This window comes from Streptomyces sp. NPDC091289 (genome assembly GCF_044757365.1).
Taxonomy (GTDB): Bacteria; Actinomycetota; Actinomycetes; order Streptomycetales; family Streptomycetaceae; genus Streptomyces.
Genome location: NZ_JBIVUT010000040.1, coordinates 1 through 50372 on the forward strand (window position 1 = coordinate 1; position 50372 = coordinate 50372).

36 protein-coding genes are annotated in these 50372 nt (G+C 72.4%); 20 read left to right on the forward strand and 16 right to left on the reverse strand.

The features are described from left to right. Positions 1-99: 99 nt before the first annotated feature. The 5 genes from ACIQPT_RS36055 to ACIQPT_RS36075 form a co-directional block, all read right to left on the reverse strand. A complete protein-coding gene (locus ACIQPT_RS36055) occupies positions 100-474 on the reverse strand; it encodes an ectoine synthase (RefSeq protein ID WP_401162370.1) in 375 nt (124 codons plus the stop codon). 116 nt (positions 475-590) lie between these two features. Next, the gene (locus tag ACIQPT_RS36060) at positions 591-872 is read right to left on the reverse strand and encodes a phosphopantetheine-binding protein (RefSeq protein ID WP_401162372.1); all 282 of its coding nucleotides are present in this window, start codon (positions 870-872) and stop codon (positions 591-593) included. Then, positions 872-2356, reverse strand: a complete 1485-nt coding sequence (locus ACIQPT_RS36065) for an AMP-binding protein (RefSeq protein WP_401162374.1) — start codon at positions 2354-2356, stop codon at positions 872-874. Before ACIQPT_RS36065 ends, ACIQPT_RS36060 begins: the two co-directional genes overlap by 1 nt. A gap of 216 nt (positions 2357-2572) precedes the next feature. Then, complete coding sequence (locus tag ACIQPT_RS36070; protein WP_401162376.1) at positions 2573-3016, reverse strand: MarR family winged helix-turn-helix transcriptional regulator; 444 nt, start codon at positions 3014-3016, stop codon at positions 2573-2575. Positions 3017-3143: 127 nt separating this feature from the next. Then, entirely contained in the window at positions 3144-4298 is a 1155-nt protein-coding gene (locus ACIQPT_RS36075; RefSeq protein ID WP_401162378.1) for an IS701 family transposase, read from the reverse strand. A 111-nt stretch (positions 4299-4409) separates the two neighbouring features. On the opposite strand from ACIQPT_RS36075, the gene ACIQPT_RS36080 reads away from it, so the two are divergent. After that, positions 4410-5039 (forward strand): TetR family transcriptional regulator, encoded by a 630-nt coding sequence (locus tag ACIQPT_RS36080; RefSeq protein WP_401162380.1) that lies wholly within the window; start codon positions 4410-4412, stop codon positions 5037-5039. 56 nt (positions 5040-5095) lie between these two features. Here the strand turns inward: ACIQPT_RS36080 and ACIQPT_RS36085 are convergent, their stop codons facing one another. The 3 genes from ACIQPT_RS36085 to ACIQPT_RS36095 all read right to left on the reverse strand — a co-directional run bounded on the left by ACIQPT_RS36085 (position 5096) and on the right by ACIQPT_RS36095 (position 8075). Next, the gene (locus ACIQPT_RS36085; protein ID WP_401162382.1) at positions 5096-6355 is read right to left on the reverse strand and encodes a serine hydrolase domain-containing protein; all 1260 of its coding nucleotides are present in this window, start codon (positions 6353-6355) and stop codon (positions 5096-5098) included. Between the two features lie 89 nt (positions 6356-6444). After that, entirely contained in the window at positions 6445-7398 is a 954-nt protein-coding gene (locus ACIQPT_RS36090) for an aldo/keto reductase (RefSeq protein ID WP_401162384.1), read from the reverse strand. A gap of 104 nt (positions 7399-7502) precedes the next feature. After that, a complete protein-coding gene (locus ACIQPT_RS36095; protein ID WP_401162386.1) occupies positions 7503-8075 on the reverse strand; it encodes a TetR/AcrR family transcriptional regulator in 573 nt (190 codons plus the stop codon). A gap of 226 nt (positions 8076-8301) precedes the next feature. On the opposite strand from ACIQPT_RS36095, the gene ACIQPT_RS36100 reads away from it, so the two are divergent. After that, positions 8302-9639, forward strand: coding sequence for an MFS transporter (locus ACIQPT_RS36100; RefSeq protein ID WP_401162388.1), 1338 nt, complete (start codon positions 8302-8304; stop codon positions 9637-9639). Here the strand turns inward: ACIQPT_RS36100 and ACIQPT_RS36105 are convergent. Beyond that, a complete protein-coding gene (locus ACIQPT_RS36105; RefSeq protein ID WP_401162390.1) occupies positions 9621-11384 on the reverse strand; it encodes a serine/threonine-protein kinase in 1764 nt (587 codons plus the stop codon). The two genes, ACIQPT_RS36100 and ACIQPT_RS36105, sit on opposite strands and share 19 nt — an antisense overlap. A gap of 1047 nt (positions 11385-12431) precedes the next feature. On the opposite strand from ACIQPT_RS36105, the gene ACIQPT_RS36110 reads away from it, so the two are divergent. The 4 genes from ACIQPT_RS36110 to ACIQPT_RS36125 all read left to right on the forward strand — a co-directional run bounded on the left by ACIQPT_RS36110 (position 12432) and on the right by ACIQPT_RS36125 (position 17020). After that, a complete protein-coding gene (locus ACIQPT_RS36110) occupies positions 12432-13127 on the forward strand; it encodes a hypothetical protein (RefSeq protein ID WP_401162392.1) in 696 nt (231 codons plus the stop codon). A 137-nt stretch (positions 13128-13264) separates the two neighbouring features. Further along, positions 13265-14098, forward strand: coding sequence for a LuxR family transcriptional regulator (locus tag ACIQPT_RS36115; protein WP_401162394.1), 834 nt, complete (start codon positions 13265-13267; stop codon positions 14096-14098). A gap of 200 nt (positions 14099-14298) precedes the next feature. After that, positions 14299-15033 carry an IclR family transcriptional regulator gene (locus tag ACIQPT_RS36120; RefSeq protein ID WP_401162395.1) on the forward strand — a complete coding sequence of 245 codons (735 nt, stop codon included), beginning with the start codon at positions 14299-14301 and terminating at the stop codon, positions 15031-15033. Between the two features lie 64 nt (positions 15034-15097). Then, the gene (locus ACIQPT_RS36125; RefSeq protein ID WP_401162396.1) at positions 15098-17020 is read left to right on the forward strand and encodes a BTAD domain-containing putative transcriptional regulator; all 1923 of its coding nucleotides are present in this window, start codon (positions 15098-15100) and stop codon (positions 17018-17020) included. On the opposite strand, the gene ACIQPT_RS36130 is transcribed toward ACIQPT_RS36125, so the two are convergent. Then, positions 17001-17189, reverse strand: a complete 189-nt coding sequence (locus ACIQPT_RS36130) for a hypothetical protein (RefSeq protein WP_401162398.1) — start codon at positions 17187-17189, stop codon at positions 17001-17003. The two genes, ACIQPT_RS36125 and ACIQPT_RS36130, sit on opposite strands and share 20 nt — an antisense overlap. Positions 17190-17585: 396 nt before the next feature. On the opposite strand from ACIQPT_RS36130, the gene ACIQPT_RS36135 reads away from it, so the two are divergent. From ACIQPT_RS36135 to ACIQPT_RS36160, 6 genes are all read left to right on the forward strand, one after another. Continuing rightward, a complete protein-coding gene (locus ACIQPT_RS36135) occupies positions 17586-18629 on the forward strand; it encodes a polyprenyl synthetase family protein (RefSeq protein ID WP_401162400.1) in 1044 nt (347 codons plus the stop codon). A gap of 38 nt (positions 18630-18667) precedes the next feature. Next, entirely contained in the window at positions 18668-20209 is a 1542-nt protein-coding gene (locus ACIQPT_RS36140) for an acyl-CoA carboxylase subunit beta (RefSeq protein ID WP_401162401.1), read from the forward strand. Continuing rightward, entirely contained in the window at positions 20206-20412 is a 207-nt protein-coding gene (locus ACIQPT_RS36145) for an acyl-CoA carboxylase subunit epsilon (protein ID WP_401162402.1), read from the forward strand. The genes ACIQPT_RS36140 and ACIQPT_RS36145 overlap by 4 nt, the downstream gene beginning before the upstream one ends. Positions 20413-20548: 136 nt before the next feature. Beyond that, the gene (locus ACIQPT_RS36150; protein WP_401162404.1) at positions 20549-22708 is read left to right on the forward strand and encodes an MMPL family transporter; all 2160 of its coding nucleotides are present in this window, start codon (positions 20549-20551) and stop codon (positions 22706-22708) included. A 231-nt stretch (positions 22709-22939) separates the two neighbouring features. Further along, the gene (locus tag ACIQPT_RS36155) at positions 22940-23158 is read left to right on the forward strand and encodes an MbtH family protein (RefSeq protein WP_388000182.1); all 219 of its coding nucleotides are present in this window, start codon (positions 22940-22942) and stop codon (positions 23156-23158) included. A 31-nt stretch (positions 23159-23189) separates the two neighbouring features. Further along, on the forward strand, positions 23190-23951 hold the full coding sequence (locus ACIQPT_RS36160) for a thioesterase II family protein (protein WP_401162405.1): 762 nt from the start codon (positions 23190-23192) through the stop codon (positions 23949-23951). 88 nt (positions 23952-24039) lie between these two features. Here the strand turns inward: ACIQPT_RS36160 and ACIQPT_RS36165 are convergent, their stop codons facing one another. The 3 genes from ACIQPT_RS36165 to ACIQPT_RS36175 form a co-directional block, all read right to left on the reverse strand. After that, on the reverse strand, positions 24040-25002 hold the full coding sequence (locus ACIQPT_RS36165; RefSeq protein WP_401162407.1) for a hypothetical protein: 963 nt from the start codon (positions 25000-25002) through the stop codon (positions 24040-24042). Positions 25003-25085: 83 nt separating this feature from the next. Further along, positions 25086-26045, reverse strand: coding sequence for a beta-ketoacyl synthase N-terminal-like domain-containing protein (locus tag ACIQPT_RS36170; RefSeq protein WP_401162409.1), 960 nt, complete (start codon positions 26043-26045; stop codon positions 25086-25088). Beyond that, positions 26042-27199, reverse strand: a complete 1158-nt coding sequence (locus ACIQPT_RS36175) for a beta-ketoacyl-[acyl-carrier-protein] synthase family protein (protein ID WP_401162410.1) — start codon at positions 27197-27199, stop codon at positions 26042-26044. The genes ACIQPT_RS36170 and ACIQPT_RS36175 overlap by 4 nt, the downstream gene beginning before the upstream one ends. 207 nt (positions 27200-27406) lie before the next feature. On the opposite strand from ACIQPT_RS36175, the gene ACIQPT_RS36180 reads away from it, so the two are divergent. The 5 genes from ACIQPT_RS36180 to ACIQPT_RS36200 are packed head-to-tail and all read left to right on the forward strand — an operon-like array spanning position 27407 to position 29799. Next, on the forward strand, positions 27407-27658 hold the full coding sequence (locus ACIQPT_RS36180) for an acyl carrier protein (protein ID WP_351054721.1): 252 nt from the start codon (positions 27407-27409) through the stop codon (positions 27656-27658). Further along, entirely contained in the window at positions 27658-28023 is a 366-nt protein-coding gene (locus tag ACIQPT_RS36185; RefSeq protein WP_401162412.1) for a hypothetical protein, read from the forward strand. The genes ACIQPT_RS36180 and ACIQPT_RS36185 overlap by 1 nt, the downstream gene beginning before the upstream one ends. Then, positions 28023-28436 (forward strand): hypothetical protein, encoded by a 414-nt coding sequence (locus ACIQPT_RS36190; RefSeq protein ID WP_401162414.1) that lies wholly within the window; start codon positions 28023-28025, stop codon positions 28434-28436. Before ACIQPT_RS36185 ends, ACIQPT_RS36190 begins: the two co-directional genes overlap by 1 nt. Then, a complete protein-coding gene (locus ACIQPT_RS36195) occupies positions 28436-28849 on the forward strand; it encodes a hypothetical protein (RefSeq protein ID WP_401162415.1) in 414 nt (137 codons plus the stop codon). The genes ACIQPT_RS36190 and ACIQPT_RS36195 overlap by 1 nt, the downstream gene beginning before the upstream one ends. Then, positions 28846-29799 carry a hypothetical protein gene (locus tag ACIQPT_RS36200; protein WP_401162417.1) on the forward strand — a complete coding sequence of 318 codons (954 nt, stop codon included), beginning with the start codon at positions 28846-28848 and terminating at the stop codon, positions 29797-29799. Before ACIQPT_RS36195 ends, ACIQPT_RS36200 begins: the two co-directional genes overlap by 4 nt. A gap of 82 nt (positions 29800-29881) precedes the next feature. Here ACIQPT_RS36200 and ACIQPT_RS36205 read toward each other — a convergent pair whose 3' ends face one another. The 3 genes from ACIQPT_RS36205 to ACIQPT_RS36215 form a co-directional block, all read right to left on the reverse strand. Then, positions 29882-30679 carry a hypothetical protein gene (locus ACIQPT_RS36205; RefSeq protein ID WP_401162418.1) on the reverse strand — a complete coding sequence of 266 codons (798 nt, stop codon included), beginning with the start codon at positions 30677-30679 and terminating at the stop codon, positions 29882-29884. Positions 30680-30778: 99 nt separating this feature from the next. Beyond that, on the reverse strand, positions 30779-30979 hold the full coding sequence (locus ACIQPT_RS36210) for a ferredoxin (protein ID WP_401162427.1): 201 nt from the start codon (positions 30977-30979) through the stop codon (positions 30779-30781). Between the two features lie 5 nt (positions 30980-30984). Then, positions 30985-32208: a cytochrome P450 gene (locus tag ACIQPT_RS36215; protein ID WP_401162419.1), complete on the reverse strand. Its 1224-nt coding sequence runs from the start codon at positions 32206-32208 to the stop codon at positions 30985-30987. A gap of 253 nt (positions 32209-32461) precedes the next feature. Between ACIQPT_RS36215 and ACIQPT_RS36220 the strand changes: the two genes are divergently transcribed. The 3 genes from ACIQPT_RS36220 to ACIQPT_RS36230 all read left to right on the forward strand — a co-directional run. Further along, positions 32462-40156: an amino acid adenylation domain-containing protein gene (locus tag ACIQPT_RS36220; protein WP_401162421.1), complete on the forward strand. Its 7695-nt coding sequence runs from the start codon at positions 32462-32464 to the stop codon at positions 40154-40156. Between the two features lie 2 nt (positions 40157-40158). After that, positions 40159-47922, forward strand: coding sequence for an amino acid adenylation domain-containing protein (locus tag ACIQPT_RS36225; RefSeq protein WP_401162423.1), 7764 nt, complete (start codon positions 40159-40161; stop codon positions 47920-47922). After that, on the forward strand, positions 47919-50372 hold a 2454-nt coding region (locus ACIQPT_RS36230), incomplete at its 3' end, for a condensation domain-containing protein (RefSeq protein ID WP_401162425.1). The genes ACIQPT_RS36225 and ACIQPT_RS36230, both read left to right, overlap by 4 nt.

Sequence of the window (50372 nt, forward strand, 5' to 3'; positions counted from 1 at the left end):
GGGGCCGGCGGGGGGGGGGGGGGGGGGGGGGGGGGCGGGGGGGGGGGGGGGGGGGGGGGGGGGCCCGCGCCCCCCCCCCCCCCCACCCGGCTGTGCGGATCAGTAGCGGGAGAAGCCGTCCTCGGACAGCGAGTGCTTCTCGTCGCCACGCAGCGCCGGGCTGAACACGGAGACGAGCAGGAGGTCCTCGTCGTCGGAGGCGATCAGGTGGTGGGCGTCGTTCTTGTCCAGGGCGTAGATGGTCCCGGTCGCGATCTTGTGGTGGGCACCGTCGGTGGTGACGACCTCGCCCGAGCCGCCTATGCAGTAGCAGGCCTCCAGGTGGCCCAGGTACTGCAGCGCACTGGAGGTGCCCTGGCGGACCAGCGTCTCGCAGACGGTGAAGCCCATACCGTCGGCCTCGGTGAGCAGGCGGTGGCTGGTGCCACTGCCCCACTCGACTGCGGGGACGTCGGAGAGAGAACGGACGATCATGGGAGTACTCCTGTCATCTGTCTGTCATCTGGCATCTGGCATCGCTGAGTTCTGGACGTGTGCTGCTGGTGCGCCGCGCGGGCGGGCCGTGCTGTGTGCCCGGAGAGGCCGGTCCGTCAGACCGCTGCCGGAGCGGCGCGGCCGACGAAGTCGCGGATGTCCGCGAGCGTGCGGTAGGCGGCCGGCTCCAGCGGGATGTCGTCGACGGGGATGCCGTACGTGTCCGATATCCAGGAGATGAGGCGGACCAGGCCGAGGCTGTTGACGACGGTGCTCTCGATGAGGTCGAAGTCGTCGGTCAGGTCCTCGGCGTCCTCGCCGCCCAGGAACTCCTGGACGATGTAGTCGCGGATCGGGTCGTTGCCGGTGCTCAGGTCGCCGGTGCTCGAGGTGCTCATCAAGAGGCTCCGTTCAGTTGGGTGTTCTTGATCGAATTACGGTCGGGCTTGCCGGTCGGGGTCTTCGGCAGCGGAGTGCGGGCGAGCCCGACCGAGCTGGGCACGGCGTGGCGCGGCAGGTGCTTCGCCGCGTACGCCCGCAGGCCCAGCGTGCTCAGGGAGGTGCCGTCCCGGCGCACCACCTCGGCGTGCAGCCGGGTGCCGGCCTCGGGGCAGGGCAGGGCGACGACGGCGGCCTCGACGACGTCCGGGTGGGCCCCGAGGACGGTCTCGACCTCCAGCGTGTTGGTGCGCACGCCGCGTACCTTGACCTGGAAGTCGGTACGCCCCTGGAGGAAGTGGCGGCCGTCGGCGTCGCGGTGGACGAGGTCGCCGGTGCGGTAGAACATGGCGCCGCCGCCGCGCGGGTCCGGCATGAACGTCTGGGCGTTGCGGGCCTGTTCGAGATAGCCGCAGGTCTGGAAGGGCGTGTGCACCAGGAGTTCGCCGGTGCCGGGGCCGCGCAGGACCTCGGTGCCGTCGGCCCCCTCGATCAGCAGCACGGCATCGGTGCCGTCGATCGGTACGCCGATGGGCAGCGGGTGCGTGTACGCGTCCGGGTCGATGTCGTGGATGAAGCTGTCGTTGGTCTCCGTGCAGCCGAAGACGTTGTGGAAGCGGGCGGCCGGGCAGGCGGCGAACGTGTCGTGCAGTCCCTGCTCGGAGACGGACTCCCCGGTGAACACGACCGTACGGACCGCCGGATAGCGGGCGCCGTCGGCGGCCAGGAGCCGGTGCAGCAGGGGCACCCCCTGGACCAGGGTGACCTCGTTGCGCTGTGCGAGGTCACGCAGATAGCCGGCGTCCCCGCTGGCCCCGGCGTCGGCGAGTACGACGGTGCCGCCGGCCTCCAGCACCGCCCAGACGTCGAGGAGCGCCAGGTCGAAGTTGAGCGGCGAGAAGCTCAGCGCCCGGGTGCCGCCGTCGATCCCGAACTTCTCCGTGGCCCAGTCGGCGAACCGGTCGAAGGCCTCGGTGCGGACCGGGACGAGTTTGGGGACGCCGGTGGACCCGGAGGTGGTGAGGGTCAGCAGCGACTCCTCGGGGTCGGGGATGCTGAAGCCGTCCGCCAGCGCGGGGTCGGACTCCTCCCGCGACAGGCTCACGCCGCCGCCGGTGACCGCGGTGGCCAGCAGCGGGCCGTGGGCCTGGGCGGTGAGCGTGGCCAGGGCGGCGGCGCCCAGACCGGGCGACGGGACCAGGGTGTTGACCCCCTGACGCCAGGCCGCCAGCAGCAGCGCGACGGTCTCCGGCGACTTGTGGGCCGGGACGCACAGGGCGCGTACGGAACCGAAGCCGGCGCCGTCGAGGTCCGCGGTGGCGCGGCGGGTCAGCCGCTCCAGGTCCGCGTAGGTGACCTGTTGTCCGGCGAAGACGAGCGCGATGCTGTCGGGCTGTTCGTGCACATGTCTGCTGAAGGCCTGCAACAGGCGAGGCGAAGGCAACGGTCCCCCTTGGTGGATGGGCGATGGGCTGTCTTGGCTACGAGAGAGAACCTACGGGGTTATGCTTGCATGGTCAAGCATATAAATATGAGGCTGGAGTGATCCAGGTCACAGGGTCTCCGCCCTCTCGCGCCCCCCGTTAAAGAAGCCCGAACATGCAAAAGACGGCGGGGGCCGGGTTGCCCCGGACGCCTCCCGCCGTCTGCCGTGATCGCGTCAGGCCGCGCTGCGCAGCGCTTGCACCGCCCGGGCGAGCTGGTCGTCGGCGCCGGCGGTGTTGAGGGCCGAGCTGAGGACGTCGGCGTACGTGGCGCGGGCGTCCTGGTAGTGCTTGCGGCCTTCGTCGGTGATGACGGCGAAGACGCCGCGCTTGTCGTCGGCGCAGTTGTCCTTGTAGGCGTAGCCGGCGCTGTCCAGGCGTCCGACCAGGCGTGTTACCGAGCTCTGGCCCAGACCGATGTGGTCCGCGAGCTCCTGCATGCGGCACTCACCCTTCTCGGACTGGGTGAGGGCCTCCAGGGCCCGGTACTCGGACAGGCCGACGCCGTAGCGGCGCTGCAGGGCGTGCGCGAGCTGGCGCTCCACGAAGGCGTGCAGGCCGAGGACGGCCTCCCACATGGTCTGATCGGAGGCGGCGCGTGGCTGCTGCTGGATCGTCATGGAACGGCTCCCCTTCTCGGCTGCTATGAACAACAAGATACATGCCCATGCAATCATCTGGGGAGTGTTGGTGCCCGTAAAGGTGGCCCCGGCCGCTATATATTTGTATAAGCAAGCAATATGTGTGTCAGTGGGTCATGCCCTCCAGGGTGCCAGGAGTGCCGAGGGCGCCGAGGGCGTCGAGGGTGCTGCTGGCGTAGGCCGCCGAGACGAGCGTCATGTGCCGGTGCCAGCCGGGGAAGGAGCGGCCCTCGAAGTCGAGGAGGCCGAAGTCCTCGCCCATGCGGCGGGTCGCGTCCTGCGCGCCCCCGGGTGAACGGGCCAGCTCCAGCAGTTCGGCCGGGTGGCGGTCGGTGATGTTCGTCAGCCAGATCCGGCCCGGACGCCCGCCGGCCGTGTCCCACTCGGCCAGCAGTCGGCCCGCCCCGTGACCGCGCTCGCCGTCCGGGCGCAGCCCGTACACCGGTGTGTCGCACGAGACGACCTGCCGGTCGGGGCCCGCCGGGTGGCGTACGCCACGGCGCAGCAGCAGGCCGCGCGCCGACTCCCTTTCGCCGGGCGGCAGTTCGGGACCGGCGAGGGCGGTCTGGCCCGGGATGGCGAGGACGAAGGCGTGCCCGCCGCCGTGCAGCCGCCGCGCCAGCGGCGCGACGTCGCACAGAGAGGTCAGATCGGCCACCACCGGCGCCGTCCGCCCGTTCGACCATGACGTCATCTCCCGGACCAGGCACAGGGCGTGCTCCCACAGCGGCTGGGCCGTGGTCGTCGCGGGGATCTTCGCCCGGTCGCGCACCGCCTCGTCGCGGGTGAACCGGGGAGGCAGGAAGAGCCGCCAGTCGACGGGCACCTGGGTGCGCCCGGCGTCCAGGAACAGGCCGAGGCCCAACTGGCAGTTGACGGTGCGCCCGGCATCCGGCAGGAAGCGCTGGTGCACCCCGGCGGAGCAGGTGCCGCGCTTGGGCAGCACCGCCGGCGCCAGGGTCCAGGCCCGTACCGGCAGTGACCGGGCGGCCCAGCGGGCCAGCTCGCCGCGGGCCGGGGCCCACTCCCAGGGGCTGGCGTTGACGAACTGGTGCAGGGACGCCGACGCCGCCTCCGAGCCGGTCACGACGGCCGCCATCCGGCGCACGGTCTTCTTCCCGTGCGTCCGCAGCAGTCCCTGTAGATACAAGTGCCCCCAACGCTGCTGGTCGGAGCGGTGCAAGTGGCCGAACAGAAGCCGGGACAGATCGCCCGGCGGTCGGCCCGTCGCCATGTCGGGCGTCTCGTACGTCGTCGTCACTGCAGGTCCCTCCCAGGTGAGCGTCGCTGAGCAGACTAACAAACATAGAGAATGTTCGTTATATTTCTTTCGGAGAGCACGACTACTTGCCGAGGTCCAAGGAGAAGGCGCATGCAGGAACGGGCGGCCAGGACGCGCCAGGCCGTGTTGGAAGCGGCCGCCGGCGAATTCGCGGAGAGGGGGTACGACGGTGCTTCCCTCCAGCGGGTGGTCTGGGGGGCGTCGACGTCGATCGGCGCCCTGACCTTCCACTTCCGGACCAAGACCGCGCTGGCGGAGGAGGTGCGGGAGATCGGTCGCGCCCGCTTCGTGCGCTGCATGGAAGAACTCGCGTCCGCCGCCGACCCGTTGAGGGAGCTGCGGACCCTGATCGGCGCTCTCGCCCGGCTGGCGCACGAGGACTCCTTCGTCCGCGCGGTGCGCCGCCTGGAGGCCGACCGCCCCGAGGGCGTACCGCCGTTGGCCGAGGTCTGGCTGCCCACGCTCCGTGGCCTGCTCGCCCGGGCCCACGGGGGGCAACGGCTCCGTCCCGGTGTGTCTCCCGAGGACGCGGTGGCGCTGCTGGCGCATCTCGCGGAGGGCGCGATGGCCGCTCACCACGAAACCCGGGACCCGGCCTGGGACTCGGTGTGGGACTCGGTCTGGGACGTCGTCCTCCACGGTCTCGCCGTCGGCCCGGCGGGCGGGGAAGGCGGGGCGGGCCGGGCCGGCGTGACGGGGCGTGGGGCGGAACCCGCCTGAAGGCGGGTCCCGGTGGCCCGTGAACCGGTGAACCGGTGAACCGGTGAACCGGTGACTCACACGGTCCGCAGCGCCCGTGCCACCGCGCCCGCCACCTCGTCCAGGACCCGCGCGCCCGGGCCGGCCGTCAGCCGGTTGCGGACCCAGGCCGCCCCGGCCCGGGCCTGCGGCCAGGCCTGGTAGGCGATTCCGCCGGGACCCTGGTGGCCGAACGCGCCGGCGCCGACCGCCGGGTGGAGCCCCTCGTCGAGGAGCTGGAGGCCGCCCTCGCCGTACGCGCTGACCCCGCCGAGCAGCGGATCCAGGCCCTCGACCCAGAAGCTCCGCGCCTGGTCGAGCGTGCGGCGCGACAGCAGCAGCGGCTCCTCGCCCGGGGCCCGTACGGCGTCCGCGGCCAGGACCCCCTGGAGCCGGGCGAGGCCGCGGGCCGACGCGTACGCCCCCAGCGAGGGGATGAGCGCGTAGCGCCGCCGGCTCTCGCTCCACACCCCGGCGTCCACGGGGAACGGGGACGGGTTGTCCCACACCCGCCCGAAGAGACCGGCCCCGCCGTCGCCCGTCCCGCTGTCGCCCGCCCCGTCGTCCAGCGCCGCGAAACGGGCGCGGAAGTCGGCGTCGTACGAGATGCGGGCGGTCTGCGGCAGTTGGTCGGGGACGAGGCCGAAGTGGACGTCGAGACCCAGCGGGCCCGCGATCTCCTCCAGGAAGAACAGATCGAGATCGCGGCCGTCGACCCGGCGGATCACTTCGGCGGCGATCCACCCGGCGGTCCACGGCCCGTGCAGCACGCCACCGGCCCGGGGGTCCTCCTCCAGGCCGTCCAGTTCGAGGAGCGCCGCCATCATGCCGGGGTTCTCGACGTCCCGCTGGTCCAGGCCGGCCGCCATGCCCGGGAGGCGGGCGGTGAACGTCAGCACGTCCCGCAGCGTCACCGCGCCCTTGCCGCGCGCCGCGAACTCCGGCCAGTAGTCGGCGACGGGCCGGTCCAGTTCGAGCGCGCCCATGTCGGCGAGCAGCAGGACCGCCGTGGCCAGGACTCCGTGGGAACCCGCCAGCAGCGGCTCCAGGGTGTCGCCGGTCCACTGCGCCCCGGTGACCGGGTCGGCGGTGCCGTACCAGAGGTCGACGACCGGTTCACCGTCCCGTACGACCGCCAGCGCGGCGCCCTGGGAGCCGGGCGGGCCCGCTTCTCTGCAGGCCCGTTCGAAGGAATGACGCACGGAGGCGAACCCGGGCGCGGTGGTTCCGTGGACATCGGCCGTCGCCGCCCGCGGCCGTGGCCGGGGGAGGACCTGCCGTACCAGAGAGGTCGTCATGTCAGAACTCCAGAAGAGGTGGAGAGTCGGTTGCAGCGGTGCGGGGCGGTGCGGGGCGCTGGGTGCGCGGCGTGGGTCGTGGGCCCGGATCACACCTCGGGGGCACCCGCCGGATAGGGGAGGAACTCCAGGTCGGTCAGGTCCTGTTCGGTCAGCCGGATCCGGTCGCCGCCGAGGTTCTCCGCGAGGTGGTACGACGCCCTCGTGCCGGGCAGCGGCACCACGTGGTCGCCGAGCCGGAGCAGCCAGGCCAGGGCGACCTGCGCGGGCGTGGCCCCGTGCCGGGCGGCCACCTGGGCGACGGCCTGCGTGAGGGCGACGTTGTGGCGGATGGCGCGCGGGGCGAAGCGGGGCTGGGTGCGCCGCCAGTCGTCCGGGGCCAGGTCCTCGGAGCCGGACAGCGCACCGGTCAGCAGGCCGCGGCCGAGCGGGGCGCCCGCCAGCAGCGCGATCCGGCGCTCCACCGCGTACGGCACGACGTCGTCGAGGCCGCAGCGCGTGAACAGCGACACCTCGGCCGCCATCGCCGCCGCCTCGTGCACGGCTTCGGCGTCGCGGGCCTCCTGCACGGTGACGACGGGCAGCCCCAGCATGCGGATCTTCCCCGCCCAGACCTGCTCGGCCAGCGCGCCCCAGCTCTCCTCCAGCGGCACGCCGGGATCGACGCGGCGCAGCAGATAGAGGTCGATGTGGTCCACGTGCAGCCGGCGCAGGCTCTCGTCGACCGCGTCCCGCAGCGCCTGCGGACCGCCCGCGGGCCGCAGCACACCGGCCGCGTCACCGAGAAGCCCGCCGCCGGTACACAGCACGACCTCGTCCCGGCGCCCGCGAATGGCCTCACCGATCAGCCGCTCGTTGTCCCCGGCGGCGTAGGCGCCGGCCGTCTCGACGAGATTGACCCCGAGGTCCACCGCCTCCTGGACCAGCGACACGGCCTTGGTCCGGTCTCTCAGACCCGGGGCGTAACGGTACGAGAGGCCCATGGCCCCCAGTCCCAGCCGGCCGACGACCGGCCCGTCCCTGCCCAGTGTTGTGGTGCGCATTCTGCGAGAACTCCCTTCTCCACAGAGGAAAGCGACCACTTCATAGCAACAGCCCCGGACGTCGAAGCCCAGGAACCCGTTGCTACTTGCCGACCTTCGACTACTTAGGGAAGTTCAGGCGGGACGGCGGGGCGGTGCGGATCGGTGATCCGGGCGATGGCCTCGGCCGTCAGGGCGCGCTCGTGGGGCTCGGTCTCCAGGGCGCGGTGGATGGACAGCCCCTCGATGAGCGCGTCGAGCTGGCGGGCGGTGGCCGGGTCGAAGTGCCACTCCAGGGCGCGGCGGCTGCGGCCCATCCAGGTGCGGGTGAGTTCGCGGTAGGCGGGGCGGCGGGCGGCGAGGGTGTAGAGCTCGTGGGTGAGGATCAGCTCGCGCTGGTTGCCGCCGGAGAGGTGGTGGACGAGGTCGGCGACGGCCTCGCGCGCCTCGTCGGGGGAGTTCGCCGCGCCGAGGCGCTCCTCGAAGACGGCGACGATCGTGCCGGAGAACCGGGTGAACGCTTCGTGCAGCAGCTCGTCCATGCCGGAGAAGTGGTACGTCATCGAGCCGAGCGGCACGCCCGCGCGGGCGGCGACCTTGCGGTGCGAGATGCCCGCGACGCCCTCGTCGACGATGAGGTCGAGCGCCGCGTCGATGATGCGGTCCCGCCGCTCGGGGTCGGTGCGCCCTGTCGCCACGCGGCGCTCCTCTCCTCGGCCGGTTCGGCCCTCGGCAGCTCGTTCCTTCTCCTCTCGCAGCATAGAGCGCGGGGGCGGGGGCTTCGGTCAGCCGTTGATCTCGCTCACGCCGACGTGGACGGGCCGCCGCCCGAGGGAGAGAGTGTACGTTCGTACGCTTCAGGCGTACGCTCGTACACTCCAGCATCTCCTTCCGATCCGACCTGTCTGCCGAGGCACAGCTCCCATGAAGAACCCGCCGGTCATGGACGTCACCACCCGCCGCTGGCGCGCCGCGCTCTTCCTCTTCATGCTCGCCACCGGGGTGAGCATGGCGTCCTGGGTGGCCAGGACCCCCGCCGTACGGGACGCGCTGGAGGTGTCCACCGGATCGATGGGCCTCGTGCTGTTCGGGCTCTCGATCGGCTCGATGGCGGGTGTGCTGATCTCGGGCGGCCTCGTGCGCAAGCACGGCGGGCGGCCGGTGATCGCGCTCGGGGCGGGGCTGCTCGTGGCCGGGCTGCTGGTGATCGCCGGGGGCGCGGCGCTGGAGGTGTCGGCCGGGGTGTTCGGCGGGCTCGCGCTGTTCGGGGCCGGGATGGGCCTGGCGGAGGTGGCGTTCAACATCGAGGGCGCGGCAGTCGAACGGTCCCTGGGCCGCCCGGTCCTGCCGGTGCTGCACGGCTGCTTCAGCCTGGGCACCGTGGTCGGCGCGCTGCTCGGGATGGGGCTGACGGCGGTCCGGTTCCCGGTCGGCTGGCATCTGGCGGCGATCGCGGTCGCCGTCGCGGCGGCCGGGGTGTGGACCGTACGGGCGGTGCCGGCGGGTACGGGGCGTGAGGGCGCGGACGTCGATGCGTCCGACGCCGGTGAGGGCGACGGCGACGGGAAGCGTACGGGCGGGATGCGCGGGCAGGTGGCGGTCTGGCGGGACCGGCGGCTGGTGCTGATCGGCCTGATCGTGCTGGCCATGGCCTTCGCGGAGGGCTCCGCCAACGACTGGCTGCCGCTGCTGATGGTGGACGGCCACGGGACGAGCGCGACGGCCGGTTCGCTGACGTTCATGCTGTTCGCTGTCGCGATGACGACGGGCCGCTTCGCGGGCGGGCCGCTCCTGGTGCGTTACGGGCCGGCGGCCGTGGTCCGGGCCAGCGCGCTGGTGGCGGCGGTCGGCGTTGCGCTCGTGATCTTCTCCTCCAGCGCGCTGCTCGCCGGTGCCGCGGTCGTGCTGTGGGGGCTCGGGGCCTCCCTGGGCTTCCCGGTGACCATCTCGGCGGCGGGGGAGGGGGTGAGGCCGGGGGACGCCTCGGCCCGGGTCGCGGCGGTCTCGACGGCGGGCTATGCGGCGTTCCTGGTCGGTCCGCCCTCGCTGGGCTTCCTGGCCGACCATGTGGGGCTGCGGAACGCGATGCTGGTGGTGCTCGTGCTGCTGGCCGGCGCGGCGCTGATCACCCGGGCGCTGCGGACGCCGGAGCGGGAGGGGGTCGGGGCCGGGGCCGGGGCCGGGGCGGCGGCCCCGGAGGAGGGCCGGCCGTCCGCTCGTGCGGACCGTGCGGACCGTGCGGATCAGTCGGACTTGGTGTAGATCAGGCTCTCGCCCGTCCCGGCCGTGGACCGGCGCAGGCTGCCGTCCGGGAGCAGGGTCAGCTCGGTGGGTTTCCCGGGTGTGCAGGAGGAGACCGGGCGGCCGGAGGACACCGTGGAGGGTCCGATGCGGACCGGGCCGTCGCCGGACGGGCGGTCGGCGAGAGGTGCGGTGAACTCGCAGTGGTACGTGGAGCCGGAGGCGAGGGGCCCCTCGGCGGTGAGGGCGAGGACCTGATCGCCCACGCCGCCCTGCCGGATGGTCAACGTCCGGGTGGACGGGCCCTGGTCGCCGGGTATGGAGCCGGACCAGGTCCCCAGGAAGTCGGCGGGGACGGCTCCGTCGCCGCCCTGCTGTCCGCCGCCGCCGGACTCGGCGGAGTTCGACGGTCCGGGTGAGGCGGTCTTCCCCGTGCCGTCGCCGTTCATGAACGCGTACACCGATCCGCCCGCCCCTATCGCCACGACCACGGCGACGGCGATGAGCGCGGCGGTGGCCCCGGCGGAGCGGCGCTCCCGGGCGGGCGGGGGCGGCGTGGGCGCGAAGTAGGCCGGAGGGAGGGGCTGTTCGGCGGTCGGGCCGTAGGGCGGGTGGTGCTGTGCGTACGGGTGGGGCTGCGGGCGCGGATGCGTAGGGGGCGGCGGGGCGGTTTCCGTACGGGCGGCCGGGGCGACCGGGGCCGCCGGTGGTATCGGGGCGGGGGCGGGCGGTATCGGGCTGTTCCGGGCCGCGGGGGCGCTGCGGGGGGCCTGCGGGGGGTGGTGCGCGGCGGCCCGCGTACCGTACGGCCCCTGGGTGCCGCGCGGGTCTTCCGGGTCCTCCGCGTCGAGCAACCCCACCGCGTGGCGGCCGAGTTGGGCGATGAGGGTGCCGGGCAGCCAGGGTTCGTCCGCCTCCGCCTCGCCCAGGCGGGCCAGGATCTCGCCGGTGCCGGGGCGGGCCGCCGGGTCCTTCGCCAGGCAGTCCCGGACGATGTCGGCCAGCTCCTCCGGAACGCCGGTCAGGTCCGGGTCCTCCTGGGCGATCCGGAACATCAGGGCGTGGACCCCGCCGCTCTCCGCCGTACCGAACGGCAGCCGGCCCGACGCGGCGTACGCGAGGACGGCCCCGAGGCAGAACACGTCGCACGCGGTGGTCACGCGCTCGCCGCGCACCTGTTCCGGGGCCATGAAACCGGGCGAGCCGACCAGGGCCCCGGTGCGGGTCAGATCGCCGTCGGGCACGGACTCCAGGGCGCGGGCGATACCGAAGTCGATGACCCGGGGCCCGTCGATGGTCATCAGCACGTTGGAGGGCTTCAGGTCGCGGTGGATGAGCCCGGCCCCGTGGATGTGCTGGAGGGCGTGGGCGAGCCCGGACCCCAGGAACCGCACGGAACGGGCCGGCAGCGGCCCGTACGCCCCCGAGGCCGTGACCGGGGCGCCGGGGCGGCCCGAGACGATGCGCTGGAGGGAGGGCCCGGCGACGTAACCGGTGGCGACCCAGGGGACGGGGGCCTCGGTGTCGGAGTCCAGCACCGGTGCGGTCCACGCACCGCCGACCCGGTGCGCGGCCCGCACCTCCTGGCGGAAGCGGGCGCGGAACTCGGGCTGCTCGGCGAGCTCGCGGCGGACGAGCTTGAGGGCGACGGTGCGGCCGCGGTCGGAACGGGCGAGGAAGACCTGGCCCATCCCGCCTTCGCCGAGGCGGCCGAGGAGACGGTACGCACCGATGCGGTGCGGGTCGTCGGACCCGAGTTTGTCCATGGTGCGCTTCCTCCCCGTACGGCCGTGACCGTGCCGAGAATAGCTTCGCTCCCCGCCCCCGTGGGTGGTGCGGTGCGCGGTCGCGAAGGCGGGAAAACGGTAGCGCGGCCTACTGTTTACGGTGCTTCTCACTATTCTTCACGCCCGCCGCAATCGGTTTCGTGAGAAAAGGCGTGGTGAAGCTGCGCAGGCAGGATTTCCTACTCGCGAGTAATTGAGTGTTCATCGATTGAGGCTTTGTGTCGCGGTGCTGAACGCGACATTACTGGCAGGGGTTCGGGGAGTGGGAGCGGAGTGGGTTCCGGTTTGATTTGCTCGTGCGATTACGGAGCTGCGGGAGAAGGTCACACAGGTGAAGGACGTCGTACGGGTGCGCCGCGGTTGCACATCGTCGTGCGGGGATGACGCGGCGTGTGCGGGGCGTGGCGGCCCTCCTGAGGTCGAGTGCCGGCCCCGACCCGCTGGGGCGACTCGGCGGGAGCGGCCCGGGGCCGCCCTGGTCCGGGCGTCGCCGCCAGGTGGCCGGAGGGTGCGATCCGGCCCCGGGGAAAGGGTAGTTCGGGCTGTGACGAAGGCGTGACGCATGGCCGCTATGGGACAGGAGTGACTCCCATAAGTGGCGGGACGGTCACGCATCGCAGTGAAATCGGAATAGTGATGATCTGTTTGGGGCATGCGGAGGCAGCTTGATGTCATCTTCCTGTCGCCGCGGCCGCTCGGGCCAGGTCGGCGGGCAGCTTGCGGAAGTGGCAGGTCCGCATGTAACCGGCCACCGTTGACTGGTTCACGTACGCGATCTACTGTCTGGGCCAGTCGCCCGGTGGCGGATGAGTTTTCCCAGAGTCCGGATACCCGGCTTTCGGGCAATCTCGCGTGGTATTCGGTCTCCTGGCAGGAGTTCAATCCAGCCGTCGTCATTGGTCCCGGGTCGGGGCACGTAATATCCACGGGGGGAATGGAATGAGTTCGGGGCTGGCGGAGTGTGCGCAACACGACGATTCCGTAGAGCGGGCGCTGCTGCAGGCGAGAGCTCTGATCGAGTCCTCGGTGTCTCTGCACCGGAGTCGGCCGGGCGGCGCCTCGCTGCTGGTCCGGGCGGACGACGGCTCGGTGGAGGAGGCGGTCAGACGCGTCATGGCGGGCGCGCGCTACTCCGCGCACCTCGCGGTGACGGGCAACTGGAGGCACTCGTCCGTGGTGATCGCCGCGGTCGCGAGGGCGATGAGGCCGACCACGTCGTTGACGGAGGGGGGCCGAAGACTCGCCGTACGGCTGCTCGCCGCGGGTCGCGCACTGGAGCTGTCGGCCGAGTCCTGCCGGGCATTCGGCGACAGCGCCCTGGAAGTACGCATGGCCAAGGGCGAGTTACGCGAGGCGCTGATCGTCGACGGACGGACCGCTCTGATCCAGTCGGGTGATGGATCGGCAGGCCGGAACGCCGCGGTCATCACCGATCCCGCCGCGGTCGGCGCACTCGATCTGCTCTTCGCCGGTGCGTGGGCGAACGCCCGCCCGGTCGCCGACGAACTGCGGCTGGACCGCGATCTGCGCAGCGCGCTGGCGCGGCGCATCCTGGAGCAACTCCGGGCCGGGCGCACCGACGACGCGGCAGCACGGGAGATCGACGTCTCCCTGCGGACCTACCGTCGGCACGTCGCGGAGATCATGCGGGTGCTCGGCGCCAACTCCCGATTCCAGGCCGGGGCGCGCGCGGTGGAGCTGGGACTGCTGGAACGCTGCTGACCGGTTGGCGCGGCGGCAGGAACATGAACAAACGGGGGCACGAAGACATGGCCAGGACGACGTCCGGAACCGAACCGAGAGAACCCGACGCGACTGCCGGTGAGGGCGGGAGACCCGTCGACCGTACGGCGGCAGGGGTGCCGGACGACGACCGGGACCGGTTCGAAGCGCCGGAGAAGGGGCAGGACGCGATCGAACGCGCTCTGCTCGAGGTCCGGGCGCTGATCGAGTCCACGGTCGAGCGCCATCGCAGCCGCGTCTCCTGGGACCAGCAGATCGTGGCCCTGGTCGGCCGGCAGTCGGAAGTGCTGGGCGAGGCGCGCAACCTGGTCCTGGGAGCCACCGCCAGCCTCGACGTCGTCCTGGCCTCCGGGCCGAGCTGCGGCACCCACACCAGGGCGACCCTGCGCGAGCTGATCGGGCTGGTGCCGGATGCCGTGCGGCTGCGGCTGCTGTGCTCGCCGGCGATGATCGACGAGGATTTCGTGCGCGAGCAGAGCCGCCAGGAGTCGCTCGTCGAGGTGCGGGTGGCCCGTGTGCCACCCCTCCAGGCGGTCATCGTCGACGCGACGACCGGGCTGGTCTCCACCGAGTCGCCCACCGGCCGCAGGGCGTCGCTCATCCGGGTGCCCGATGTCATCCACACCCTGTGCACGCTGTACGAAGGGGTGTGGCGCAACGCGGTGTCCGCCGCCGCCCGCATCACGTTCGGCGATCACTGCAGGACCGATCTCGCCCGGCAGATCCTCGGCTCCCTGCGGGCCGGGGTCACCGACGAGGTCGCCGCCCGCGAACTGTTGGTATCCGTACGGACCTACCGGCGCTATGTCGCGGAGATCATGACCCTGCTCGACTCCAGCTCACGCTTCCAGGCCGGAGTGAGGGCCGCCGAGCTGGGCCTGCTGAGCGGCATCGAGGCCGCGGCTCCGCCCGGCCCACCGCAGCGCGGCGGACCGCGGTACAGCCCTTAGCAGCTTCCTGAAGCCCCCGTTGTCGGCGTGGAGGCGGCCGGTTAGAACTGGTGACGTCGATCGGGCTTCGTGGCGAGGGGCCCGACGCCGTACCGCTGAGGCGAGGCGCGAGAAGGATGAAGGCCGGCATCGGCAGCGGACGGTTCCGCGAAGGGCTCCTTCCGGCGTGCCGGACCGGCCTGTTCCCCGAAGGATGACCGATGACCACCTTCCCCTACCCGGCGCTCTCGCTCCACCACGACAGTGGGGTGGGCGTGCTGGACAAGGCCTCCCACCTGTTGAGCGTCCTGGAGGACGGGCCCGCCTCGGTCTCCCGGATCGTCGCGGTCACCGGACTGACCCGGCCGACCGCCTACCGGCTGGCCCTGGCGCTCCAGCGCCTCCGGCTGGTCACCCGTGACGCGAAGGGCCGGTATCACCTCGGCCCCCGGCTCAGTGAGATGGCGACCCTGGAGCACGGGGACCGGATGCTGTCCCTGGCCGGATCGCTGTTGCCCGAACTGCGGTCTCGCACCGCTGCCGGCGCCCGGATCTACCGCCGTTGCGAGGAAGGGCAGTTGTGTGTGGCCGCCGCCGAGATCCCGAAGGCGCGCCCGGTGCCGGTGGGCACCGCTCTCCTGGCACGGTCCGGCGCGACGGCTCAGGTTCTGATGGCCTGGGAGGATCCCGAAACGCTGTACAAGGGCCTCTTGGGCGCCCGCTTCACCGCCGACACCCTGATCCAGGTGCGCCGTCGGGGCTGGGCCCAGAGCTTCGAACCGGCGGACGACTCCACCGCCACCCTGGCAGCCCCGGTGCGAGGTCCGGGCGGTCGTGTCGTCGCCGCACTCGCCCTCACCGGGCCGGCCGACCGGCTGACCGGGAACGCGGCCCGGCAGGCCGTCGGATCCCTGATCGGCGTGGCCCTGCGGCTGGGCGAAGTGTCGGGCGCATGACCTTCCCTCCCTCCGAGAGCGGGCGGTCGCACGTATGACGCGAGGCCAGGAGCCCGCGGAGAAGATGGAGTTCAGCATCCTCGGGGCCACCGAGGTCCGGTCCGGAGGATCCCGGATCCCCCTGACCGCGGCCAAGCAGCGCACCGTGCTCGCCGCTCTCCTCATCTCTCCCGGCCGGTTCGTCTCCGACGCGTGGCTCGGCGACCTGCTGTGGGGGACGACGCCGCCCGCGACCAGGTCCGCCCAGCTCTACACGTATGTCTCCCGGCTGCGGCGCGGCTGCGGGCCAGGGCTGCGCGTGGTGCGCAGGCACCGCGGATACTGCCTGGTCCTGGGGGACGCGTGGTTCGACTGGGAGGTGTTCCAGCAACTGGCGGAGAAGGGGCGGGTGGACGTGGCGACCAACCGCTACGCCGAGGCGGCGAACGGCCTGGAGCGGGCGCTCGCGTTGTGGAAGGGCCCGGCGCTGGCGGACGTGACCGAGTTCCTGACCCGCTCCGAACTCCCCCTGCTGGAGGAGGCACGGTTGCGTGCGGTGGACCATCGCGCGGCGGCCGTCCTCGCCCTCGGCCGGCATGACAGCGCACTGCCCGAACTCACTCGCCTGGTTTCGGAACACCCCACCCGGGAGTCGCTGCGCGGGCATCTGATGACCGCCCTGTACCGCTGCGACCGGCAGATGGACGCCTTGAGGGTGTACGAACAGGGGCGGCGGATCCTGAGGGAGGAGCTGGGCGTGGCCCCCGGCGCGCTGCTGCGGCGGCTCCATCGCGCGGTGCTGGACGAGTCGTTGCCCGGCCCCGCCGCCGCCGATCCGCTGATACTGACCCCGCCCGTCGCGGGCGGCGTACCGCGTGCCGACGCGCTGACGTCCACCGGGCGTTACGGCACACTCAGCCCCTGGATCGGTCTGGCGCCCGCCATGCTGCCGATGGGCCCGCCCGGCTTCGCGGGCCGACGTGCGGAACTGACAGACATACCGGCCCGGTTGCGCGAGCGCGATGATGCCTGCCGGGGCGTGTCCCTGAGCGGTGCGATCGGGACGGGCAAGAGCGCCCTGGCGGTGCACGCGGGACACGCCTGCCGTGACGACTTCCCCCAGGGCCAGCTCTACATCGACCTGCGTGACGAGGGCGGCGGCGCCAAGAATCCGCTGGACGTGCTCGGCAGCTTTCTGCGCGCGCTGATGCCTCTGCGGGGCGAGGACCTGCCCGCCACGCTCGACGAGCGCGTCCAGCTGTACCGCAGTGCGCTGTCCCGCCGCCGCGTGCTCGTGGTGCTCGACAACGCCGTGGACGAGCGTCAGATACGGCCGCTGCTGGCGAGTGGACCCGGCTGCCGGGTCCTGATCACCGGACGTCGTCCGCTGGCCTCGCTGGAGGGGGTGTCGGCGATGCGCGTCGGGCGGCTCGACGACGCCGGGGCACGGGAGCTGCTGGAGTCGACCATGGGGGCTGACCGCCTGGCTGCCGAACCCGACTCCACCAGAGCCCTGTTGGACCTGTGCGACGGACTGCCGCTGGCGCTGCGGTTCTCCGCCGCCCGGCTGGTCGCCCGGTCCCAGTGCCCGGTGTCCCGGCTGGTGGACCGGCTGGCGTGGGGCGAGATGCGGGAGGAGGAGTGGGGCGAGGGCGCGCACGACCTGCGGAACGCGCTGCGCGCCGCCGTCATGCGGCTCGACGCGCCGCTGCGTCCGGTGCTGCGCACACTGGCCCGGACGGAGCGGGGCGCGTTCACCCCGGCCGACGCGGCACCACGGCTGAACCGGTCCGAGTCCCGGGCGCGCGGCGCGCTGGACACACTGCTGGAGAGCGGTCTGCTGGAGAGCGCCGCTCCGCCCGCCGGGCCGCCGTCCGGCCGGCCGGGTTCGGCGCAGCCGTACTACCGGTGTACGCCGTTGGTCCGGCTGCTGATCCCGACGAGGGGCCCCGCGGCACCACCCTCGGCGCCGGAAGGGCCCCGAACCGTCAGTCGCCCCCGGGGCTGAGCAGCTCGCCCGCGGTCCCGTCCGGCGGGATCTGCATGTCGTTGATGAACGCGGCCAGCAACGCGGCCCAGCGCAGACCCTCTTCATCCGCGGCCGAGCCGCACTCCGGATCGGCCTCCGCCTCCGCGCCCCGGACGTCCGCCGGAACCGGTGCACCCTCCTGACTCATGTACCCCTCCTCGTCGAACTGCCCTGGCCGAGCGTTTCCTTCAGGATTGGGTACGTATCTATCCGGCTTCTATACTCCGGCCCCTTCAGCGCCCGAACCCGGTCCGTCTGGCAGCTTCCTGAAGCAGCCATTGCCGCGCACAGCACGCGCACAGTTCGATAGGCGCGTCAGGCGTAGTGCTCGCCCTGTTCGCGGAGCCTGCCCGACCGGCGGTCCCCCCCCCGTCCGCCGGGACGCCGGTGGCCTGGTCTCCCACGAGGCCGGGCCACCGTTCCGATGTGTGCGCGGGAGTCTCGTGCACCTTCCGAAGCGCGGAGAAGAAGCGCGGAGAAAGAGGTTCCTGTGATGTCTGCCGCAGCTCCCGAACGAGGTCGACAGGCCGGAGAGCGAGGCGACATGAGGGTCTCCTCGCCCCCCGGTTCCGAACTGCTGGCCCACATCACCGCCCATGATCCGTCGTTCCGTGACGGGGTCGCCGAGGCGCTGCTCGCCGTCGAGAAGCGTCTGCTCGACTGTGCGGCGGGCGCCCCCGACCCCCGGGTGGCCGAGCTGACGGGCCATCTCGCCGCGGCGGGCGGCAAACGGCTGCGCCCTTTGCTGGTGCTGCTCGGGGCGGAGTTCGGGGAACCCTGGCGGGACGGCATCGTCGACACGGCCGTGGCCGCCGAGCTCGTCCACATCTCCTCCCTGTACCACGACGACGTGATGGACGGGGCGGACCTGAGGCACGGCGTGGAGAGCGTCAATTCCCGCTGGGGTGCCCGTCTCGCGGTGGCGGGCGGCAACTGGCTTCTCGCCCGCGCCGCCCGTCTCGCGGCGGAACTCGGTCCGGACATGGTGCGCTTCCACGCGAACGTGGCGAGCCACCTGGTGGTGGGGCAGCTCCGGGAGATGACCGGACCCGGTGAGGACGAGGATCCGGTGGACCACTTCTTCCAGGTCACTTCGGGCAAGACCGCGGCCCTGCTGTCGATGGCGCCGGCGGCCGGGGCGCTGTGCGCGGCAGCCCCGCCGGCCTTCGGGCGCGCTCTCGGCGAGTACGGCCGCCAACTCGGTATCGCCTTCCAGATATCCGACGACCTCCTCGACCTGGCCGCGCCCGCCGAGCTCACCGGCAAGGAGCAGGGCAAGGACCTGGCGGCCGGAGTGCTGAGTCTGCCCGTGATCCTGGCCGCGGCGGACCGCAGCCCGGCCAACGCCGAGCTGCGTGAACTCCTCGCGGGAGGACCCCTGGTGGACGCCGGGGACCGCCGTCGCGCGCTGGAGCTGTTCGCCGCGTCGCCCGCCCCGGCAGCCGCCCGGGACCATCTGCGCCGGCGGCTTGACCTGGCCCGAGCCGCACTGGAACCGCTTCCCCGGGGGGCCGCACGCGAGGCGCTGTACGCCTTGTGCGCCTACATCGACACGCGCGTCGCCGGGACCGCGGCGGCCGAGCGCTGAGCTGAACGGCATCTACGACAAAGGGGTTGGACATGCCCATGGCCGCAAGAGATGAACTCGCCGCGGTCCGCGCCGAAGCACTGCGCGGGCCGAGTGAGCGGGCGACCGAGGCGCAGCACGCCAAGGGGAAGCTGACCGCGCGGGAGCGGATCGAACTGCTGCTGGATCCGGGTTCGTTCAAGGAGGTCGAGCAGCTGCGCCGGCACCGGGCGACCGGGTTCGGTCTGGAGGCGAAGAAGCCGTACACGGACGGTGTCATCACCGGGTGGGGCACGGTCGAGGGCCGGACGGTCTTCGTGTACGCGCATGACTTCCGGATCTTCGGCGGGGCGCTGGGCGAGGCGCATGCCACGAAGATCCACAAGATCATGGACATGGCCATTTCGGCGGGTGCTCCGCTGGTGTCGTTGAACGACGGTGCCGGGGCCCGTATCCAGGAGGGCGTCTCGGCGCTCGCGGGTTACGGCGGCATCTTCCAGCGCAACACGCGTGCGAGCGGGGTGATCCCGCAGATCAGTGTGATGCTCGGCCCGTGTGCGGGCGGTGCGGCCTACAGCCCGGCGCTGACGGACTTCGTGTTCATGGTCCGTGAGACCTCGCAGATGTTCATCACCGGGCCGGACGTCGTGAAGGCGGTGACCGGCGAGGAGATCACGCAGAACGGTCTCGGCGGCGCGGACGTCCACGCCGAGACGTCGGGCGTCGCGCACTTCGCGTACGACGACGAGGAGACCTGCATCGCCGAGGTCCGGTACCTCATCGGGATGCTGCCCTCCAACAACCGCGAGAACCCCCCGTCGTTCCCCAGCGACGACCCCGCCGACCGGCGGAGCGACGTCCTGCTGGACCTGGTCCCGGCCGACGGCAACCGCCCCTACGACATGCACAAGGTGATCGAGGAGCTCGTCGACGACGGCGACTACCTGGAGATCCACGAGCGCTGGGCCCGCAACATCATCTGCGCGATGGCCCGCCTCGACGGACACGTGGTGGGGATCGTCGCGAGCCAGCCCTTGTCGTTCGCGGGAGTGCTGGACATCCACTCCTCCGAGAAGGCCGCACGTTTCGTGCAGTTCTGCGACGCGTTCAACATTCCCCTGGTGACCCTGGTCGATGTGCCCGGCTTCCTGCCGGGCGTGGACCAGGAGCACGGTGGGATCATCCGCCACGGCGCGAAGCTGCTGTACGCCTACTGCAACGCCACCGTGCCGCGGATCTCGCTGATCCTGCGGAAGGCCTACGGAGGCGCGTACATCGTCATGGACAGCCAGTCCATCGGAGCCGACCTCACCTACGCCTGGCCCACCAACGAGATCGCGGTCATGGGCGCCGAGGGCGCGGCCAACGTCATCTTCCGCAGACAGATCGCCGGCTCGGACGATCCCGAGGCGGTCCGCGGCCAGTTGGTCAAGGAGTACAAGGCCGAGCTGATGCACCCCTACTACGCGGCCGAGCGCGGCCTCGTCGACGACGTCATCGACCCCGCCGAGACGCGGCAACTCCTCATCAGCTCACTGGAGATGCTTCGGCTCAAGCACGCCGACCTGCCGTCGCGCAAGCACGGCAACCAGCCCGCATGAGGACCGGGGACGGGCAGGACGCGGCCGCGCTGCGGGTGGTCCGCGGTTCCCCCACTGCCGAGGAGCTGGCGGCGGCGGTCACCGCGCTGTTCACCGCCCTGCAGGGCCGGGTGCCGGCCGGGCCGGACGGACCCACGCGGGCACCCTGGCGCCGCGCGGAGGCCCCGGCGTCGCCCCGGGTCTCCTGGCGGTCCGGGAGCTGACGGCCGCCGGTCGATCGGTGGCTGCAGGTCATTGCACCGCTACTTGAAATCCCTTGCCGCCCTGCGGAACGTGGCGGTCCGAGTGCAGTTTTCCCGGCGTCCGTCCGGCCGCCGGTGACGTCGTGGAGGAAAGCACATGTTCCGTGGAATCGGGCGGTTCTCGGTGAACCGCCCATGGTTGGTCATCGTTCTCTGGCTGGTGGCGACCGCAGCCCTGATCGCGCTGGCACCGCAGTTGAAGCCGACCAACGACCAAGCGGAGTTCCTCCCGTCCGACTACGAGTCGGTACGCGCCGCGCAGGTCCAGCAGGACGCCTTCCCGCAGAGCCGCCAGCCGTCGGCCATCGGCGTCTTCCAGCGGACCGACGGCGGCAAGCTGACAGAGGCCGACAAGAAGGAGGTCGGCGAGATCGCGGCGGGCCTCCAGGACAAGAAGTTCGCGAAGATCACCGAAGTGGTCGCGGACCCCGGCGCGGTCTCCCCGGACGGGAAGATCAGTCTTGTCCATGTGTTCGCCTCCACGAAGACGGCCCACGACGAGACGCTCGTGGACTCGGTCAAGAAGCTGAGGACCGAGGCGGCCGAGCTGTTGCCGGACAGCGGGCTGAAACTGGGCTTCACCGGGGCCTCCGCCACGGCACTGGACTCGCTGGAGGCATCGGACAGCACGGACGCGATGGTCATGATGGCCACCCTGGTGCTCATCATCGTGCTGTTGCTGATCATCTTCCGCAGCCCGACCATCGCCCTGATGCCCGTCCTCATCATCGGGGTCGTGTTCATGGTGACCATGGGCGTCATCGCCACCGCCAGCGACCTCGCCGGGCTCGAAGCACCCGCCTCGATCTCCGCGATCCTCATCGTGGTGCTCTTCGGCGTCGGCACCGACTACACACTCTTCCTGCTGTTCCGCTACCGCGAACACCTGCGGGAGGGCCAGGAGCCCAAGGAGGCGCTGGCCGACGCCGCCGGCCGGGTCGGCGAGACCATCGCCTCCGCCGCCGGCGTGGTCATCGCCGCGTTCCTCTCCCTGCTGCTGTCCTCGATGGGCATGCTCAGCAGCATGGGCATGTCGCTGGCGATCGCCGTGGCCGTGACCCTGATCGCCGCCCTCACCCTCGTACCCGCGGTGTTCTCCCTGCTGGGCACCAAGGCGTTCTGGCCGTCGAAGGCGTGGCGCAAGCAGCCCAAGCCCGGGGTCACGGAGCGCGTCGGCAACTTCGCCGCCCGCAAGCCCGCCCTCATCGCCGCGGTCTCCGGTGGACTGCTGGTCGTCATGGCCCTGGGGGTGCTCGGCTTCAAGGCGGAGTACGACACCGAGAGCTCGCTCCCCAGCAACCTGGAGTCCGTCCAGGCGATGGAGGAGCTCCAGAGCGGCTTCTCCGCCGGGCAGTCCGACCCGACCTCCGTCTTCGTGAAGTCCACCGACGGATCGCCGCTGGACAAGGGACGGCTCAGCGCCTACACCACCGAGCTGGCGGCCGTCGAGGGCGTCGACAAGGTGTCCCCGCCCCAGGTCAATCCGAAGGGCGACGTCGCCCAGTACAGCGTCATACTCGACTTCCGCCCGGCGGCCGACGAGGCGCTGGACCTGGTCGGCGGCGAACTGCGTGACACGGTGCACGCGAAGGCGCCGGAGGGCACCGAGCAGTACGTCGGCGGCAGCACCGCGGTGCTCGCGGACGTGCAGACCGCCGTCAACCGTGACTACAAGCTCGTGTTCCCGGTGGCCGCCGCGGCGATCATGCTGATCCTCGGTCTGATGCTCCGCAGCTTCATCGCCCCGCTGTATCTGATGATCTCGGTCGGCCTCGGCTTCGGCGGCACGCTCGGCGCCACGGTCTGGCTGTTCCAGGACGGTACGGGCGGCCTGCTGTTCATGCTGCCCGTGATCGTCTACCTCTTCGTGGTCGCCATCGGCACGGACTACAACATCCTGATGGTGGCCCGGCTGCGCGAGGAGATCCAGAACGGCAGGCAGCCACAGGAAGCCGTCCGGCTGGCCGTCGTGCAGTCCGCCCCCACCATCAGCGCGGCCGCGATCATCCTCGCCGGAACCTTCGGGGTCCTGATGCTCGCCGACAACTCCATGCTCAAGCAGATGGGCTTCGCGGTGGCCTTCGGCATCCTGCTGAGCGCCTTCGTGATGGCGACCCTCCTGGTTCCGGCGGTCACGACGCTCGTGGGGCCGGCCGCCTGGTGGCCGGGCAACCGTCGTGCCGCACCCGCCGCCGACGCTGCCCCGCCGGTCGAGGAGAAGGACGCCGACCCGCTGGTCGGCGCCCGCACCCCGTAGACCCGCGTGACCTCGTCGCCGCCCGTCCCGGCACCTGACCCGGGGTGGGCGGCGACGTCCTTTTTGTCACTTCGCGTGTGTTCCGTGCAACTTCCTGAAAGGGCGCGGAGAGCCGTCGTCGGCCTCGGTAAGGTCCTTTTCCGTACGGCTTCCTCGGGCATCAGGAATTCTTCCTGTTGAAATCCGGTCGGAACTCCGTACCGATGTTTCCAACCCGTTGGAGAGGCAGCGATGAGCACGAACCCCTTCGAGGACAACGACGCCGAGTACTTCGTACTGGTCAATGAGGAGGGCCAGCATTCGCTGTGGCCCGCGTTCGCCGAGATCCCCGCGGGATGGACGGCGCGGCACGGCCGGGCCGACCGGCAGTCCTGCCTGGACTACGTCGAGGAGCACTGGACGGACATGCGCCCGCTGAGCCTGGTGCGCCAGATGGCGGGCGCTGAGTAGGCGAGCGGCCGGACAGGAGAGGAACGGGAACGTGCGGACGCTCTCACCCGCCGCGATCAGCCGGCCCCGGCCACGCCCCCGGGCGGACCGGGTGCTGGTGTGTCTGAGTTACTGCGGAGGGGGCACCGCTCCGTTCCGCGGCTGGGCCCAGCAGCTTCCGGAGGACGTCGAGTTGGCGCTCGTCTGCTATCCCGGCAGGGAGGCGCGCTACGGGACCCCCTTCGCCCGCGACTGGGTGACGCTGCGGGACGACGTCGTGCGGGCGGTGCGCGACGTCGCCGCCCGGCCGTACACGCTGTTCGGCCACAGCATGGGCTCCTGGATGGCGTTCGAGACCGCCGCGCAGCTCGAACGCCTGGGCGTGACACCGCCGTCGGCGCTCGTCGTCTCCGGAGGCGTGGCGCCCCACCGGCGTCAGCACCGCACCGACGTGCCCCGCTCGACGGACGGTGACGACGCCCTCGTCGCCTGGATGCGGGAGTTCGGGCAGATGAGCGCGATGGTGGCCAACGAACCGGATCTCCGGGACCTGGCCGTGGAGTTGCTCCGCGCGGACCTCGCGGTGTCGGAGTCCTACCGCTTCGTGCCGGGCACGCGGGTGTCCGCGCCGCTGCGGCTGCTGTACGGGGCCGAGGACACCGAGCCGTTCGACGAGGTGGAACGGGACTGGAAGTCGTTGGCGGACGGCGGCTTCGAGGCGTTCGAGCTGCCGGGCGGGCACTTCTACGAACCGGAGGTGTGGTCGCGGATGCCGTGGTGGTGCACCGAGGCCGCTCCGGCCCCCGGACGTTAGGCGTTCCGGGAGCTTCGGGCGGGGAGTACCGCGTACGGAAGGGAGGGCCACACCGGTGTGGCCCTCCCTTCCGTACGCGGACAGTGGCTCAGGCCGTCTCGTTCAGGGCTCGCTTGCGGTCGTGGAGCACCAACAGGATGACCATCCCCATGATCACGCCGAGCGCCATGCCGGTCACTCCTGCCAGCAGATGCGCGATGTCGCTCTCCGGGGCGGGGCGCTTGGTGCCCAGGTTGGTGAGGAGGCTGTAGAGGCCGTACGCGAAGAGCATCCCCGAGGAGATCCAGGCCGCCGCCATCGGAGGCAGGAACCGCTTCGATCCGCGGCCGCTCGTCAGGACCAACAGGCCCCAGACCCCGGCGAAGGCCCATACCCCGGTGCTCGCCGACAGCAGGTGCCACCACATGTCGCGGTGCTCCAGCGCCGCCGGGTCGAGACCGAAGGTGCCACCGACGGCCCAGAACAGCTTGACGAGGCCGAGTACGGCGCACCCCGCGGCCATCAGCAGGGCCGCGGTCCGCTGCAGGGAGCGCGTGCTGCCGGTGGGCTCCCCGCAGTCGGCCGGACCGCTGAGCGCCTCCGGCCACCGCGCCCGCGCGTAGCCGGCCAGTGCGAGCGGCAGGCCGATGCCGACCCCGACCAGCGAGATCATCACGAAGACCTGCTCGTAGACCCACAGGTCGGTGGAGGCGTCGGCCTGTTCGTCCCGGGACATGGCGGCCGGGCCGAGCACCGGCGCCAGCACCAGCATGGGCACGAGCAGGCCGGTACCCACCCACACGGGCAGGACGATCAGCCAGGCGGGGACCCGCTCGCCCCAGGGGCGCGTGAACGCCAGCGCCAACAGGATGCCCACCGCGGCCAGCACCGCCGTCGTCGCGTTGATGGCCCGCCAATCAGCCTCGCCCATTTCCTGGGTCGGCAGGAAGAGGCCGAACGTCCAGGCGATTTTGATGAGCATGTACGGCATGACTGCGGCGGCAGTTCCGTATCCGGCGATTCGGCGTAATTTGAGCAACCGTGAGGTCGGCTGGGCCACCATTACTGTCATGTTGGCACGATATCCGAGCCGTCTTCGGCGGTCAAAGTTATGTCCGAATTACGGAGTGTGTGATTTTCCATGGTTCTGTGAAATTACGGCCGGGCCGAGCCGTTGAGTGCTAGGGCGGTGAGATGACCGGATTCCGATACGGATATCAGTAGTGCGGGCTCCCCCGTCCCGGCCAGTGCGATCAGCTCCAGCATTCCCGACACCGCGCAATGCCGGGACTCGGTGACCGCCCGCTCCGGGTCACGGACCGAGCCTCCCGCCGCGGCGACGGCCCCGGCGACGGCGTCGCGGACGGCGGCGGCGAGACGTGCGGCCCCGGCCGGCGCGCTGACGACGAGCCGCACCTCCCGCGCGTCCCCGGTCAGGGCGGCGATCCGCCGCGCCGCCCCGGTGAGGGCGGCCGGCTCCGGGGCGCCGTCGCCGTTCCGGGGGACGAACCGGGAGGTGCCGCCGGTGATCCCGGCGAACGCCCGGGACGGGCTCGCCGGGTCCGGCGCCGACAGCACGACGGCGGCGGCCGCGTCGTGCTGGCCACGGCGCTCGCTCCCCGCGGGGGCCTGGTCGGTCGCGGCGGCCACCACCCGGTCGGCCCGGCCGGTGCGCAGGGCGGTCACCGCGAACTGGACGGCTTCGAGGCCCGCGGTGACGGGGTTGGTCAAGGTGACCGAGAAGGCGCGGGCGCCGGAGGCGATGGCCAACTGGCTGCCCGGGGTGCTCATCGAGAAACCCGGCACCTCGGCCGGGCTGATGCCCCGGACTCCCTCGGTGCGCAGGGTGTCGTCCATCCTCCGGTGCACGTGCGCGATCGCGAACTGCGTCCCGGTCACCACACCGAGGCGCCTGCTCCCGTCGCCGGTCAGGGGCGGATCGTCGTGCCGCCGGCCGAGCGCCAGGTGGCCGGCGGCCAGCAGATAGCGGGTGGGCGGGGACAGGTACTTCCAGCCGCGCCGGCCGAGGTGCTCCGCCGGGTCGAACCAGGGCGCCTCGCCGCTCCCGCCGGGCTGCTCCGCGACGGCTCCGGAGCCGGTGATCCGGATGTTCATCCGATGGCCTCCCAGGCGAGCACCGCGTTGTTGCCCCCGAAGCCGGTGCCGCTGACCAGCACGGAGGGGTGGGACAGGGGCAGGGGTTCCCCGTGCGGGATCTCCATCGGACCGGTGGAGTCGAGGGTGACGACATGGCCGTTCGGCGGGACCAGCCCGTGGCGCAGGATCCGCGCCGCGATCACACAGCCGAAGACGCCGGACGCGCCCGCGGTGTGGCCCATCACCGCCTTCGGCGCGTAACCGGCGGTCATGGCCGGGTCGCACCCGGCGGCGGTCAGCGCGTCACCGACGGCCGTGGTCTCCACGGTGTCGTTGAGGACCACCCCGGCCCGGTGCAGCACGACCGCGCCCGGTGCGCCCGAAGCGGCGGCGAGGGCCTGGTCCGCCGCCCGCCGCAGCTGTTCGCCGGACGGCTCCGGGGCCATCGGGTGGTGGGCGTCGCAGCTCCAGCCGTGGCCCGCGAGCACGGCCAGGGGGGCCGCGCCCCGGCGGTGGGCCGACTCGGCGGACTCCAGCACCACGGCCGCGGCGCCCTCGCCGGTGACCATGCCCGCCCGGTCGGCGTCGAAGGGGCGGCAGTGCCTCGGGTCCAGCAGGCCGAACCGGTGCAGGGTCCCCACCGCCACGCGGGAGAAGGCGTCGCCGCCGCAGGCGACGACGACCTCGGCCTGGCCGGACTCGATCAGCTCGGCGGCCCAGCTCACCGCGTACGTTCCGGCGGAGCAGGCGGTGGACAGCGTGTGGGCGCACCCGCCGAACCCGAACCGTTCGGCGACCAGGGCCGTCACCCCGTGGACGGCGAGCGGGCGACCCTCCGGGCCGACGGCCTCCGCCGTGTCGATGTCCCCGAGCGAGGTGCCCACGGTCAGTCCGGCGTCGAGGAGGTCCGCGCGCTCCAGGCCCGCCTCGGAGACGGCCTCCGCGACGGCGGTGATCAGCATCGTGCTGGTCCTCCCCGGGGTCCCGCCGCCGGGTCCTGGGGGCCCGTCGTCCGGATCGGGCGCCGCGTACAGGTGGGGGCGCTCCGGCAGACCGCAGGCGTCCGGCGCGGGCACCGGGAGCCGGTCCGCACGCAGCAGACCGTCCCACAGCGCGTCGACACCCTCGCCGAAACAGGTCACCGCTCCCAGCCCCGTGACCACGACCGTCACCGGCGCACCTCGCTCCTTCGTACCGTGCCGCACAATTCACCGATACCGACCAGAGTGCCTTCGCCAAAGACTCCCGCCCGCGGGCCTTGCAAGTACCTGCAGTAATCGAGCGGCCGTATCCTCGCCTGTCGCGGGCCTGCAATATCATCGGCGCGGAATGCGGAACGGTGTGCAGTGGAAATGAATATCCCAAAGAAAGGGAATCCGGTGAGTGTCGAAATCACGCTGAATACGTCCGAGCTCCGGGAGCTGGTTGCGGACACCCTGGATGTCGAATCCTCGGCACTGACCGACGAAGCGCTCTTCGTCGAGGAGCTCGGGGTCGACTCGGTGGTGGCGCTGGAGCTCGCGGTCACGCTGGAGCAGCGCTACGGGATCAGGATCCCGGAGGAGGAGCTCGTTCAGCTCCGCACGTTCCCCGACATCCACGGTCTGCTCAGCAGGAAGCTGAGCGGCTGATGGCCGTGCCACCCGCCCGTACGACGGAGGCCGAAGGGACCGCCGTAGCCTCCTACTTCCTGATCGAGAGCAAGGGCAGTTGGGCGGGCCCGGGGGCGGGAACCTTCCTCCGGGACGCCGAGGCGCTCGCCGGGGCCGGCCACCGGGTGCGGGTCTATCTCGTCGAGGACGGGGTGCTCTCCGCCGCCGGCGCGGCCCCCGAGATCGAGCGGCTCGCCGCGGCCGGGGTGGAGGTCCTGGTGGACGACTTCTCGGCCGCGCAGCGGGCGCTCGGCGGCATGCTGTCGCCGCACGTGAGGTTCGCGGGCATGGACGCCGTCGCCGCGGCCCTGGCCGAGGACGAGTGCCGGGGGGTGTGGCACTGATGGGGACGCCGATGAAGCGCCGGGTCTGGGACCTGCTGATCATCATGACGGCGGCCCCGCACTCCGGCGACGTCGTCACCTCCGCGCTGCGGCTCTCGCACGCGGTCCTCGACCGGGGAGGCTCGGTGCGGGTCTGGGCGTGCGGGTACGCCAACATGCTCACCCAGGACACGTTCGGCGACACCAAGCTGCCGAACACCCGGGACCCCGAAGGGCATTACCCCTCGTCCTCCGCCATCGTCCGGCAGCTGTCGGAGGACGCCGGAGGCCGCTTCGCGTGGATCGCGTGCACGGCGTGCTCCGAGGAGCGCGGCGCGACCCACCACATCCCGCAGGTGCGCCACCGGTCGCCGCTCCGGCTGGCCGGGACGATGGCCGGCGCCCGGCAGACGCTCTACCTCGGGGGAGCCTGATGACCACCGCCGCACCGGCACAGCCCCGCGAGCGGGTGCTCTGCGTGATCGACCGCGCCTACCGGGGCGCCGTCGAGGTCCAGTTCTTCCACCCGCTGTACGGACTGCTCGACCTGCACGGCCAGTTCGCCAAGGTCGACCTGGCCCTGCGCGGCGCGACGGTGACGATGGCCGTCGAGGAGGACGCCTACGTCCCCTCCGTACAGCTGGGTTCGACCCTGCTGGAGACGCTGCCGGACTACCGGGGCTCCGTACGCGACCTGGTCGCCGCGGGCTTCGAGGTCTTCGTGGACGAGGACGCGCTGGCCGAACTGGGCTTCGCGCCGGACCGGCTGGTGGCGGGCGTCACCCGCGTCGCCGCGTCCGAGCTGGCTCGCCGCTGGCCCACGTACGACCAGGTGTGGTTCGTATGACCGGGGTTCCGGCCGTGGCGGGCCGGCCGCACACCTTCGCGACGCCGCTGCGCGCGGTCGACCGGCTGGAGGTGTGCCCGGCCCGGTCCGGGCTGCGATTCCGGGCCTTCAAGACGGTGGACCCCGGCGATCCCTACATGGCCGGGCACTTCCCGGGGCTCACCCTCCTGCCGGCCGTGTTCGTGCTGGAGGGGCTCCGTCAGGCGGTCACCACGCTGCTGGACGCCGATGAACCGCTCAACCTGCTGGAGGTCGTGTCCGGGCGCTGGCTGGCGCCCATGCAGGGCGGCGACGAGATCCGGCTGGACGTCACGGCCGAACCGGCCGAGGGCGGCCGCTGGCGGATCACCGCCGACGGGGTACGGCAGGACGGCTCCCCGGTCGTGGCCGCGAAGCTGGTCCTCGGATCGGGGGAGGCCGGTCGTATCGGCCTTCCGCTCCTGCCCGCCGGAGAGGCGCCCCCGCCGGGCACTCCCGCCGGACCCGACTACACCGGGATCCTGGAGAAGCTGCCGGTGCGCCACCCCATGCTCCTGGTGGACCGGGTGGAGTCCTTCGAGGCGGGCCGGCGGATCGTCACGGCCAAGGCGGTCTCCGGCTCCGAGCCCTGCTATCAGTCGATGGCCGACGGGCTGCCGCTGTCGCGGTACATGTACCCACGGGCCCTGATGCTGGAGTCCTTCGGACAGTCCTCCGTGCTCCTGTGGCTGTCGACCGGTACGGCCGAGGGCGTGCCGGTGGCGGCGGCCTTCCGTGGCTGCCGGTTCGCCGGAGAGGTACGGCCGGGGGCGGTGCTGCGTCATGTGGCCCGCATCGACCGGCTGATGGAGAACAACGTCTTCGTGTCCGGGGAGACCTGGGACGGAGACACGTGCGTCATGACGGTCGGCGCACTCATCGGTTCGAGCAGGCCGCGCTCGCGCGTGGACAGGACAGCCGCGGTGGGCTGAGAACCCGCCCCGTACGACCCGGCGGCCCGCCGCGACCCGGAGAGAACACCTCCGGGACCGCGCCGGGCCGCCGGTCGTACGGTCACGGGGCGGAGAGGCTCCCGACGGCCTCGCCCACGGCGTCCGCCGTGGGGCGGCTGCGCAGCAGGTCGACATGGTCCACCGGGAGGTCCACCGACCGCGCGGCGAGCAGCGCCCCCTCGGTGCGCTGCCGGGAGTTGACGGCGACGGCGGTGCGCCAGGCGGCGGTCGGGTCGATCTGCCGGGCCGCGTCCAGGTAGGACACGAAGGACCGGAACACCGCGGCGAACTCCTCCAGCAGGTCGGCGTCGAGTCCCTCGCGGCGGAACGCGGCGCCGGCCTGCTCCCGGAAGATCGCCACCAGCGCGTCCCCGAAGGCCGCGAAGTCCGGGGCGTCGGCCCGGGCGGCCGTCGCGGCCCGGCGGGCGGTGGCCACCTCGTCCGCCGACAGTACGGAGGCGAACTGGTCCATCATCGCCGCGAAGTCCCGGTCCAGACCGGCCGGGTTCGGAATCTCCGGGTCGAACACCACCAGGGCGGGACGCTGTTCCTGCCGGAGAGCCAGCCGGTCGGCCAGCTCACCGGCGAAGACCGCGCCCGCGCAGTAGCCGAGCACGGCCCGGACCGGGCGTCCGGAGGCCTCGGCCTCGCCGGCCCACCGCTCGATGTACCGCGCCGCCGACATCCCCGTGCCGGTGTCGGGCTGCCGGGTCTCCCAGACGGTGAGCTCCGGGCCGAGGAGCGGTGCGAGATCGGAGAAGCTGGAATCGGAACGGCCGGTGGTGGCGAAGTCGACGGCGAGCACGAGGTCGGAACCCCGGCCCGCGTTGAGGACCTTCCATCCGTCGAGTCGGGTCATGTGTGCTGCCTCTCTGCTCTGCGCGGGGACGGTGCGTGGACGAAACGGCGGGCCCGCCGCCGCGTGCGCGACGGCGGGCCCACGAGCCGGTCGGGCGGCTCAGCCCTCGGTGATGCGGATGGCCTTCGACGGACAGATGTGCTCGACGATCTTGCGGGTGTCCGGTGCTTCGATCTCCGTGGGGCTGTCGTCCAGGAGGATCACCAGCCCGTCGTCCTCACCCTGGTCGAAGATGTTCGGCGCGCTCATGACGCACAGTCCGGCGCCGATGCAGCGGTCGCGGTCGACGTGCACCTTCATGGCGCTCACCAGCCGACCACGAGCTTGTGCACCGGCGGCAGCCCGTCGATGAGCTCGATCGGCTCGTCGGACTCCACCACGTGCAGTCCCGGGAAGCGCGTGAACAGCGAGGTGAAGCAGAGCTCCATCATCAGCCGCGCGACGTGCTGGCCCAGACACTGGTGGACGCCGAAGCCGAAGGACAGGTGGTCCCGCGCGTCACGGTGGATGTCGAAGGTGTCGGGGTCCGTGTACTTGGCGGGGTCACGGTCGCCGAGGCCCTTGAGCACGAGGATGCCCTCGCCCGCCCTGATGGTCACCCCGTCGATCTCCACGTCGGCGAGCGCGACGCGGGCGATGATCTCGTCGACCAGGCTGAAGTAGCGCAGCACCTCGTTCACGGTCTGCGGCATGAGCGTGTCCGGGTCCGCCTGCAGGGCCTTCAGCTGCTGCGGGTGGTCCAGGAGCGTCTGGGTGCCGAGTGCGATGCGGTTCACGATGAACTCGTAGCCCGCGAGCAGCAGCATCTTCGTCATCAGCGTCAGGCCGTGGTGGTCGAACTCGTCGGTGCGGCCCGCACGGCTGATGAAGTTGCCGAGCATGTCGTCCGTGGGGTTCCGCTGCTTCTCGGTGACGAGCTCCGCGAAGTACGTCATCAGCTCGTTGTTGGCGGCCATCTTCTCGTCCATGGTGTACGAGTGCCGGGTGCCGACCATGATGGCGGCGTTGCGGGTGAACACCTCGCGCTCGGACTCGGGTATGCCGGCCAGCTCGCAGATCACCTGGGCGGGCAGCGGCAGGGCCAGCGCCTGGACCAGGTCGGTGGGGCCGCCCTCGGCCTCCATCGCGTCCAGGTACTGGTCGATGAGCTGCTGCATCCGGGGACGGAGCTTCTCGGCCGCCCTGATCGTGAAGTCGGGCAGAGCCATCTGACGGACCCGGGTGTGCCGAGGCGGGTCCATGGTCACCAGGAGGTTCTTGGAGTCCCGGGCGATCATGTCGAGCAGTTCCTGCGGCGCGGGGAACCTGATCGGGAACGTGGGGTGCGGCTCCACGCTGAACCGGTTGTCCGCCAGCAGGCGTTGGATCTGGGAGTGCTGCGAGACCAGCCACGCCTTGCTGCCCGACGGCATGGTCACCTGGGTCAGCGGACGCCCCTCCGGCACCTGCTCGTACTCGGTCAGGAGCGGGTTGGGCCACCCGCGCGGGGCGACGGGGCAGGTCGCCGGCTTCACCATGGCGTCGGTCATGGGGGATTCCCTGTCTTCGTGGTCGTCATGAGCCTGCTCGGGGTGATGCTACGGACGCAATTCCGGCCCGCCGGAGCGGTTTGCCACTTGCTGCAACAGAACCCGGCCCGCAGAAAACGAATTCCGTCCGCCGGGGAAAAGATCCGTTTCCGGAAATTGCAGCAGTGTGCGACTCGGCCGGTCCCAGCCTGTATTCGTTAAACCGAAACCGACCGACTCCGAGGTCGGCCTGGCCCGAAGAAACAGAGGACAGATGTCTGACTCGTCAGCCACGGTTCTGCCGCTGACCGCCGGCCAGGCCGGGATCTGGTACGCCCAGAGCCTGAGCGGCCGCAACGCCACCTTCAACGCGGCCCTGTACCTGGACATCGCGGGATCCGTGGATCCTCGGCTCTTCCTCGCCGCCATGCGCCAGGTCGTCACCGAGACCGAGGCGCTGCGCGCGCGGTTCGTCGACGAGGGGACGGGGCCGGTACAGGTGGTGGAGCCGGTCGCCGACTGGTCCGAACAGCCCGTGGAGGTCCTGGACTTCACCGCCGAGGACCGGCCGGACCAGCGGGCCGACGCCTGGATGGGGTCGGACGCGGGCACCGCCGTGGACGTGACCGCGGACGCGCTGTACCGGTTCGCGCTCATCAGGCTCACCGACGAGCGGTCACTCTTCTACTACCGCTACCACCACCTGGTGATGGACAGTTTCGGCGCGAGTCTCATCGCGTCGCGGACGGCCGACGTCTACACCCGCCTGGTCGCGGGCCAGGACACCGCGGACGGTGCGTTCCCCCCGCTGCGCGACCTGGTCGAGGACGAGCTGGCGTACCGGCGGTCCGACGTCCTCGCCGCCGACCGGGACTTCTGGACCGCGGAGTTCGCCGACAAGCCGGTCGCCGTGAGTCTCGGCGACCGGCCGGCGGCGCTGCCGACCGCTCTGGTGCGGGAGAGCCGCAGCGTCCCGGCCGAGGTGGGCGAGGCGGTCCGCGACGCCGCGCGGGCCCGCCGGGTCGGCTGGCCCGCCGCGATGATGGCGGCCCTCGCCGCGTACACCAGCCGGGTCACCGGCAGCCGCGACGTGGTGATCGCCCTGTCCGTGGCCGCCCGCACGACGGCCGCCGGACGGGCCGTGCCCGGCATGGTGTCCAACGTGGTCGGGGTCCGGCTGACCGTGCGCCCCGACATGACGGCGGGAGAGCTGGTGCGCCACGCGCACGAGCGGATGCGGGCCGTCTCGCGGCACAAGCGCTACCGCTACGAGGAACTACGGCGGGACCTGAAACTGCTGGGCTCCGACGGCCGGTTGCTCGGGCCGCGGCTCAACCTGCACGTCGTCGCCCCCACCCTGCTCTTCGCGGGGCTGCCCGCCACGCTGCACCCGCTGACGGCCGGGCACGACGACGACTTCTCGCTGATCGTGGTCGGCCGCCCGGACGGCGGCTTCCAGTTCGACGTGTCCGCGAACCCCGACGTCTACACCGCCGACACCGCACGGAGCCATCACGACCTCATCATCCGGCTGCTCGGTCGGTTCGCCGAGCACCCCGACCGCCCGATCGGCGCCCTGGACCTCGTGGAGCCGAAGACGCTCGCCCGGGTCGTCGACGCGTGGGGCGGCGCGGGCCGGACTCCCGAGAGGTCCGAACACGCGACCCTGACCGAGCGGTTCGCCGCCGCGGTGGCCGCTCACCCGGACCGCGCCGCGGTGGCGTGCCCCGACAGCCAGGTCACCCGGTCGCTGACCTACCGCGAGCTGGACGCGCGGTCCGACCGGATGGCCCGCCTCATGATGAAGCGGGGCGTCCGGCGCGGACAGCTCGTCGCGCTGGCGCTGCCCCGCTCGCTGGACCTGATCGTGGCGCTGCTGGCGACGCTGAAGACCGGTGCCGCGTATCTGCCGGTGGACCCCGAGTACCCCGCCGAGCGCGTGGCCCACCTCCTCGGCGACGCCGAGCCCGCCGTGGTGGTCACCGCGGGGCACGACGCTCTCGCCGAACTGTCCGTGCGGATACCGCGGATCGTGCTGGAGGACCCGGCGACCGAGGCCGAGCTGACCGCCCTGCCGGACACCCCGGTCGAGGACGACGAACGCGGCGGTCCTGTCCTGCCCGACCAGGCCGCGTACGTCATCTACACCTCCGGATCGACCGGGCTGCCCAAGGGCGTCGTCGTGGCCCACCGGAACGTGGTCCGGCTGTTCGAGGCGGCAGGGGAGTGGACCGGCTTCGGCCCGGACGACGTGTGGTCGATGTTCCACTCCTACGCCTTCGACTTCTCGGTGTGGGAGATCTGGGGCGCCCTGCTGCACGGCGGACGGCTCGTCGTCGTGCCGTACGCGGTGACCCGCTCGCCGCAGGAGTTCCTGCGCATGCTGGTGCGCGAGCGCGTCACGGTGCTCAACCAGACGCCCTCGGCGTTCTACCAGCTGATCCAGGCCGACCGGGACGCCCCGGTGACCGGTCAGGCGCTCGCCCTGCGGCTGGTGATCTTCGGCGGTGCGGCGCTGGAGTTCGGCAGGCTGGCCGAGTGGTACGAGCGTCACGCGGAGGACGCGCCGCGTCTCGTCAACATGTACGGCATCACGGAGACCACGGTGCACACCACCGAGTTGCTCCTCGACGCCGACTGCGGGACGTCCGGAGCCGGCAGCATGATCGGCCGCGGCCTGAGGGACCTGCGCGTCTACGTCCTCGACACGGCTCTGCGTCCGTCCCCGCCCGGTGTGGCCGGCGAGCTGTACATCGGCGGCCCCGGTGTGGCCGACGGCTACCTGGGCCGGCCGGGACTGACCTCCGGCCGCTTCGTCGCGGACCCCTTCGGCCCGCCGGGCCGCCGCATGTACCGGTCCGGCGACCTGGCCCGCTGGGCCGTCGACGGCAGCGCGAACCTGGAGTACCTCGGGCGCTCCGACCACCAGGTGAAGATCCGCGGATTCCGGATCGAGCCGGGCGAGATCGAGGCGGCCCTGCTGCGTCACCACGACGTCCGGGAGGCGGCGGTGGTGGTGCGCGAGGACACCCCCGACGACCAGCGGCTGGTGGCCTACGTGGTGGGCGACCGGGGGGACGAGGGCCGGATCGCGCTGGACACGACGGTCCTGCGCAAGCACACGGCGGAGGTGCTGCCCGAACACATGGTGCCCAGCTGGTTCGTGCAGCTGGACGAGCTGCCGCTGACCGGCAACGGGAAGCTGGACGTCAGGGCACTGCCCGCCCCCGACCTGTCGGGCAACGCCGGGGGGCGGTCGCCGCGGACACCGGAGGAGGAGATCTTCTGCGGGCTGTTCGCCGAGATCCTCGGAGTCGACTCGGTCTCCCTCGACGACAACTTCTTCGATCTGGGCGGGCATTCGCTGCTGGCCACCCGGCTGGTCAGCCGGCTGCGCGCCGCGTTCGGCGTCGAGGTCGCCATCCGTACGGTGTTCGAGGCGCCCACTCCCGCGGCACTGATCGCGTGGCTCGCCGGGAGCGGTGACGTGCCCCGGGCCCGCCGGCGGCTGACGCCGATGGAGCGGCCGGCGGAGGTTCCGCTGTCCTTCGCCCAGTTGCGGCTCTGGTTCGTCGACAAGATCGACGGCGGGGCGGGCACCTACAACATTCCGCTGGTGGTGCGTCTGAACGGCGACCTGGACCGGGCGGCCCTGCAGGCCGCGATCGGTGACGTGGTCGCCCGGCACGAGAGCCTGCGCACCGTCTTCCCCGACCGCGACGGCACCGCGCGGCAGCACATCCTGTCCGCCGAGGAAGCCGCTCCCGTCATGGGCGTGACCGAGATCGCCGCCGACCGGCTCGACGCGGCCATGGCCGAACGCGCCGCCGTCGGCTTCGACCTGGCCACCGAAGCGCCGGTCCGTGCGCACCTGTACGTCCTGCCGGGCGAGGAGCACGCGCTGCTCATGCCGGTGCACCACATCGCGGCCGACGGCTGGTCCCTGGTCCCCCTCACCCGCGACCTCCAGACCGCCTACACCGCCCGCTGCGACGGCCGGCTCCCGGACTGGGAGCCGCTGCCGGTGACCTACGCGGACTACACGCTCTGGCAGCGCGAGATCCTCGGGGACGAGGAGCGCCCCGACTCCGCGATCTCCGGACAGCTCGCCTTCTGGAAGACGTACCTGCGGGGGCTGCCCGAAGAGGTCACGCTGCCCACCGACCGGCCCCGTCCGGCCGTCGCGTCGTACCGCGGCGAGACCCTGCGCTTCGAACTGCCGCCCGAGCTGCACGAGCGGCTCACCCGGTGCTCGCGCGAGCACGACGTGAGCCCGTTCATGGTCGTGCAGACCGCCCTCGCCGTCCTGCTGAGCAAGCTCGGCGCGGGCGAGGACGTCCCGCTCGGCATCTCGATCGCCGGACGCACCGACGAGGCGCTGGACGACCTGGTCGGGTTCCTCGTCAACACCCTGGTGATGCGGACCGACCTGTCCGGCGACCCGAGCTTCGCGGACCTCCTGGGCAAGGCCCGTGCGGACGGTCTGGCGGCGTTCGCCAACCAGGACCTGCCCTTCGAGCGCCTGGTCGAGGCGGTCAACCCGGAGCGCTCGGCCGGCCGGCACCCGCTCATCCAGATCGGTCTCGGATTCCAGAACAACCGCACCCCGGTCCTGGACCTGCCCGGCCTCGACGCGTGGATCGAGCCCGCCGTGACGCACACGGCCAAGCTGGACCTGCTCTTCGACTTCCGCGAGGTGCCGGGCGAGAACGGCGAGCCGGACCGTACGACCTGCGCGGTCGAGTACGCCACCGACCTCTACGACCGGTCCACCGTCGAACGGCTCATCGGCCGCCTGACCCGGCTCCTGGACCGGGCCACGGCCCGCCCGGACAGCCGGATCGGCGACCTGGAGGTACTGGAGCCCGACGAGCGCGAGCGGATCCTCGTCGACTGGAACGACACCGCGCGCGAGACCCCCGCCGGCACGCTGCCCGAGCTCTTCGCGGCGCAGGCCCGGCGCACCCCCGCCGCCCTCGCGGTGGTGGCGGGCGGCCGGCGGCTCGGTTACGCGGAGCTCGACGCCCGGGTCAACCGGCTCGCCCGGCACCTGATCACGCACGGCATCGGCGCCGAGGACCGGATCCTGCTGGTCATGCCGAAGTCGCTGGACCTCCTCGTGGCGCAACTCGCCGTGGTCACGGCGGGCGCCGCGTTCGTGCCGGTGGATCCCGGCTACCCGCGCGAGCGGGTCGAGTTCATGGCCGAGGACTGCGCTCCCGCGCTGGTGCTGACCACCTCTTCGGTGGCGGACATGGCCGCGGAGGTGCTGCCCGGAGTGCGCCGCATGGTGGTGGACGGCGCCGCCACGTCGCGGGCGGTCGAGGGGCGGCAGGCCGGCCCGGTGACCGACGCCGACCGCCGGGAGCCCGCCGTTCCCGGCCACGCCGCGTACGTGATCTACACCTCCGGTTCGACCGGTGTGCCCAAGGGCGTCGTGGTGACGCACAGCGGCATCGGCAACCTGGCCGCCGCGCAGGCCGAACGGTTCGCGGTGCGGGCGTACAACCGGGTCGTCCAGTACGCCGCGCCGAGCTTCGACGCCGCGGTGTCGGAGACCTGCATCGCGCTGCTCAGCGGCGCCACGCTGGTCCTGCCGGTCGACCGGGGGCTGCTGCTCGGCGAGGAGCTGGCCCGGTTCCTGACCGAGCACCGGATCACCCACGCGACCATTCCCCCGATCGCGCTGACCGGCCTCGACCCGGCCGCCGTGCCCGCGGACATGGTGCTCACGGTCGCCGGTGAGGCGTGCTCGGCGGAACTGGCCGCCACCTGGTCCGCCGGCCGGCGGATGATCAACGCGTACGGGCCGACCGAGACGACCGTGTGCGCCACGATGAGCGAGCCGCTCTCCGGCGCGCTCGCCCCGCCCATCGGCACGCCGATCGCCAACTCCCGGGTGTACGTCCTGGACGCGCGGCTCAGCCCGGTCCCGGTCGGGGTGCTCGGTGAGCTGTACGTCTCCGGCGTGAACCTGGCCCGCGGCTATCTCGGCCGCCAGGGGCTCACCGCCGAGCGTTTCGTCGCCGCGCCGTTCGGGACGCCGGGGGAGCGGATGTACCGCACCGGAGACGTGGTGCGGTGGCGTGCCGACGGGCAGCTGGAGTTCGCCGGCCGGGCCGACGACCAGGTGAAGGTGCGCGGTTTCCGGGTGGAGCTGGGCGAGATCACCGGCGTGCTGGCCGAGCAGCCGCAGGTGGCGTCGGCCGCCGTCGTGGTCCGGGAGGACCGCCCCGGGGACCGCAGGCTGGTCGGCTACGTGGTGCCCGACGACAACGCGCTCGCCTCCCGGGACACCGGGCTGGAGAGCGACCAGGTCGAGAAGTGGCAGGTCATCAACGACGAGGTCTACAGCGCGTCGGACCGGGAGGACGGTGCGCCGCTCGGCGAGAACTTCAGCGGCTGGCACAGCAGTTACGACGGCTCGGAGCTGCCCGAGGACGAGATGCGGGCCTGGCGGTCGGCCACCGTGGAACGGATCCTGGAGCTGAAGCCGCGCCGGGTGCTGGAGATCGGCGTCGGCGCCGGGCTGATCATGTCCCCGGTCGCCCCCCACGTAGAGCTGTACTGGGGCACCGACCTGTCCGGCGAGGTGATCGCCACCCTGCGGCGGCAGACCGCCGAGGACCCGGTACTGGCGGGCCGGACCCGGTTCACCGCCACCCCGGCGCACCTGCTGGGTGACCTGCCGGCCGGCACGTTCGACACCGTGGTCATCAACTCGGTGGCGCAGTACTTCCCCAGCGTGGACTACCTCACCGAGGTGATCTCCCAGGCGTTCGCCCTGCTCGGCGACGCCGGGACGGTCTTCCTCGGCGACCTCCGCGACCTGCGGCTGCTGCGCTGCATGCGCACCGCCGTCCACCTCACCGAGGCTCCGGAGGACGACGCCGAAACCCTCCGGCAGGCGGTCGACCGGGCCGTGGAGCGGGAGACGGAACTGCTGGTCGACCCCGCCCTGTTCGACACCCTCGCCGGCGTCCTGGACGGCTTCGGCGGCGTGGACGTCCGTATCAAGCGCGGCGCCTACGCCAATGAGCTGAGCCGCTACCGCTACGACGTGGTGCTGCACAAGAGCCCCGCCGACCCGGTCTCCCTCGTGAACACGCCGGCCGTCGCCTGGGAGAACGTCGGCAGCCTCGAAGGCATCGCGCTCCGCCTGAGCGAGGAGCGCCCGGCGGCGCTGCGGATCACCGGTGTGCCCAACGGCAGGCTGCGTGCCGACCTGGCCGCGGCGGCACGGGCGACCGGATCCCCGGAGCCCGGGGGCATCGACGTCACCGCCCTGCACGAGGCGGGCGTACCCGCCGGATACCGGGCGCTGGTCACCTGGACGGCCGGGGCCGAGGACGGCCGGCTGGACGCGGTGTTCGTGCCCGCCGCGGACGGTGACGGTGTGCCGCCCGCCTACCGGGACCTGTACCTCCCGGACGCGGTCCCGGCACGCTACGCCAACGACCCGCTCGTCGCCCGCCGCAGGGGCGCGCTGGTGGCGGAGCTGAACGGCGCGCTCGCCGACCGGCTGCCCGAGCACATGGTGCCCGCCTCGCTGGTGCTGCTGGACGCGCTGCCCGTCACCCTGAACGGCAAGCTCGACCACAAGGCGCTGCCCGCGCCGGACGCGGTCGCCGCGTCGGAATCGGCGCCATCGACCCCCGAGGAGCACACCGTCGCCCGGCTCTTCGCCGAGGTCCTGGGGCTTCCCCGGGCCGGGGCGGACGACGACTTCTTCCGCCGGGGCGGCGACAGCATCATCTCGGTCCAACTCGTCAGCCGCGCCCGCGCCGAGGGGCTGCGGTTCTCCCCGCAGGACGTGTTCGCCCACCGCACCGTGCGGGCCATCGCCGCCATGGCCGAGCCGGAACCCGGCGACACCGGGACGCCGGCCGCGGCTCCCGACGGCGAGTGGGACGTGGAGCTGGTCTCGCAGGACGAACTCGATCGGTTCGCGTCGGAATGGAGCGTCTAGGAATGACCACGAAGGACAACGCGTCACTCGAAGCGGTGCTGCCGCTCACCCCGCTCCAGGAAGGCCTGCTCTTCCACGCGCAGTACGACGACCGTTCCGGCCCGGACGTCTACGTCATGCAGCTCGGCCTGGACATCGACGGCCCGCTCGACGTGCCCGCCCTGCGGGCCGCCGCGCAGGCCCTGCTGGAGCGCCACGGCAACCTGCGCGCCGGGTTCCGGCACGACGGCCCGCGCCCCCTGCAGTTCGTGCCGAAGGCCATCGAGCTGCCCTGGCACGCGTTCGACCTGACCGAGACACCCGCCTCCGAGCGGGAGTCGGCGCTCCGCGAACTCACCGAGCGCGACCGGGCCGCCCGCTTCGACCTGCGGACGCCTCCGCTGCTGCGGTTCACGGTGATCCGGGTCGCCGAGGACCGGCACCGGCTGCTGGTGACCAACCACCACATCCTGCTGGACGGCTGGTCCGCGCCGGTGCTGCTGCGGGAGCTGTTCGCGCTCTACGCGACGGGCGGCGACGCGACCGGCCTGCCCGCGGTGACCCCGTTCCGCTATCACCTGACCTGGCTCGCCAGGCAGGACCGGGGCGCGGCCGTCGCCGCCTGGAAGGGCGCGCTGGAAGGGCTCGACGAGCCGACGCTGCTCGCCGCGATGTCCGACGACCGCTCCACCACGGTGCTGCCCAGCAAGGTCGGCGTCCACCTCCCGCCGGAGATCACACGTCGGCTGGGCGACCGGGCCCGCGAGCACGGCCTCACCCTCAACACCGTGGTCCAGGCCGCCTGGGGGCTGGTGCTGAGCAGGCTCACCGACCGCAGGGACGTCACCTTCGGCATGACGCTCGCGGGACGCTCCCCGGAGATACCGGGCGTGCACACCATGGTGGGACTCTTCCTCAACACCGTGCCCGTGCGGGTCCGCATCCGGCGGGAGGACTCCCTCCTCACGCTCTGCGAACGGCTCCAGGAGGAGCAGGGCGCACTGATGGCCCACCAGCACCTCGGTCTGGCCGAGATCCAGCGGTCGTCCGGGCACGGCGACCTGTTCGACACCCTCACGGTGCTGGAGAATTTCCCGGTCGACCCGGCCACGCTGGCGCTGCCCGGCGGCCTCTCGGTGGCCGGCTACTTCTCCACGGACGGCGCGCACTACCCGCTCGCCCTCATGGTCATCCCCGGCTCCTCGCTCGAACTGCGTTTCACCTACCGCGCCGATGCCTTCGGTGAGAGCGAGATCGAGGGCTTCAGCAGGCGGCTGACCGCGGTGCTCCGGGCCTTCGCCGACGACCCGTCCGGTGCGGCGGGCGCGATCGAGCTGCTGGACCCCGACGAGCGGGCGCGGCTCCTGGACACCTGGAACCCCGCCCCGGTCCCCGCGCCCGCGCGCACCCTGCCGGAACTGCTGGCCCTGCGGACCGCCGAGAGTCCGGACCACCCGGCCGTGGTGCGCGGCGACCGGTCGCTGACCTACGCGGAGCTGTCGCGCCGGGTCGAGGAGATCGCGGCCTGGCTGCTCGACCGCGGGGTGCGGCCCGAGGAGCCCGTCGGCATCGCCATGGACCGGTCCGTCGACTTCGTGCTGGCGGTGCTGGGCGTCCTGCGTGCCGGTGCGGTGTACGTCCCCATCGACCACCGCTGGCCCCGCACCCGGCGCGAGGACGTGCTGAGCGACAGCGGGATGTCGTTGGTCCTGGAGCCGGGCGGCCTGCCGGAGAGCCACCCGGTCCCCGAGGGCGGCGTGCCGATGCCGCCCGGCGCGGAACGGCTCGCGTACGTCATGTACACCTCCGGCTCCACGGGGCGGCCGAAGGGGGTCGCCATCACCCACCGCGGTATCGCGGACCTGGCCGCCGACAGCCGGTTCGCCGGCGGCGCGCAGGAGCGGGTGCTGATGCACTCGGCCCACGCGTTCGACGCGTCGACGTACGAGATGTGGACTCCCCTGCTGAACGGCGGAACCCTGGTCGTCGGCCCGCCCGGAGAGCTGGACCTGGCCACGATCGGCCGGACCATCGCCGAAGGCCGGGTCACCGCCGCGCTGTTCACCACCGGACTGTTCCGGCTCATCGCCGCCGAGGCCCCGGAGACGCTCCGGCCGCTGCGCGAGGTGTGGGCCGGGGGCGAGGCGGTGCCCGCCGCGTCGGTCCGCCAGGTCCTGGAGGCCTGCCCGGACCTCACGGTCGTGGACGCCTACGGGCCGACCGAGGTCACCGTCATCGCTGCCGCGCACCCGCTGACCTCCCGCGAGCCCGTGCCGGACCCGGTGCCGATCGGCCACCCCTTCGACGGCAAGCAGGTGTACGTCCTCGACGGCGACCTGCGCCTGTGCCCCGTGGGGGTCGCGGGTGAGCTGTACGTGGCCGGGGTGGGCCTGGCCCGCGGATATCTGGGCCGTGCCGGGCTGACGGCCGAGCGGTTCGTCGCGCATCCCTACGGCGCTCCGGGCGAGCGGCTGTACCGCACCGGAGACGTGGTGCGCTGGTGCGCGGACGGGGTGCTGGAGTTCGTCGGCCGCCGGGACGGCCAGGTGAAGCTGCGCGGCTTCCGGATCGAGCTGGGCGAGATCGAGTCCGTGCTCGCCGGCTGCGAGACGGTCGGTCAGGTCGCCGTCCTGGTCCGGGAGGACCGGCCCGGCATCCGCCGTCTCGTCGGTTACGCCGTGCCGGCCGCCGACGCCGCGCTCGACCCGGACGAACTGCGGGCATGGGCGGCCGACCGGCTCCCGGAGTACATGGTGCCCCGGCCGATCGTCGTGCTGGACGCGCTGCCGCTGACCACCAACGGGAAGATCGACACGACGGCCCTGCCGGCTCCCGCGCACACCACGGAGGACGCCAGAACGCCGCGCACCCCGCACGAGGAGCTGCTGTGCGGGCTCTTCGAGGAGGTGCTCGGCCTGCCCTCCGTGTCGGTCGACGACAACTTCTTCGAGCTCGGCGGGCACTCCCTGCTCGCCACCCGGCTGGTCAGCCGGGTCCGTGCGGTGCTCGGCGTCGAACTGCCGATCCGGCGGGTCTTCGAGGAACCCACGGTGGCCCGGCTCGCGACCGGTCTCCTGGAGTCCTCCGACGCCGCCCGGCCGCCGCTGCGACCGGCCGTCAGGCCGGAGCGGGTGCCGCTGTCGTTCGCCCAGCGCCGGCTGTGGTTCCTCAACCGGATGGAGGGGCCGAGCGCCACCTACAACATCCCGTTCGCCATCCGGCTCTCCGGCGTGCTGGACGAGCAGGCGCTGCGGGCCGCGTTCGGTGATCTCCTGGCCCGCCACGAGTCGTTGCGCACCGTGTTCCCGGACACCGACGGCGAACCGTGGCAGCACATCGTCCCGGCCGGCGAGGCGACGGTGGACCTCCGGGTCTCCGACGTACCGGAGGCCGGGCTGGACGCCGCGCTGGACGCGGCCGGTTCGGCCGGGTTCGACCTCGCCCGCGACCTGCCGGTGCGGGCATGGCTCTTCAGGACGGCCCCGGAGGAGCACGTGCTGTGCGTCCTCGTGCACCACATCGCGGGGGACGGCTGGTCACAGGCCCCCCTCGCCCGGGACCTCGGCGAGGCCTACCGGGCCAGGCTGGCCGGCACGGCACCGCGGTGGCAGCCGCTCGCCGTGCAGTACGCGGACTACACCCTGTGGCAGCGGGAACTGCTGGGCGACGAGCACGACGAGCAGAGCCTCGCCGCCGCCCAACGGGCGTACTGGGCCGAGAACCTGGCCGGATCCCCGCAGGAACTCGCCCTCCCGGCCGACCGCCCCCGCCCGTCGGTCGCGACCCACCGCGGTGCCGTCGTGCCGGTGACGGTCGACGCCGAGCTGGGGGAGGCGCTGCGCGAGCTCGCCGCCCGGACCGACACCACGCCGTTCATGGTCTTCCAGGCGGCCCTGGCCGCTCTCCTGTCCCGGCTCGGCGCCGGGACGGACATCCCGCTCGGGACGCCGGTCGCGGGCCGGATGGACGCGGCCACCGACGACCTGGTGGGGTTCTTCGTCAACACGCTGGTGCTGCGCACCGATGTGTCGGGCGACCCGAGCTTCGCCGAACTGCTGCGCCGGGCCCGTACCACCGCCCTCGGCGCGTACGCCCACCAGGACCTGCCCTTCGAGCGGCTGGTCGACCTGGTGGGAGCCGACCGCTCGCTGTCGCACAACCCGCTCTTCCAGGTGCTGATCGCCTACCAGAACAACGCCTCGGGGGACCTGGAACTGCCCGGTCTGCGGGTCACCGCCCAGGACCTGATGCTTCCGGTGGCCAAGGTGGACCTGGAGCTCAGCCTGGCCGAGGACGCCGACTCCGGCCGGATATCCGGCATCCTGAACTACAGCACCGACCTGTTCGACCGGGACAGCGCCGAGCGCCTCGTCGGACATCTGGTCGCCCTGCTGCGCGCCGCCGTCGCCGACCCCGCCCGTCCGGTGCGCAGTCTCGACATCCTGGCCCCGGCCCAGCGCGAACAACTCCTCGTCGGCTGGAACGACAGCGACCGGCCGGTGCCCCCGGGCACCGTCCCCGACCTGTTCGCCCGCCGGGCCGCCACCGCTCCCACCCGGCCCGCGGTGAGCGGCGACGGCGTCACCCTGGACTACGCCACGCTGGCCGAACGGACCGGCCGGCTGGCCCGGCTGCTCGTCGAGCACGGCGTCGGACCGGAGGACCGGGTCGCCCTGGTCCTGCCGCGCTCGGTCGAGCTCACCACCGCGCTGATGGCCGTGATGACCGCCGGCGGGGCCTACGTCCCCGTGGACCCGAACCACCCCGCCGAGCGGATCACGCACATGATCGGCGACAGCTCCCCCCGGCTCGTGGTCACCGTCGCCGCGCTGGCTCCGCTGCTGCCCGACCACGACGCCGCGACGCTCGTCCTCGACGCGCCCGGGACCGTCGCGGCCCTCGCCGCGCTCTCCGGGAGCGCCGTCACCGACGCGGACCGCGGGGCGCCGCTCTCCCCGGACCATCCCGCGTACGTCATCTACACCTCCGGCTCCACCGGGCGCCCCAAGGGCGTCTGCGTCACGCACCGGGGGCTGGGCAGCCTCGCCGCCTGGCAGGCCGACCGGCTGGGCGTGGACGGGACCAGCCGGGTCGGTCAGTTCGCCGCGCCCAGCTTCGACGCGTCCGCGTGGGAGACGGTCATGGCCCTCCTCAACGGGGCCGAGCTCGTCCTGACCCCGGCCGAGGGTCCGGTCCTCGGCCCGGACCTCACCGACTTCCTCACCACCCGCAGCATCACCCACGCCACCCTCACCCCGACCGCGCTGTCCGGGGCCGATCCCCTGCACGCGCCCGCCGGACTGACGCTGGTCACCGCCGGCGAGGCGTGCCCCCGGGATCTGGCCGCCCGCTGGTCGCCCGGCCGCCGGGTGATCAACGCCTACGGCCCGACCGAGACCACCGTCTGCGCCACGGCGAGCGACCCGGTCGACGGATCGACCACCCCGCCCATCGGCGGACCGATCGCCAACACCCGGGTGTACGTCCTGGACGCCGCGCTCAACCCGTGCCCGGCAGGCGTTCCCGGGGAGCTGTACGTGGCCGGGGTGGGCCTGGCCCGCGGGTATCTCGGCCGCGCCGGTCTGACGGCCGAGCGGTTCGTGGCACATCCCTTCGGCGGCCCCGGCGAGCGGCTGTACCGCACCGGTGACGTCGTGCGGTGGCGGGCCGGCGGGACGCTGGAGTTCGTCGGCCGCCGCGACGACCAGGTGAAGCTGCGCGGCTTCCGGATCGAGCTCGGTGAGATCGAGTCCGTGCTCTCCGGCTGCGCCGGTGTGGACGGCGCGGCGGTCGTCGTCCGGGAGGACCGGCCCGGCTTCCGGCAGCTCGTCGGCTACGTGGTCCACGAAGAGGGCACGGAGCCGGACACCGCCGCCGTACGGGCATGGGCGGCCGACCGGCTCCCGGAGTACATGGTGCCCCAGGCGTTCGTGACCCTGGACGCCCTGCCGCTGACCGTGAACGGCAAGCTGGACCAGGCGGCCCTGCCCGCACCCGAGTTCACCGGCTCCGGTGACGGCCGGGATCCGGGCACGGACGCCGAGCGGGTGATCGCCGAGGTGTTCGAGGCGGTGCTGTCGCTGACCGGAGTGGGCGCCGACGACAACTTCTTCGAGCTGGGCGGCGACAGCATCGTCTCCATCAAGCTCGTGGGCGAGGCGCGCAAGGCGGGGCTGGTCATCACGCCCCGCGACGTGTTCGAGCACAAGACGGTCGCCGGGCTCGCGGCGGTCGCCCGCACCGTGGACGAGCTGCCCCCGCAGGACCCGGACGCGGGGATCGGGGACGTCCCGCTCACCCCGATGACCCACTGGCTGCGGGACAACGGCGGTCGCATCGAACGGTTCCACCAGTCCGTCCTCCTCCGCACCCCCGCCGAGGTCACTCTGCCGACGCTGACCTCCGCCGTCGGCACCGTGCTCGACCACCACGACGCGCTGCGGCTGCGGCTGACGATCGAGGACGGGGCCTGGTCCTGCGAGGTCCGGCCGCGCGGTGCGGTGGACCCCGCCGACTGCGTCAGCCGGGTCGACATCGCGGGCACGGACGCCGAGAAGGTGCGGGCGCTGATCGCCGAGGAGGCGGAGCGGGCCGTCGCGAGCCTGTCCCCGGCCGAGGGCACGACCGTACGGGCCGTCTGGTTCGACGCCGGGCCCGGCGAGCCCGGCCGGCTCCTGCTCGTCGGCCACCACCTCGCCGTCGACGGGGTGTCCTGGCGGATCCTCGTCCCGGACCTCGCCGCCGCCTGGCAGGCGGCGCACGCGTCCCGCGAGGCCGATCCGCAGCCGGTCGGCACCTCGTGGCGGCGCTGGGCCCAGTGGCTCACCGAACTCGCCGCCGAACCCGCCCGCGCCGCGCAGGTCGCCTGGTGGACCGACCAGCTCGCCGATGGGGACGTCCCGGTCACGGCGGAGCCGCGCGACCCGGCCGTCGACACCATGGAGACGCAGGCCGCTCTCGTCCTGACCCTGCCGGAGGCGGTCACCGAACCGCTCCTGGCGAAGGTGCCCTCCGCGACGAACAGCGGCATCGAGGACGTGCTCCTGACCGCGTTCACCCTGGCGGTGTCCGACTGGCGACGACGGCGCGGCCTGGGGGCCGGCACCGAAGTGCTGGTCGACGTCGAGCGCCACGGCAGACAGATTCCGCCGGGGGAGGACCTGGACCTGTCCCGGACGGTCGGCTGGTTCACCTCCCTGGCGCCCGTACGCCTCGACCTGGGGCCGGTGTCCTGGGGGCGGGTCCATTCCGATCCCGCCGCCCTGCGCAAGGCCCTCGACCGGGTCCGGGACACGCTGCGGCGGATGCCGGACGAAGGAATCGGGTTCGGCCTGCTGCGCCACCTCAACCCGCACACCCGCCAGAAGCTGGCGGCCCTGGGATCCCCCCAGTTCGGCTTCAACTACCTGGGCCGCACGGCGGTCGCCGAGGACCAGCCGGAGGGCCCCGGGGGCGACGGCTGGACCATGTCCGCGGACGGCGATGTGCTGCGGCACCTCGGCGGCGACCCCGGCATGCCCGCCCCGCACACGCTGTCCCTCAACGTCCTGGTCCAGGACGACGTGGACGGCCCGCGCCTGGTCGCCAACTGGACCTGGCCGCGCCGTCTGCTGGACCACGACGCCGTACGCGCCCTGGCCGAGGGCTGGTTCCGCGCGCTCACCGCACTCGCGGAGCACGCGAGCGACGGGGAGCCGGCCGGCCTCGCCCCCTCGGACCTGTCACTGATCGACCTCGAACTCGACGAACTCGGGGTACTGGAAGCTGAGTGGAGGAAGACCCGGTGACCCGCAAGGATCTTTTTGAGGACATCCTGCCGCTCGCACCGTTGCAGGAGGGCATGCTCTTCCACGCGACGTACGACGACGATGCCCTCGACGTCTACACCGTGCGGCTGGCCGTCGACTTCGAGGGCCCGTTCGACCTGGACGTCTTCCGCGAGGCGGTACGGGCGCTGCTGATCCGCCGCGGCACGCTGCGGGCCGGCTTCCTGTCGGAGAACCTGAGCCGTCCGGTGCAGGTGGTGCCGCGCGCGTTCGAGGTCCCGGTCTTCGCGCACGACCTGTCCGGCCTGGCCGAGGACGAACGGCGCACCCGTATGGAGGCGTTGTCGGCGGCCGAGGAGACGGTGCGCTTCGTCCTCTCCGACCCGCCGCTGCTGCGGTTCACGGTGGTGAGGCTGGGCGAGCGCTCCTGGCGGCTGATGTTCAACTGCCACCACATCCTTCTGGACGGCTGGTCGATGCCGATCGTCCTGGGCGAGCTGTTCGAGCTCTACCGGCGCGGCGGCCGGTCCGCGGGGCTGCCGCCGGCCCCGTCGTTCACACTCTTCCTGGCCTGGCTGCGACGGCAGGACAAGCAGGCCGGACTCGGACAGTGGCGGGCGGCGCTGGACGGGCTCACCGGCCCCACCCTGGTCGCCCCGAAGGCGGACGACACCCTCTCCGACCTGCCGGGTCAGGTCACCGTCGACCTCACCGACGAGCACAGCGCGGGGCTGGCCGGCCTGGCCCGCAGGCTGGGCGTCACGGTCAACACGCTGGTGCAGGTGGCCTGGGCGCTCCAACTGGCCCGGCTCACGGGTGACGACGACGTCGTGTTCGGCGCGACCGTCTCCGGCCGGCCGCCCGAGATCGAGAACGTCGAGAACATCGTCGGCCTCTTCATCAACACCGTGCCGGTACGCGTCCGCCTGGACCGGACCGAAACGCTCATGGCGCTCCTGCTGCGCGTTCAGGACGAGCAGTCGGCGCTCCTGGACCACCACTACATCGGGCTCACCGAGATCCAGCGCGCCGCCGGACACGGCGAACTGTTCGACAGCCTGGTCGCCTTCGAGAGCTACCCGGTGGACGCGGACAGCATGGGCGGATCGCTCGGCGACCTCACCATCACCGGTACCTCGGGGTCCGACGCCACGCACTACCCGCTGACCCTCATCGCCGTTCCCGGGACACGCCTCCAACTGCGCCTCGGCTTCCGCGGCGGCCTGTTCACCGAGGCCACCGCCGTCGCACTCCTCGACAGCCTGGAGGCGGTCCTCGCGACGGTCGCCGGCGGCGGCGCGCAGCCGGTGGCCGAGGTGATGGGCACCATCGCGCTCCCGGCGGGCTGGAAGCGCGCCGCCCCCCGTGCGAACGGCAGCGCGTCGGTGGCCGACCTGAGCGCCGCCCCCGCCGGGGGCCGGGCGCCGAGGACCCCGCACGAGGAGATGCTGTGCGGGCTCTTCGCGGAAGTCCTGGGCGTGGAGTCGGTGTCGATCGACGACAACTTCTTCGACCTCGGTGGTCATTCGCTGCTCGCCACCCGGCTGGTCAGCCGCGTCCGCGGCGTCTTCGACATCGAACTGCCGGTGCGCGCCCTCTTCGATGCGCAGACGGTGGTGGCGTTGGCGGAGCGGGTGGTGGGTTCGTCGGTGGGTGGGCGTGCGGCGTTGGTGCCGATGGAGCGTCCGGTGCGGGTTCCGTTGTCCTTCGCTCAGCGGCGGTTGTGGTTCTTGAACCGGATGGAGGGTCCGAGCGGGACGTACAACATTCCGTTGGGTGTGCGGTTGTCGGGTGTGCTGGATGTGGGTGCGTTGCGTGCGGCGTTGCGGGATGTGGTGGTGCGGCACGAGTCGTTGCGGACGGTGTTTCCGGATGTGGGTGGTGAGCCGTGGCAGGAGGTGGTGCCGGCCGGGGATGTGGTGGTGCCGTTCGAGGTGGTGGACGTCGGGTTCGGTGGTGCGGGTGGGGCGTTGGGTGTAGCGGCGTCGGGTGGGTTCGATCTGTCGGTGGATCTGCCGGTGCGGGTGGTGTTGTTGCGGGTGTCGGCGGTGGAGCATGTGCTGTGTGTGGTGGTGCATCACATCGCGGGGGATGGTTGGTCGCAGGCTCCGTTGGCGCGTGATCTGGGGGTGGCTTATCGGGCTCGGGTGGCGGGGGCGGTTCCCGGGTGGGAGCCGTTGCCGGTGCAGTACGCGGATTACGCGTTGTGGCAGCGCGAGATCCTCGGCAGCGAGGACGACGACGAATCCCCGATCTCCGGACAACTCGCCTACTGGCGCGACGCTCTCCACGGGATACCGGACGAGCTGACCCTCCCGGTCGACCGGGCGCGGCCACCGACCCCCAGCTACCGGGGCGGCCTGGTTCCGCTCCGGTTGAACGCGCGGTTGCACCGGGATCTGGTGGGGTTGGCGCGGTCGTCGCGGTCGAGTCTGTTCATGGTGTTGCAGGCGGGTGTGTCGGGTCTGTTG

Excerpts from the sequence above, each read along its gene's own strand:
- ACIQPT_RS36055 (WP_401162370.1), bottom strand. The coding sequence starts at position 474 with ATGATCGTCCGTTCTCTCTCCGACGTCCCCGCAGTCGAGTGGGGCAGT.
- ACIQPT_RS36060 (WP_401162372.1), bottom strand. The coding sequence starts at position 872 with ATGAGCACCTCGAGCACCGGCGACCTGAGCACCGGCAACGACCCGATC.
- ACIQPT_RS36070 (WP_401162376.1), bottom strand. The coding sequence starts at position 3,016 with ATGACGATCCAGCAGCAGCCACGCGCCGCCTCCGATCAGACCATGTGG.
- ACIQPT_RS36080 (WP_401162380.1), top strand. The coding sequence starts at position 4,410 with ATGCAGGAACGGGCGGCCAGGACGCGCCAGGCCGTGTTGGAAGCGGCC.
- ACIQPT_RS36085 (WP_401162382.1), bottom strand. The coding sequence starts at position 6,355 with ATGACGACCTCTCTGGTACGGCAGGTCCTCCCCCGGCCACGGCCGCGG.
- ACIQPT_RS36090 (WP_401162384.1), bottom strand. The coding sequence starts at position 7,398 with ATGCGCACCACAACACTGGGCAGGGACGGGCCGGTCGTCGGCCGGCTG.
- ACIQPT_RS36100 (WP_401162388.1), top strand. The coding sequence starts at position 8,302 with ATGAAGAACCCGCCGGTCATGGACGTCACCACCCGCCGCTGGCGCGCC.
- ACIQPT_RS36105 (WP_401162390.1), bottom strand. The coding sequence starts at position 11,384 with ATGGACAAACTCGGGTCCGACGACCCGCACCGCATCGGTGCGTACCGT.
- ACIQPT_RS36120 (WP_401162395.1), top strand. The coding sequence starts at position 14,299 with ATGACCACCTTCCCCTACCCGGCGCTCTCGCTCCACCACGACAGTGGG.
- ACIQPT_RS36125 (WP_401162396.1), top strand. The coding sequence starts at position 15,098 with ATGGAGTTCAGCATCCTCGGGGCCACCGAGGTCCGGTCCGGAGGATCC.
- ACIQPT_RS36130 (WP_401162398.1), bottom strand. The coding sequence starts at position 17,189 with ATGAGTCAGGAGGGTGCACCGGTTCCGGCGGACGTCCGGGGCGCGGAG.
- ACIQPT_RS36135 (WP_401162400.1), top strand. The coding sequence starts at position 17,586 with ATGAGGGTCTCCTCGCCCCCCGGTTCCGAACTGCTGGCCCACATCACC.
- ACIQPT_RS36140 (WP_401162401.1), top strand. The coding sequence starts at position 18,668 with ATGGCCGCAAGAGATGAACTCGCCGCGGTCCGCGCCGAAGCACTGCGC.
- ACIQPT_RS36145 (WP_401162402.1), top strand. The coding sequence starts at position 20,206 with ATGAGGACCGGGGACGGGCAGGACGCGGCCGCGCTGCGGGTGGTCCGC.
- ACIQPT_RS36150 (WP_401162404.1), top strand. The coding sequence starts at position 20,549 with ATGTTCCGTGGAATCGGGCGGTTCTCGGTGAACCGCCCATGGTTGGTC.
- ACIQPT_RS36155 (WP_388000182.1), top strand. The coding sequence starts at position 22,940 with ATGAGCACGAACCCCTTCGAGGACAACGACGCCGAGTACTTCGTACTG.
- ACIQPT_RS36165 (WP_401162407.1), bottom strand. The coding sequence starts at position 25,002 with ATGACAGTAATGGTGGCCCAGCCGACCTCACGGTTGCTCAAATTACGC.
- ACIQPT_RS36170 (WP_401162409.1), bottom strand. The coding sequence starts at position 26,045 with ATGAACATCCGGATCACCGGCTCCGGAGCCGTCGCGGAGCAGCCCGGC.
- ACIQPT_RS36185 (WP_401162412.1), top strand. The coding sequence starts at position 27,658 with ATGGCCGTGCCACCCGCCCGTACGACGGAGGCCGAAGGGACCGCCGTA.
- ACIQPT_RS36190 (WP_401162414.1), top strand. The coding sequence starts at position 28,023 with ATGGGGACGCCGATGAAGCGCCGGGTCTGGGACCTGCTGATCATCATG.
- ACIQPT_RS36195 (WP_401162415.1), top strand. The coding sequence starts at position 28,436 with ATGACCACCGCCGCACCGGCACAGCCCCGCGAGCGGGTGCTCTGCGTG.
- ACIQPT_RS36200 (WP_401162417.1), top strand. The coding sequence starts at position 28,846 with ATGACCGGGGTTCCGGCCGTGGCGGGCCGGCCGCACACCTTCGCGACG.
- ACIQPT_RS36205 (WP_401162418.1), bottom strand. The coding sequence starts at position 30,679 with ATGACCCGACTCGACGGATGGAAGGTCCTCAACGCGGGCCGGGGTTCC.
- ACIQPT_RS36210 (WP_401162427.1), bottom strand. The coding sequence starts at position 30,979 with ATGAAGGTGCACGTCGACCGCGACCGCTGCATCGGCGCCGGACTGTGC.
- ACIQPT_RS36215 (WP_401162419.1), bottom strand. The coding sequence starts at position 32,208 with ATGACCGACGCCATGGTGAAGCCGGCGACCTGCCCCGTCGCCCCGCGC.
- ACIQPT_RS36220 (WP_401162421.1), top strand. The coding sequence starts at position 32,462 with ATGTCTGACTCGTCAGCCACGGTTCTGCCGCTGACCGCCGGCCAGGCC.
- ACIQPT_RS36225 (WP_401162423.1), top strand. The coding sequence starts at position 40,159 with ATGACCACGAAGGACAACGCGTCACTCGAAGCGGTGCTGCCGCTCACC.